The following is a 54,712-nucleotide window of genomic DNA, read 5'->3' as shown; positions in this document are numbered from 1 at the left end:
GTGGCCAGGGCCGCGCGATCACCGTACGAAAGATCCCTCTCGCGGAGGATGACCCACGCGGCGCCGCCGCGGACCGCCTGCCGCACCACCTCGATCAGCGGACCGGAAGCGGACCGCCGATCGGTGAGCACGACGAGCCCGCCCGGGGTCACCATTGCGCGATGCCGTCGTCGGCGGTGGACGCGACCGCATGGAACCGCCGTGGGATGCGTCCCGCTGCGCGGGCGAGCCGGCCGGCGGTGACCGCGTGCCGCATCGCCGTCGCCATCGCCACCGGGTCGTCGGCGCGGGTGATCGCGCTGGCGATGAGCACCGCGTCGCAGCCGAGTTCCATGGCGAGCGCCGCGTCCGACGCGGTGCCGATGCCGGCGTCGAGCACCACCGGCACGTCGACGTTCTGCACGATCAACTCGATGTGGTGCGGGTTGGAGATGCCCAGGCCGGAGCCGATCGGGGAGCCGGCCGGCATCACCGCGGCACAGCCGGCGTCGGCGAGGCGGCGGGCCAGGATCGGATCGTCACTGGTGTACGGCAGAACGGTGAACCCGTCCGCGACGAGGGTCTCGGCCGCTCGCAGGAGTTCGATCCCGTCCGGCAGCAGGGTCCGTTCATCGCCGATGACCTCGAGTTTGATCAGATCCGTCTCGAAGGCCTCCCGGGCCATCTGTGCGGTCTTCACCGCATCGCCGGCGGTGTAGCAGCCGGCCGTGTTCGGCAGCACCCGCACGCCCAGCCGGTCCAGCATCGGCAGCAGCCCGGGCCCGGCCGCGTCGACCCGGCGCAGCGCGACCGTGACCAGCGTCGACTCGGACGCGGCGATGGCCTCCTCCAGCGCGGTGAGACTGTTCGCCCCGCCGGTGCCGAGGATCAGCCCGTTGTCCGGAAGGAACGTCATGTCAGCCTCCCTGCGCAGCGGTGAGGACCTCGATCCGGTCGCCGTCGACCAGATCCACCGTCGACCAGCTGGACCGCGGCACCACGGTGCCGTTGACGGCGACCGCCACCCCACGCTGGGCGGCGATGATCTCGGCGACCAGGGTCGCGACCGAGCAGGTGCCCGGCCGGCTCTGGGCCTGGCCGTTGATCGTCAGCTTCATCGGAACCTCCCGGGGGCGAACGCGTCGATGATCGGGTCCGCCGAGCCGGTGAGTACCAGGTCGGCGATGAGTCGTGCGGTGATCGGGGCGAGCAGGATCCCGTTGCGGAAATGACCGGCGGCCACCACGACGCGGCGGTCGTCGTCGAGGAACCCGAGGATGGGCGCGTTGTCCGGGGTGCCCGGCCGGTGCCCGACGGTGACCTCGGTGAGTTCGTGGTCGGCGAGTCCGGGCACCAGGTCGAGGGCGGCGCGCAGCAGGTCGTGCACGCCGCCGGCGGTGGGCATCCGGTCGGCCCGTTCCTCCTGGGTGGCGCCCACGACGACCTCCCCGTCGGCGCGCGGGACCAGGTAGACGTGCCGCCCGTCGGCCGCGCCGTGGAGCACGTGGCGGAGCAGGCCGGGTTCCCCGCGCAGGCGGAGCACCTGACCTTTGACCGGCCGGATCGGCAGCCCGGTGAGCGCTCCGGTCCGGTGCCCGGCGGCGACGACGATCACGTCGGCGTCCAGCTCGGACAGGTCGGAGACGGTACGCGTGACCAGCCGGCCGGTGAGCGAGGCCCGCAACGCCGCCATCACCTTGCGCGGATCGACCTGATGCTCGGCTGAGGCGAAGGCCCCGGCCCGCACCCGGGGCGAGATGGCGGTTTCGAGATCACGCACCTGGGACCCGGTCAGCGGAGTCAGCTTCTGGTGCTTCCACTCCCGCGCCGCCTCGGCGACGTCATCCGCGGTGAGAGCCAGAGACAGCGTCCCGGCCCGGTCGTAACCGACATCACCGAGCCCGGCCACGAACGGGGGCCACAGCTGGTACCCCGCTTCCAGCAGCCGCGTGAGATGCGGATATTCGAAGGCCGACTCCCCACCGGGGGCGAGCATCCCGGCCGCGACGTGCCAGGCCCCGTCCGCCCCCTCGGGCGCCGGGTCGTAGACGGTGACGTCCGCCCCACGGTTCAGGAGTTCCGTGGCGATGGAGAGACCGATAATGCCGCCACCGACGACGGCGACCGGGCCGGGGGTCATGGCAGGACCGCCAGGAACTCCGCGACCGCTCCCTTCGGGTCCGCCGTGAAGGCGGAGACAGCCGCGATCCCGTGCACCGCGAGCTGCGGCACCCGTTCCGCGGTGATGCCGCCGATCGCCAGAACCGGGATACCCGGCACCGCGTCGGCGACGGCCGCGATCGCGGCCGGTCCGAGCGGTGGTGGCAGCCCGTCCTTGGTGGACGTGGGAAAGGCCGGCCCGACCCCGAGATAGGTGGCCCCGGCGCTGACGGCGGCCCGCGCGGCTTCCGGGTCGCGGCAGGTGGCGCCGATGATCAGCGCCGGCCCGAGCACCCGGCGGGCCGCGTCCACCGGCAGGTCGTCGGCGCCCAGGTGGACACCGTCGGCACCGGCCGCGAGAGCCACCCCGACGCGGTCGTTGACCAGCACCGGCGTTCCGGCCGGGCGACAGATCGCCACGGCGGCGACGGCCAGCGCGTACGCCTGCGCGTCGTTGCTCTTGACTCTGATCTGGACGGCCACGTCGTCCAGCCCGGCGACACCGCGGACAACGCCGATGTCGTCGGTTATGACGTGGATACGGGGAAACGATGTGCCCATGAAGCACTCCTCCCTGCGCCGGCATTACCCGGATCAGGTTCTACGGTCGGGGGCCGCATCAGCCCCCCTCTCAGCCCGGTGCCCGGACTCCCGTGGGTTGTTCGTAACCGGACCATAACCGGTCCGTGACGAGAAAACTAGCGGACGTCCCAGACCGGCTCCGGAACCTCCACCACCTCGCCGTCGCTCCTGAACAGCACGAACCGATCGAAAGACCTGGTGAACCAGCGGTCGTGCGTGACAGCGATCACCGTGCCCTCGAACGCCTTCAAACCCTCCTCCAGTGCTTCCGCGGAGGCCAGGTCCAGGTTGTCGGTCGGCTCGTCGAGCAGCAGCACGGTCGCCCCGGACAGTTCGAGCAGCAGCACCAGGAACCGTGCCTGCTGTCCACCGGAGAGGGTCCCGAACCGCTGGTCACCCTGGGCGGCGAGCTCGTACCGGTTCAGGTGTTTCATCGCACCCGCGCGGTCCAGACCGGACCGGTGCTCGTCACCACGCCACAGGATCTCGACGAGGGTCTTCTCCACCAGTTCGGGCCGGTCGTGGGTCTGCGAGAAGTGGCCGGGCCGGACCCGCGCCCCGAGACGGGCCTTGCCGTCGTGCGAGACCTTCGCCAGCGGCGCCCCGTCGACCGGTTTGTGCTCCAGGTCGGGGTCGGTGCCGCCGGCCGCGAGCAGGCGCAGGAAGTGCGACTTGCCGGTGCCGTTGGCGCCGAGGACGGCCACCCGGTCGCCATACCAGATCTCCAGGTCGAACGGGAACGTCAGGTTCTCCAGTTCGAGCTGTTCGCAGACGACCGCGCGCTTACCGGTACGGCCGCCGCGCAGGTTCATCTTCACGGCCTGGTCCTTCGGCGGCAGCGGCGGCGGGCCGGCCTCCTCGAACTTGCGGAGCCGGGTCTGCGCGGCCTGGTAGCGGGAGGCCAGACCGTCGTTGTAGGCGGCCTTGTTCTTGAGCATGAAGACCAGTTCCTTGATCTTCTCGTGTTCCTCGTCCCAGCGGCGGCGCAGCTCCTCCATCCGCTCGTGCCGGTTCGACCGGGCCTCGTGCCAGGAGGCGAACCCGCCCGGATGCGTCCACGCGCCGCCGCCCTCGACGGCGACGACCCGGCTCGCGGTCTCGGCCAGCAGTTCCCGGTCGTGCGAGACGTAGAGCACCGACTTGTTCGACTCGCGCAGCCGTTGCTCCAGCCAGCGTTTCGCGGGCACGTCGAGGAAGTTGTCCGGCTCGTCGAGCAGCAGCACCTCGTCGTTACCGCGCAGCAGCAGGTCGAGGGCGAACCGTTTCTGCTCGCCGCCGGAGAGGGTCCGCACGATCCGGCTCCTGGCCTCCTCCCACGGCTTGCCGAGGATGGACACCGTCACCGTGTCGAAGAGCACCTCGGCGTCGTACCCACCGGCCTCACCCCAGTGGGCGAGCGCGTTGGCGTACGCGATCTGGCTCTTCTCGGTCTCGCCGAGCGCCGCGGCGGCGGCCCGCAAGCGCTCACCGGCCTGCCGCAGCGGGGGTGAGACGAGCGACAACGCAAGATCCTCAAGGGTACGGTCGTCGCCGATCATGCCGATGAACTGGCGCATCACACCGAGCCCCCCGGACCGGGCGATGGTCCCGCTCTGGGTCGGTATGTCACCGGCCACCATGCGCATGAGCGTGGTCTTGCCCGCCCCGTTGGGACCGACGAGCGCGACCTTGGCCCCCTCGCCGACCCGGAACGACACGTCGGCGAACAGCTCGCGCCCATCCGGGAGCACGAAGGCTGCACCGGCGACATCCACGTAACCCATGGCCGCATCCTCCCCGTCGAACCTGGTTCAGTCAGCCGATTTTCCGGTGACCCGAAGCACCCGGAACCCCTTCTGGCTGGCTGTCCTCTCCACGGTCCAGCCGAGGCCGACCAGCCAGGTGTGCAGCGAGTCACCACCGAGGTGGCGGTTGATCACCAGCCACGCCGTACCGCCCGGTGCGAGCCGGGGCAGCCAGTGCTCCAGCAGGGCGTGCAGCCCGGCCTTGCCGATGTGGGTGGGCGGGTTGCTCCAGATCTCGGCGAACGTCACGTCGCCGGGCACCTCGTCGGGCGCCCGGACCAGCACCCGCTCCCCGAGGCCGAGCCGTTCGGCGTTCTCCACGGCCAGGTCACGGGCGCGCGAGTTGACGTCGACCGCGTAGACCGTGACCTGCGGCGCCTCGGTGGCCAGCACGCAGGTGATCGGCCCGTACCCACAGCCGAGGTCGAGCAGGGTGCCCTCGGTACGGGCGTCGGGCAGCCCGGCCTTGCGCAGCAGCACGGCGGTCCCGGGGTCCAGGCGGCCGGCCGAGAAGACCCCGGAGGCGACGGTCAGCCGGTAGTCACGGCCGGCAACGGTGAACTCGATCTCGCCCCGCCGCAGCGGCGCTTCGGGATCGGCGGTGAAGTAGTGGTCGGCGGTCACCCGCCAAGTCTCCCGCCGCCCGGTGACGAGCACCTCGCCGGGGTGGCGGACAGGGTGTGCGTTCATAGATCAGTGTGCGCGCCTAGCTTGAGCCAATGCGGTACGTCACCCCGACGCGCTCCGCCCACCGTGCCGCACCGGCGGGCGGTCTGCCCCTCCTCATCCGACTTCCCGCCCGGGGCCAGCATCGTCGCCGGACCCGGCGTCACCTGCGGCGTGAGCCGCTGACCGCCCACCTGTTCACCCGCGGCCTGGCCGGCCTGATCGTTCTCGGCATCGTGGTGATGCTGGGTGTCCTGATCGTCGCCGACGATCGCCGCCCACCGGCTCAGCTCGCCTCCACCGAGGTCGACCAGCGGATCGCCACGCGGGAGGTGGATCCGGTACCGCTCAGCGCGGACGAGGTCTTCCCCACCGGCGTCACCACCTTCGGTGTGACCCGGACCGACCTCACCGCCGACTGCTCCCTCGCAGCCGGCGGTGCCCTGCGCACCACCCTGCAACGGTACGGGTGCTCGCAGGCGGTCCGGGCCGCTCTCACCGTCCCGTACGCCGACTACCGGATCACCGCCGGCATCCTGAACCTGCCCGACACGACCAGCGCGATGGCCGTCGGTGACCAGGTGCGCTACCTGGTGGAGACGGGCGACGGCAGCTTCACCGAGATGTCCGGCGCGACGACCGGGCCGGGCACCCCGGTGCTGTGGCGCACCCGCGGCCACTACGTCATGTACTGCGTGATCACCGGCCCGTCCGGCGAACTGGTCGCACCGGACGCCCCGCAGATCGACCAGCTAACCCGCGACATCCTCGACACCCACCTGCACGACAGCGTCCTGATCCGCCGGGCGTCCTGAAACCCGGCTGGCTCCCACCGCTGTCTCAACCCGCGCGAGACAACGGTGACGCCCAGCCACAAAGATCCAGCTGGCTCCCACCGCTGTCTCAACGCCGTTGAGACAGCGGTGGCGCCCAGCCAGAGGTCTCAGGCGCGCAGGCGGCGGGTGGCCTCGGCGCGGGCCGCGTACTCGGTCTCCTCCGGGTAGCCGACCGCGACCAGCGTGAGACCGTGCGCCGCGGCGACCATCACCTCACTGGACCGTTCACGCATGGTCAGCAGCCGGGCCGGCCACTCCGGCGGCCGCCGCCCGTCGCCGACCGTCAGCATCGCCCCGACCAGGCTGCGCACCATGGCCTGGCAGAACGCGTCCGCCTGGACGGTCGCCACGCACACCCCGTCCGGGTCCCGCCGCCAGTCCAGCCGGTTGATCGCCCGGATCGTGGTCGCGTGCTCCTTGCGCTTGCAGAACGCCGCGAAGTCGTGCTCCCCCACCAGCCCGGCCGCCGCCGCGTTGAGCCGGTCCAGGTCGAGCGGCCGCATCCAGCCCAGGGTGTCGTGCCGGCGCAGCGGCTCCGGCCCCCACGGCGCGTCCGAGACCCGGTATTCGTAGCGGCGGAAGGTCGCCGAGAACCGCGCGTCGAACGTGTCCGGCACCGCCGCGATCGCCCGCACCCGGGCGTCCCCCGGCAGCACCGCCGCGAGCCGCCGCAGCAGCGAGCCCTCCAGTTCGGTCCAGCGTTCGGCCGGCAGGTCGACGTGACAGACCTGCCCGGTGGCATGCACCCCGGCGTCGGTGCGCCCGGCGACGGTCAGCCCGAGCGGCGTCTCCGCCCCGATCAGACGGGCGAAAGCCTCGACCAGGACCCCCGCGACGGTACGGCGACCCGGCTGCGCCGCCCAGCCGGAGAAGTCCGCGCCGTCGTACGACACGTCCAGTCGAAGCCGAATGGTGTCCGTCATCCGCATGCTCTCCCCAGAGATGGTCGAGGCCCGGCACCCCGAAGGATGCCGGGCCTCGCCCGATGTGGATCTGATCTGTTGAGGATCAGGCCTTGTCGGTGTCTTCGCCCTCGGCCTTGTCGCCGGGCTTGTCACCGGAGGCGCTCACCGGAGCCTCGGCGTCCTGGTCGTCCTGGACGTCGTCGGCCTTGGTGGCGGCGACCGGGGTCTCGTCCTCGGGGGCGAGAGCCTCGACCTTGGCCTGCTGCGCGGCGGCCTTGCGGGCCTCCTTGGACGGGCCGGTGGTGGCCGCGACCTGCAGCTCCTCGACCAGCTCGATGACGGCCATCGGAGCGGCGTCACCCTTGCGCGGGCCGATCTTGGTGATCCGGGTGTACCCACCGGGGCGGGTGGCGTACCGCGGAGCGATCTGCTCGAACAGGGCGTACACGACGTCCTTGTCCTTCACGGTGGCCAGAACCCGACGACGGGCGTGCAGGTCGCCGCGCTTGGCCTTCGTGACGAGCTGCTCGGCCAGCGGGCGCAGCCGCTTGGCCTTCGACTCGGTGGTCTTGATCTTCCCGTGCCGGAAGAGCTCGGTGGCCAGGTTGGCCAGGATGAGCTTCTCGTGGGCCGGGCTGCCGCCGAGGCGGGCACCCTTGGTGGGCGTGGGCATTTCAATTGCTCCTTGAAATGGGGCGCAGCCGAGCTCTTAGAGCTGCTCGGTCTCGCGGTAGTCGTCGGTGTCGTAGTCCACGTCGCCGAACGAGTCGACCACGTGCGCGGGGTCGAAGGACGGCGCGCTGTCCTTCAGGCCCAGGCCCATACCGGCGAGCTTCATCTTGACCTCGTCGATCGACTTCTGGCCGAAGTTCCGGATGTCCAGAAGGTCAGCCTCCGTACGCCCTATCAACTCGCCCACGCTGTTGATGCCCTCGCGCTTGAGGCAGTTGTACGACCGGACGGTGAGGTCCAGCTCCTCGATCGGCAGGGCCAGGTCGGCAGCGAGCTGCGCGTCCTGCGGCGACGGGCCGATGTCGATGCCCTCGGCGGTCTCGTCGAGCTCGCGGCAGAGGCCGAAGAGTTCCACGAGGGTCGAGCCGGCCGAGGCCAGCGCGGTCCGGGGGGAGATCGACGCCTTCGACTCGACGTCGATGATCAGGCGGTCGAAGTCGGTGCGCTGCTCGACACGGGTGGCCTCGACGCGGTAGGTGACCTTGAGCACCGGCGAGTAGATCGAGTCGACCGGGATACGGCCGATCTCGGCGCCGGCGTTCTTGTTCTGCGCCGCGGTGACGTAGCCACGACCGCGCTCGACGGTCAGCTCCATGTCCAGCCGGCCCTTGCTGTTCAGGGTCGCCAGCTTCAGATCGGGGTTGTGCACCGAGACACCGGCCGGGGGCTGGATGTCACCGGCGGTCACGTCGCCCGGGCCCTGCTTGCGCAGGTACATGCTGACCGGCTCGTCGTGCTCCGAGCTGACGGTCAGTTCCTTGACGTTCATGACCAGCTCGACCACGTCCTCCTTGACACCGGGGATCGTGGTGAACTCGTGCAGCACGCCGTCGATCTTGATGCTGGTGACCGCCGCGCCCGGGATGGACGACAGCAGGGTCCGCCGAAGAGAGTTACCGAGGGTGTAGCCGAAGCCCGGCTCCAGCGGTTCGATGGTGAACCGGGAACGGGTCTCGCTGAGCGACTCCTCCGAGAGGGTCGGCCGCTGGCTGATGAGCACGCTGTTCTTCTTTCTGTCGGGCCACCCGCTATTTGATGGCCGTCTCTGTTCTGCTTCGAGGTGCCGGCCCGAAGGCCGGCACCTCGAAAGAGCTGCTACTTGGAGTAGAGCTCGACGATCAGCTGCTCCTGGACCTGCGTGTCGATGACAGCGCGGGCCGGGAGCGAGTGGATCAGGATCTTCATCTCGCTGGGGATCGGCTCCAGCCACGCCGGGACCGGCTTGGAGCCGGCCTGCGCCTGGGCGACGACGAAGGGCGTGAGCTCCTTCGACTTCTCCCGGAGCGTGACGATGTCCTTGTCCCGGACGCGGTACGACGGGATGTCGACCTTGACGCCGTTCACCAGGAAGTGGCCGTGCTTGACCAGCTGGCGGGCGGCGTCACGGGACGCGGCGTAGCCGGCCCGGTAGACGACGTTGTCGAGACGCGACTCGAGGATCTGCAGCAGCACCTCACCGGTCTTGCCGGGCTTGGTGACAGCCTCCTCGTAGTAACCGCGGAACTGCTTCTCGAGCACGCCGTACACGCGGCGGGCCTTCTGCTTCTCGCGGTGCTGGAGCAGGTACTCGGTCTCCTTGGTCCGACCACGGCCGTGCTGGCCGGGCGGGAAGGGACGCGACTCGAACGGGCACTTCGGCCCGTCGCACTTGCTGCCCTTGAGGAACAGCTTCATCTTCTCGCGGCGGCAGCGCTTGCAGTCCGCACCTGTATAACGAGCCATCTCTGAATCCCCCTCAGACCCGGCGACGCTTCGGCGGGCGGCAGCCGTTGTGCGGCTGCGGCGTGACGTCGGAAATCTGCCCGACCTCGAGGCCGGCGGCCTGCAGTGAACGGATGGCGGTCTCCCGGCCGGAGCCCGGACCCTTCACGAACACGTCGACCTTGCGCATGCCGTGCTCCATGGCACGACGGGCGGCCGCCTCCGCAGCGAGCTGCGCGGCGAACGGGGTCGACTTGCGGGAGCCCTTGAAGCCCACCTGGCCGGACGAGGCCCAGGAGATCACAGCACCGGTCGGGTCGGTGATCGACACGATGGTGTTGTTGAAGGTGCTCTTGATGTGCGCCTGCCCGTGGGCGACGTTCTTGCGTTCCTTGCGCCGGACCTTCTTTACTGCGGCCCCAGCGCGTGCCTTCGGTGGCATAAGTCAGTGCGCTCCTATTACTTCCGACCGGGCTTCTTCTTACCGGCGACCGTCCGCTTCGGACCCTTACGGGTACGAGCGTTGGTCCGGGTCCGCTGTCCACGCACGGGCAGGCCCTTGCGGTGGCGGATGCCGGCGTAGCAGCCGATCTCAACCTTGCGGCGGATGTCCGCAGCGACCTCGCGGCGCAGGTCGCCTTCAACCTTGAAGTTGGCCTCGATGTAGTCGCGGAGCTGAACCAGCTCCTCTTCCGTGAGGTCCTTGGCGCGCTTGTTCAGGTCAATCGCGGTAGCAGTCAGTGTCTCCACGGAACGGGTACGCCCGATGCCGTAGATGTAGGTGAGCGCGATCTCCAACCGCTTCTCGCGGGGGAGATCGACGCCGACGAGACGAGCCATTACTGGCGGTACTCCTCGTTCGTGATCCCGGAGGTCTGTGCCCGTCCCATCCCGCCTCTACCGACGGGCCCCGGCCTCCGACCGGGGGTGCAGCCGTGGTCACCCACGGCCGGGACGAGCTTGTTCAGTGGTGCGGATCCTTGCGCTGGACTCAGCCCTGGCGCTGCTTGTGGCGCGGGTCGGTCGAGCAGATGACCATGACCCGGCCGTGCCGCCGGATGACCCGGCAGTTGTTGCAGATCCGCTTGACGCTCGGCTTGACCTTCACGGTTTGCCTTAACTCTCAGTCAGACGGGATGGGAAGATCCCCGCGACTCCGGCTTACTTGTAGCGGTAGACGATGCGCCCACGGGTCAGGTCGTACGGCGACAGCTCGACGACGACCCTGTCCTCGGGAAGGATGCGGATGTAGTGCTGGCGCATCTTCCCGGAGATGTGTGCCAGGACCCTGTGACCATTGGCGAGCTCAACGCGGAACATTGCGTTCGGCAGTGGCTCGATCACACGGCCTTCGATCTCGATGGCTCCGTCTTTCTTTGGCATGTCCTCCGCTACCTGACATCGGGTTCTTGGGGCAGGCTTTCGTAACGTCACATCCGGGTCGAAAAGACCCGAACCAGCCGCGGCTCCGACCCGTCCTCGAAGCGCTTGAGGACATGAAGGAGTGGACGCTACGCGCCAGCGAGCCAGTCTACGCGCCCGTAACAGCGACGCCAAACCGAGGGTTCCGTAACCCGCTGTCGGGCGTGTTCTGGACGGACATCTCGACCATATCCGTCTCAGTGGCCTCGTTTACCGCGGTCCCTGAAGTGTGCCTGAAGAGCGAGCACCGCCGGGATTCAACACCCAGCCCGGCCAGAAGTGATGCCACTCCCCCGACCCGGGACTGCCCATCGCCCACAGCACCGTGCAGACCACGAAAACCGCCAGAATGCCGGGGAACGCAGGACCCTGCCGCCGGTCCGTCCCGGCTGCGCCATGCGTGACAGCATGGCAGGGTCGTGCCATCGACGCCTATGGCTGACGCGCGGTCACCAGATCGCCCAGGCGGGCCCGGCCGCCGTCCGCCGCGGTGGTCACCCACACCCCGTCCTCCAGCAGCGCCATGGTGTGCTCGACGTGTGCCGCGAACGAGTTGTCCCGGGTCACCACGGTCCAGCCGTCCTCCAGCTCCACGGTGCGCGGAGAGCCCATCGTGATCATCGGCTCGATGGCCAGGGCGAGACCCGGCTGGAGCTTGATCCCGCGGCCCGGCTTGCCGTGGTTGAGGATGTGCGGGTCCTGGTGCATCTCGGTGCCGATGCCGTGGCCGCCGTAGCCGTCCACGATCCCGTACCGTCCGGCCTTACGGATCGACCGCTCGATGTTGAACGAGATGTCGGTCTGCTTGCCCCGCCCGTTGAGGATGCCCCGGGCCGCCGCCGCAATCCCGGCCCACATCGCCTCCTCGGCCACCTCGGCCATCCGCAGCAGCGCCGGATCGGTCTCGCCGACGCCGACGGTGATCGCCGAGTCGCCGTGCCAGCCGTTCAGGACGGCACCGCAGTCCAGGGAGATCAGGTCACCCTCCCGCAGCACCTGGTCGGTGCTCGGGATGCCGTGCACGACCTGCTCGTTCACCGAGGCGCAGATCGACGCCGGGAAGCCGTGATAGCCCTTGAACGACGGGACCGCGCCCGCGTCACGGATCACCTTCTCGGCGATCGCGTCCAGATCGCCGGTGGAGACGCCGGGGGCGACCGCCGCGCGCATCGCGTCCAGTGCCGCCAGGACGACCAGGCCGGCCGCCCGCATCAACTCGATCTGCTCGGGCGTCTTCAGCTGAATGTTCAGCTCTTGGCGGCGCATGGCGGTGAGCCTAACTCTCTGGTTCTGGACATGGAGCCGCCCCGGGGTGCACCCGGGGCGGCGTCGGTACGTCTCTGTGGTGCGGGTCAGCCGCCGTACGACCGCAGGGCGTCGATCGCGCGGACGGTGACGTCCTCGACCGGGCCGGTGGCGTCGATCCCCACCAGCTTGCCCTGAGCGCCGTAGAAGTCGACCAGGGGCGCGGTCTTGTCCGCGTACTCGACGAGGCGGTTGCCGATGGTCTCGGCCTTGTCGTCGTCGCGCTGGAACAGATCGCTGCCGCAGCGGTCGCAGATGTTCTCTTTGCTCGTCGGGTCGAACTCGACGTGCCAGATCTTTCCGCAACCACGGCAGGTGCGCCGGCCGGACAGCCGGCGGATGACCTCGTCGTCGTCGACCACGAGTTCCATCACCAGGTCCAGCGCGGTGCCCAGGTCGGCCAGGAGCTTGTCCAGGGCCGAAGCCTGCGGCACGGTACGCGGGAAGCCGTCCAGCAGGAAGCCGTCACCCGCGTCCGGCTCGGCGAGCCGGTCCCGGACCATGTTGATGGTGACCTCGTCCGGGACCAGCTGCCCGGCGTCCATGTAGCGCTTGGCCTCGACGCCCAGCGGCGTCCCCTGCGACACGTTCGCCCGGAAGATGTCCCCGGTCGAGATCTTCGGTACGGCGAGATGGGCGGCGATGAACTCAGCCTGGGTCCCCTTGCCGGCCCCCGGAGGGCCCACCAGTACCAGCCGCACCTACATCGCCTCGCTTCGGTCAGGAAGAACCACGCCCACCGTCGACGCCAGAGCCCCCCGGCCCTGCGTACCCACTACCGGAGGAACCCTTCGTAGTTCCGCTGCATGAGTTGGCTCTCGATCTGCTTCACCGTCTCCAGACCCACACCCACCATGATCAGCACCGCGACACCACCGAACGGGAAGTTCTGGTACTGCTGCTGATTCAGCCAGATGAAGAAGAAGTTCGGCATGACCGAGATCAGGCCAAGGTACAGGGCGCCCGGCAGGGTGATCCTGCTGAGGATGAAGTCCAGGTAGTCGGCGGTCGGCTTGCCCGGGCGGATACCCGGCACGAACCCACCGTACTTCTTCATGTTCTCCGCGACCTCGGTCGGGTTGAACGTGATCGACACGTAGAAGTACGTGAAGAAGATGATCAGCAGGAACATCACGCCGATGTACAGCGGGTTGACCGGGTCGGCCAGGTTGTTCTGAATCCAGACCTGGTACGGCTTGAGGGTGTTCTTGTCGAAGAACTGCAGGTACAGCTGCGGCAGGTAGAGCAGCGACGAGGCGAAGATGACCGGGACGACACCCGCCTGGTTCACCTTGAGCGGGATGTAGGTCGAGGTACCGCCGTACATCCGCCGGCCGATCATGCGCTTCGCGTACTGGACCGGAATCCGGCGCTGCGCCTGCTCGATGAAGACCACCAGCGCGATGATGACCAGGACCAGGGCGAGCACGAGCATGAACTTGCCGGTGCCGCTCGACTCCTTGATGCTCCAGCCCTCGCCGGGGAGGCGGGCCGCGATCGAGGTGAAGATCAGGACGGACATGCCGTTGCCGACACCCCGGTCGGTGATCAGCTCGCCGAGCCACATGACCACACCGGTGCCGGCGGTCATCGTCAGCACGAGCACGCTCAGCGTGAGCCACACCGGGATGCCGGTGCTCTCGGGGATGATCTGGTACGTCGGGTCGTTCTGGTCGCACAGGCCGTTGAACAGCTGACCGGTCCGCGCCAGCGCCACGAACGCCGAGGCCTGCAGAACCGCCAGGCCGAGCGTCAGGTACCGGGTGTACTGCGTGATCTTCGCCTGGCCGGACTGGCCCTCCTTGCGCAGCTGCTCGAGGCGCGGAATGACCACGGTGAGCAGCTGAAGGATGATCGACGCCGTGATGTACGGCATGATGCCCAGCGCGAAGACGGAGAGCTGGAGCAGCGCACCGCCGGAGAAGAGGTTCAGCAGGTTGAGCAGGTCGTTGTTAGCCGACTCGGTCAGCTTGAGGCAGGCCCGAACGTTGGCGTAAGACACGCCAGGGCTGGGCAATGTGGCACCGAGACGGTAGATCCCTACGATCGCTACCGTAAAGAGCAGCTTCTTCCGCAGGTCAGGCGTCCGAAGCGCACTCGTGAAGGCGGACAACAACTGATCCTCCTGCGTGGTCGCCACACTCTGGGTTGCGGTAATCCCGGAACTTCGGGCACACATCATTGGACAGCCATAGAGGCCGCCAGCGGAGCACTGTATCAGCAAGGCCGAGAGCGCAACCAGCGGCATCGCTTGGGCCGATGTCCCAGTACAACACAAGTGTCCGGCTTCGTGGCTGAACCGGTTGCTTGCGCGTCGATCGGAATGCCTGTCCCACCCTACGTCACGGGCCGGAACACAGCCCGCTTCCATCGAGGACAAGCACTGTCTTGCGTCGATTCGGGCGTACCGACGGCCCTGAAACGGTCGCCACGGCACTTTGAGGCCGCCCGTGCATCACGAAGCGTCCCGAGCGCAATCGTGGCCTCACGCGCCGCACAGGGCCGTTTACGCCACCGCCACAACGGAAGAGGCCGCGGTCCGGGGAAACCCGGACCGCGGCCTCTTACCGCATCACGCCCTACAGCTCGGTGACGGAGCCACCGGCAGCAGCGATCTTCTCTTTGGCCGACTCGCTGAACGCGTGCGCCGAGATGGTCAGCGCAACGCCGCCCAGCTCGCCCGAGCCCAGCACCTTGACCGGCTGTCCCTTGCGGACGGCGCCGGCCTGGACCAGCTCCGCCGGACCGACCGAGCCGCCGTTGGGGAACAGCTCGGCGAGCCGGTCCAGGTTCACGACCTGGAAGACGACCTTGTTACGGGGCCGGTTGCCCAGACCCTTGACCTTCGGCAGGCGCATGTGGATGGGCATCTGCCCACCCTCGAACGACGCCGGGGTGTTCTTACGGGCACCCGTGCCCTTGGTACCGCGACCGGCGGTCTTGCCCTTGGAGCCCTCACCACGACCCACGCGGGTCTTGGCGGTCTTCGCTCCGGGTGCCGGACGCAGGTGGTGAACCTTGATCGCCATTTACTCGACCTCCTCGACATTGACGAGGTGGTTCACCGCGAAGATCATGCCCCGAATCTCGGGGCGGTCCTCCTTGACCACCACATCGTTGATCCGCTTCAGCCCGAGCGACCGCAGGGAGTCCCGCTGGTTCTGCTTACGGCCGATTCCGGACCGGATCTGGGTGACCTTCAAGCGCGCCATCAGTGCACCGCCGCTTCCGCACGCGCCGCCAGCATGGCGGCCGGCGCCACATCCTCGACCGGCAGACCGCGACGCTTCGCGACCATCTCCGGGGACTCGAGGCCCTTCAGAGCGGCCACCGTCGCGTGCACGATGTTGATCGGGTTCGACGAGCCGAGGCTCTTCGAGAGGATGTCGTGGATGCCGGCGCACTCCAGGACGGCACGCACCGGGCCACCGGCGATGACGCCGGTACCAGCGGAAGCCGGCTTGAGCAGGACGACACCCGCGGCGGCCTCGCCGGTGATCGGGTGCGGAATGGTCGCACCGATCCGCGGGACCTTGAAGAAGTGCTTCTTGGCCTCCTCGACGCCCTTGGCGATCGCCGCGGGCACCTCCTTGGCCTTTCCGTAGCCGATACCGACGGTGCCGTCACCGTCGCCGACGATCACCAGGGCGGTGAAGCTGAAGCGACGACCACCCTTGACGACCTTCGCGACACGGTTGATAGCGACGACCCGCTCAAGATGCGGGGTCTTCTCGACGGGCGCGTTACCGCGGCCGCCCTCGCGACGGTTGTCCCGGCGGTTGCCACCCTCGGTGTTACCGCCGGACCCGCCGCCTCGGCGCTGCTGACCAGGCATTGGTCAATTCCTCCTAGAACTCGAGTCCGGCTTCGCGAGCGGCGTCCGCGAGCGCGGCGATCCGCCCCGCGTACTTGTTGCCACCCCGGTCGAAGACGACCTTGGAAATCCCCGCGGCCTTGGCACGCTCGGCGAGCAGAGCACCGACCTTGCCGGACAGCGCGGTCTTGTCGCCCTCGGCACCCCGGATCGAGGTGTCCAGCGTCGAGGCCGAAGCCAGCGTGTGGCCCTTGAGGTCGTCGATGATCTGCGCGCTGATGTGGCGCGCGGACCGGGTGACGACCAGGCGGGGACGCTCGGCCGTACCACTGACGTTCTTGCGGACCCGGAAGTGCCGACGCGCCTTGCCGACGGCACGCTTGGCGGCAACACCGCCGCCGTTGCGGCGCTTGAGCAGCGTGGCGGTCACTTCTTACCTGCCTTTCCAGCCTTGCGGCGGATGACCTCACCCTGGTACTTGACGCCCTTGCCCTTGTAGGGCTCCGGCGGACGGATCTTGCGAATGTTCGCGGAGACCTCGCCCACCAGCTGCTTGTCGATACCGGTGACAGTGAACTGGGTCGGCTTCTCGACCGAGAACGTGATGCCGGCCGGGGGAACCACGACCACCGGGTGCGAGAAGCCCAGAGCGAACTCCAGGTCCTTGCCCTTGGCGGTGACGCGGTAACCGGTGCCGTTGATCTCCAGCACCTTCTTGTAGCCCTCGGTGACGCCGACGATCATGTTGGCGACCAGGGTACGAGAGAGGCCGTGCAGTTCCTTGGCCTTGCGCTCGTCGTTGGGCCGGTTGACGACCAGCTCGCCGCCGTCCTGCGCGACCGTGATCGGCTCGGCGACGGTGTGCGAGAGCTCGCCCTTGGGGCCTTTGACCTTGACGGTCTGGCCCGTGATGTTGACGTCGACGCCGGCCGGGACCGGGATCGACTTACGTCCGATTCGCGACATGTCTAAGTCTCCAGTTACCAGACGAAGGCGAGGACTTCCCCGCCAACGCTCCGCTTGCGGGCCTGCTTGTCGGTCAGCAGTCCCTGGGACGTCGAAATGATCGCGACACCGAGACCACCGAGCACGCGCGGCAGCTCGTCGGACTTGGCGTAAACCCGCAGGCCCGGCTTCGAGACGCGCTTGATGCCGGCGAGGCTGCGCTCGCGGTTCTGGCCGTACTTGAGCTCAACGACCAGACGCTTGCCGACCGCGCCCTCCTCGGGCTCCTCAGACGTCCACGCGGCGATGTAACCCTCGGCCTTGAGGACCTCGGCGATGTTCGCCTTGATCTTCGAGTAGGGCATCGTCACCTTGTCGTGGTACGCCTGGTTGGCGTTACGCAGACGCGTGAGCATGTCTGCGATCGGGTCCGTCATCGTCATGGGTATTCGTCAACCTTTCTCGCCGGGGTTCCCGAGTGAACTCAGGCCTACGGCGAAGCGGCATTACATTCGGGTCCGCCTGATGGCCCGCCACGAGGGCGGGCCGGGGCGGAAAGTTACCAGGAGGCCTTGGACACGCCGGGGAGCTCACCACGGTGGGCCATATCCCGCACGCAAACGCGGCACAGGCCGAACTTGCGGTAGACCGAGTGCGGACGCCCGCACTTCTGGCAGCGGGTGTAGGCACGCACGGCGAACTTCGGCTTCGCGGCCGCCTTGATGATCAGCGCCTTCTTAGCCATGCTCAGTTCTCCTTGAACGGGAAGCCGAGGAGCTTGAGCAGCGCCCGGCCCTCGTCGTCGGTCGAGGCGGTGGTGACCACGGTGATGTCCATGCCCCGCGGCCGATCGATCTTGTCCTGATCGATCTCGTGGAACACCGACTGCTCGGTCAGACCGAAGGTGTAGTTACCGTGGCCGTCCAGCTTCCGACCGTCGAGGCCGCGGAAGTCACGGATACGCGGCAGCGAGATGGACAGCAGCCGGTCCAGGAACTCCCACATCCGGTCGCCCCGGAGGGTGACCTTCGCGCCGATCGGCATGCCCTCGCGCAGCTTGAACTGCGCGATGGACTTGGTCGCCCGGCGGACCAGCGGCTTCTGACCGGTGATGGTGGTCAGATCGCGGACCGCGCCGTCGATCAGCTTGGCGTCCCGGGCAGCCTCGCCGACACCCATGTTAACGACGATCTTGACAAGACCGGGCGTCTGCATCGGGTTGGCGTACTTGAACTGCTCCTGGATGGCCGGCACGACCTCAGAGCGGTACTTCTGCTTGAGACGCGGCAGCGTCTTCGCTTCGGTAGCGGCAGTCATCAGAGTTCCTTACCGGTCGTGCGCGCGATCCGGACCTTGTTGCCGTTCTCGTCAATCTTGTAACCGATGCGAGTCGGCTTGCCGTCGCCGTCCAGCACCTGCACGTTCGAGATGTGGATGGCGGCTTCCTGGGTGACGATGCCACCGGTCTTCGAACCGCGCTGGTTCGTACGGATGCGCTCGTGCTTCTTGATCCGGTTGACGCCCTCGACCAGGACCTTGTCTCGCGTCGGGTAGGCCGCGATGACCTTACCCTTGGCGCCCTTGTCCTTACCGGCGATGACGACGACCGTGTCGCCCTTCTTGATCTTCACGGTCAGAGCACCTCCGGCGCCAGGCTGATGATCTTCATGAACCGCTTGTCGCGCAGCTCGCGCCCGACCGGGCCGAAGATGCGGGTACCGCGGGGGTCCCCACCGTCCTTGATGATGACGGCGGCGTTCTCGTCGAAACGGATGTACGAGCCGTCCGGACGGCGCCGCTCCTTGGCGGTGCGAACGACGACCGCCTTGACGACGTCGCCCTTCTTCACACCGGCACCCGGAATGGCGTCCTTGACCGTGGCCACGATGACGTCGCCGATGCTCGCGTAACGGCGACCGGAGCCACCGAGCACCCGGATGCACAGGATCTCCCGGGCACCCGTGTTGTCGGCGACGCGCAGTCGCGACTCCTGCTGGATCACGTCTGTCTCCTATGTCTGCCAGTTCTCCGGGCCACAGGCCCGAAGCTTGGCGGAACGATGGTCCGCTGGGCCGGCCGGAGCCGGCCCAGCGCACTCACTTGGCCTTTTCGAGGATCTCCACGATGCGCCACCGCTTGGTGGCGGAGAGCGGACGGGTCTCCATGATCGAGACCCGGTCGCCGACCCCGGCAGCGTTCTGCTCGTCGTGCACCTTCAGCTTCCGCGTACGGCGGATGACCTTGCCGTACAGGGCGTGCTTGACACGGTCCTCGACCTCGACGACGACGGTCTTGTCCATCTTGTCGCTGACCACGAGACCGTCACGCACCTTGCGCTGAGCGCGCGGAGCGGTGCTGGTGTTCTCACTCATGCCGTCACCTCATCCGGCGCAACCGAGAGACCGAGCTCCCGCTCACGCATGATCGTGTAGATCTTCGCGATGTCCTTGCGGACGACCTGGAGCCGACGGTGATTGTCGAGCTGCCCGGTCGCGCGCTGCACACGAAGGTTGAACAGCTCCGCCTTGGCCTCCCGCAGCTTGCCGACGAGTTCCTCGTCAGGAAGCTCGCGGAGCTCGGCGGCCTTAACGCCCGCTGCCATCAGCTTTCACCCACTTCGCGCGTCACGATGCGGCACTTCATCGGGAGCTTGTGGATCGCGCGGCGCATCGCCTCACGCGCGACCGTCTCGTTCGGGAACGACATCTCGAAGAGAATGCGTCCCGGCTTGACGTTCGCCACCCACCACTCCGGAGAACCCTTACCGGAACCCATGCGGGTTTCGGCCGGCTTCTTGGTCAGAGCCTGGTCCGGGAAGATCGAGATCCAGACCTTACCGCCACGCTTGATGTGACGGGTCATGGCGATACGCGCCGACTCGATCTGACGGTTCGTCACGTACGCCGGCTCGAGAGCCTGGATACCGAACTCACCGAAGACGACCCGGTTGCCACCCTTGGACGCGCCACTGCGGTCCGGGTGATGCGGCTTACGGAAGCCCTTGGGGGGCTTACGCGGCATCAGCATGTGTCAGCCCTCCTGCTGCGTCTCGGCCGGAGCCGGAGCCGCGGCAACCGCGGCGTCGTTCACGTTGTCGCCGTCACCGGTGCTCCGCGACTGGGCCGCAGCCCGGCCGGCCTCGGTGCCGCCCGCGGTCGTGCCGGACGAACCGGAACGGCCACGACGCGGACGCTCGGGACGGTCCGCGCGGTCACGGCGCGGACGCGCGGGCGCCTCCGCGACGGCCTCACGGCCCGGAACGGCGTCGCCCTTGTAGATCCAGACCTTCACACCGATCCGGCCGAACGTGGTACGGGCCTCGAAGAAGCCGTACTCGATGTTGGCGCGGAGGGTGTGCAGCGGAACGCGACCCTCACGGTAGAACTCCGTGCGGCTCATCTCCGCGCCGCCGAGGCGGCCGGAGACCTGCACCCGGATGCCCTTGCAGATCGGGTTCTTCATGGCCGACTGCATGGCCTTGCGCATCGCGCGGCGGAAGCTGACCCGGGAGGACAGCTGCTCCGCAACACCCTGCGCCACCAGCTGAGCGTCCGACTCGGGGCTCTTCACCTCGAGGATGTTCAGCTGGACCTGCTTGCCGGTGAGCTTCTCGAGCTCGCCGCGGATCCGGTCGGCCTCCGCGCCCTTACGGCCGATGACGATGCCCGGCCGGGCGGTGTGGATGTCGACCCGGACCCGGTCACGGGTCCGCTCGATGTCCACCTTGGAGATGCCGGCGCGCTCGAGGCCCTTGGACATCATGCGGCGGATCTTGACGTCCTCGCCGATGTAGTCCTTGTAGAGCTTGTCAGCGAACCAGCGGCTCTTCCAGTCGGTGGAGATGCCGAGACGGAACCCGGTGGGGTGAACCTTCTGACCCATTACTCGGCACCCTCCGTGCTCTGGGACTCGGCGGCCTGCGGCTCAGCCGGCTTCGCAGCCTTCTTCGCCGCGGTCTTCTTCGCCGGGCGGGCCGTCTGGACCGCCTCGACCGCGATGGTGATGTGACTCGTGCGCTTGCGGATCCGGTACGCCCGGCCCTGCGCCCGCGGCCGGAACCGCTTGAGCGTGGGGCCCTCGTCGACGAACGCCTCGCTGACGAGGAGAGCGTCGGGGTCGAGCCGCTCGTTGTTCTCCGCGTTCGCGATGGCGCTGGCCAGCACCTTGTAGACCTGCTCGCTGGCGGCCTGCGGCGCGAACTGCAGGACGACCAGCGCCTCCTTCGCGGGCAGACCACGAACGAGGTTGATCACCCGGCGCGCCTTGTTCGGCGAGATGCGCACGTGCCGCGCAACCGCCCGCGCGCCCGGAAGCACCGGAGCGTCGCCCTTAACTGGCATCGCTGTAGCTCCTAATTCCTCTGATCGTGTATCTGCTTAGCGACGACGGCTCTTGCGGTCGTCCTTCTCGTGACCCTTGAACGTACGGGTCAGAGCGAACTCGCCGAGCTTGTGCCCGACCATCGCTTCAGTGACGAACACCGGGACGTGCTTGCGCCCGTCGTGCACGGCGATCGTGTGCCCCAGCATGTCGGGGATGATGGTCGAACGCCGCGACCAAGTCTTGATGACGTTCTTCGAGTTCTTCTCGTTCTGGACTTCCACCTTCTTGAGCAGGTGGTCGTCGACGAACGGGCCCTTCTTCAGGCTGCGAGGCATCTTTTAACTCCCGTTACCCGCGCTTGCGGGTGGCGTAGCGGCGGCGAACGATCAGCTTGTCGCTCTCCTGGCCCTTGCGGCGGGTACGGCCCTCCGGCTTTCCAGCCGGGTTGACCGGGTGGCGACCACCGGAGGTCTTACCCTCACCACCACCGTGCGGGTGGTCGACGGGGTTCATGGCGACACCACGGACGGTCGGGCGCTTGCCCTTCCAGCGCATGCGGCCGGCCTTACCCCAGTTGATGTTCGACTGCTCGGCGTTACCGATCTCGCCGACCGTCGCGCGGCAACGGATGTCGACGCGACGGATCTCACCGGAGGGCATACGCAGCGTGGCGTACGCGCCTTCACGGCCGAGCAGCTGGATGCCCACACCGGCCGAACGGGCCAGCTTGGCACCACCGCCGGGACGAAGCTCCACACCGTGGACCGTCGTGCCGACCGGGATGTTGCGCAGGGGAAGGTTGTTCCCCGGCTTGATGTCCGCGCCCACGCCCGACTCGACGCGGTCGCCCTGCTTCAGGTCCTTCGGCGCCAGGATGTAGCGCTTCTCACCATCGGCGTAGTGCAGCAGCGCGATGCGGGACGTGCGGTTGGGGTCGTACTCGATGTGAGCGACCTTGGCCGGCACGCCGTCCTTGTCGTTCCGCCTGAAGTCGATGAGCCGGTACTGCCGCTTGTGGCCACCGCCCTGGTGCCGGGTGGTGATCCGGCCGTGGACGTTGCGGCCACCCTTCTTGGGCAGCGGGACCAGCAGCGACTTCTCCGGCGTCGACCGAGTGATCTCGGCGAAGTCGGCGACGCTCGAGCCACGACGGCCCGGAGTGGTCGGCTTGTACTTACGGATTGCCATGATTCACAAACCCCTTAGCTGACCGGGCCGCCGAAGGCCTCGATACGGTCACCGTCAGCCAGCTTCACCATCGCGCGCTTGGTCGCCTTGCGCTGACCCCAACCGGTCTTGGTGCGCTTGCGCTTGCCCTCGCGGTTCGCCGTGTTCACGGTCAGCACGCGGACGTTGAAGATCTGCTGGATCGCGATCTTGATCTGAGTCTTGTTCGCGTCCGGGCTGACCTCGAACGTGTACCAGTTCTGGTCGAGAACGCTGTAGCTCTTCTCGGAGACCACCGGGGCGACGATGATGTCGCGCGGGTCGGCGATCGTGCTCACTTGTCGCCCTCCTCGGACTTCTCGGACCCGCCCAGGAACTCGTCGAGCGCGGCCTTCGTGAAGACCACCTCGTCGGCGACGAGCACGTCGTAGGTGTTGAGCTGGCCGGCCTCGATGAGGTGAACGGTCGGCTCGTTGCGCAGCGACACCCAGTTCAGCTCGTCCTGGCTGTCCAGGACGACCAGGACCTTGGTGGTCTGGGCGACCTTACGCAGCGTCGCGATAGCGGCCTTCGTCGACGGCTTCTCGCCAGTGAGGAAAGCCTCGACCACGAACACGCGGCCGTCACGAGCCCGGTCGGAGAGGGCGCCACGCAGAGCGGCGGCCTTCATCTTCTTGGGAGTCCGCTGGCTGTAGTCACGCGGCACAGGACCGTGCACGACGCCACCGCCGGTGAACTGCGGCGCCCGGATCGAGCCCTGACGGGCGCGGCCGGTGCCCTTCTGCTTGTACGGCTTCTTGCCGCCACCGGCGACCTCGCCGCGCGTCTTGGCCTTGTGCGTGCCCTGACGGGCCGCGGCCAGCTGCGCCACGACGACCTGGTGCATCAGCGGAATGTTCGCCTGGACGTCGAAGACGTTGGCGGGCAGGTCGACGGAGCCGGCCTTGGTGCCCTCCGCGTTGATCACGTCAACCGAGCTCACTTGGCACCACCCTTCGCGGTCTTCTTCGCGGCGGAGCGGACCAGGATCAGCGCACCCTTGGGACCGGGCACAGCGCCGCGGACCAGGATCAGGTTGCGCTCCGTGTCGACCGCCTGGATCACCAGGTTCTGCACGGTGAAGCGCTTGCCACCCATACGGCCGGCCATCTTCATACCCTTGAAGACGCGACCCGGGGTCGCGCAGGCACCGATGGAGCCGGGCGAGCGGTGCTTGCGCTCGACACCGTGGCTGGCGCGGAGGCCGTGGAAGCCGTGACGCTTCATGACGCCGGCGTAGCCCTTGCCCTTGGTCTTACCGGTGACGTCGATCGGCTGACCAGCCACGAACGCCTCGACGGTGACTTCCTGGCCGAGCTCGTACTCGCTCGCGTCGACGGTGCGCAGCTCGACGACGTGGCGGCGCGGCGAAACGCCGGCCTTGGTGAACTGGCCGCTCTCCGGCTTGTTCACCTTCCGCGGGTCGATGGCGCCGTACGCGAGCTGGACAGCTGCGTAGCCGTCCTTCTCATTGGTACGGACCTGGGTCACGACGCAAGGGCCGGCCTGCACCACGGTTACCGGGACGACCTTGTTGTTGTCCCAGACCTGGGTCATGCCGAGCTTGGCGCCCAGGATCCCCTTCACTTGCCTGTCCATTGTCCGGTCCCTACAGCTTGATCTCGATGTCGACGCCAGCCGGCAGGTCGAGGCGCATGAGCGAGTCGACCGTCTTCGGAGTCGGGTCGATGATGTCGATCAGACGCTTGTGCGTGCGCATCTCGAAGTGCTCGCGCGAGTCCTTGTACTTGTGCGGCGAACGGATCACGCAGAAACGGTTGATCTCCGTGGGCAGCGGCACCGGGCCCGCGACCTGCGCCCCGGTACGCGTCACCGTCTCGACGATCTTCCGCGCCGAGGAGTCGACGACCTCGTGGTCATAGGCCTTGAGCCGGATGCGGATCTTCTGTCCCGCCATGGTGGCTTCTGTTTCCTTCTCTCGATGCCGCTACGTGCGGAAGCGGTGCCTCCGCATGCCCGCAGGACCGTTGATCCTGCGTTGTCCGACCCCCGCGGTCGGGCGTGTCGCGCCCCTGGGCGTAAAAAGCCCGGGCAGAGTGCACCGCACTCCAGTCGATCACGGGGATCTATGGTGTCGGGCGGCAAACGAAAACACACCCGGACACCCGGCGAGGGTGGGCAACTGAACGAGCAGAGCTAACTGCCGAACCGTCACCCACCCCGCGCGGACGCAACCTGACTAGTATGCCGGAAGCATCCCGGCAATGCTAATCGGGGTCACCTCTGAGGGCATTTCACGACGTCCAGCGAGACGAAGCTCACCGGTTGCGGGAGCCCAGGGCCCCGCCGTCGTGATCAACTCTCAGATCAGACGTTGATCTTCGTGACCGTGCCGGCGCCGACGGTGCGGCCACCCTCACGGATCGCGAACTTCAGGCCCTGCTCCATGGCGATCGGCTGGATCAGCTTCACGGACATGGAGGTGGAGTCGCCCGGCATGACCATCTCGGTGCCCTCGGGCAGCGTGACGACGCCGGTGACGTCCGTGGTGCGGAAGTAGAACTGCGGGCGGTAGTTCTGGAAGAACGGGGTGTGCCGGCCGCCCTCTTCCTTCGAGAGGATGTAGACCTGGCCCTCGAACTCCGTGTGCGGAGTAGAGGTGCCCGGCTTCACGACGACCATGCCGCGCTCGACGTCCTCGCGCTTGATGCCGCGGAGCAGCAGGCCGACGTTCTCACCCGCGCGGGCCTCGTCGAGCAGCTTGCGGAACATCTCGATGCCGGTGCAGACGGTCTTGGTCGACTTCTCGCGGATACCGACGATCTCGACCTCCTCGTTCGGCTTGAGGATGCCACGCTCGGCGCGACCGGTCACCACGGTGCCACGGCCGGTGATCGTGAAGACGTCCTCGATCGGCATGAGGAACGGCTTCTCGGTCTCACGCTCGGGCTGCGGGATCGCGGTGTCGACCGCGTTCATCAGCTCCATGAGCTTGCCGGTCCACTCGGGGTCGCCCTCGAGCGCCTTGAGCGCCGACACGCGAACGACCGGCAGGTCGTCGCCCGGGAACTCGTAGGTGCTGAGCAGCTCGCGGACCTCGAGCTCGACGAGCTCCAGGAGCTCCTCGTCCTCGACCATGTCGCTCTTGTTCAGGGCGACGACGATGTACGGAACGCCGACCTGGCGGGCCAGGAGCACGTGCTCCTTGGTCTGCGGCATCGGGCCGTCGGTCGCGGCGACCACCAGGATGGCGCCGTCCATCTGCGCCGCACCGGTGATCATGTTCTTGATGTAGTCGGCGTGGCCGGGGCAGTCCACGTGCGCGTAGTGGCGCGCCGCGGTCTGGTACTCGACGTGCGCGATCGAGATCGTGATGCCGCGGGCCTTCTCCTCCGGCGCCTTGTCGATCTCGTCGAACGGGGTGTACGGGTTCAGGTCCGGGAACTCGTCGTGCAGGACCTTCGTGATGGCCGCAGTCAGCGTCGTCTTACCGTGGTCGATGTGACCAATGGTGCCGATGTTGACGTGCGGCTTAGTCCGCTCGAACTTCGCCTTCGCCACTGGTGTCCTCCTGTGGACTGTGTCATTACTTGTCGCCCGGCACGCCGATAAGGCGCTCAGGACTCTGTCGACTGCTAGTGCACGTGCGGCCCTCGACGGGCCGCACGTGCCTCAACGCATCAGGCGCCGGTGGCCTTAGCGATGATCTCCTTTGCCACGTTCGCGGGAACCTCGGCGTAGGAGTCGAACAGCATGCTGTAGCTAGCCCGGCCCGCAGTCTTCGACCGCAGGTCGCCGACGTAGCCGAACATCTCCGAGAGCGGCACCAGAGCCTTGACGACGCGGGCGCCGGAGCGCTCCTCCATCGACTGGATCAGGCCGCGGCGGGAGTTGAGGTCGCCGATGACGTCACCCATGTTGTCCTCAGGGGTGGTGACCTCAACGGCCATCATCGGCTCCAGGAGCGCGGGGTCGGCCTTGCGGGCCACTTCCTTCATCGCCATGGAGCCGGCGATCTTGAACGCCATCTCGGACGAGTCGACCTCGTGGTACTGACCGTCGACCAGCGTGAACTTCACACCGACGAGCGGGTAGCCGGCGAGGACGCCGTACTGGAGGGAGTCCTGCGCGCCCGCGTCCACCGAGGGGATGAACTCCTTGGGGATGCGACCACCGGAAACGGCGTTCACGAACTCGTAGGTCGGGCCGTCAGCCTCGAGCGACAGCGGCTCGACGTTGACGACGACCTTCGCGTACTGGCCGGAGCCACCGGTCTGCTTCTTGTGGACGTACGTGTGCTTCTCCACGGTGCCGCGGATCGTCTCGCGGTACGCCACCTGCGGCTTGCCGATGTTCGCCTCGACGTTGAACTCGCGCCGCATGCGGTCGACGAGGATGTCGAGGTGCAGCTCGCCCATGCCGGCGATGATGGTCTGCCCGGTCTCCTCGTCGTTGAAGACGCGGAAGGTCGGGTCCTCCTCGGCCAGACGCTGGATCGCGGTGCCCAGCTTCTCCTGGTCCGACTTGGTCTTCGGCTCGATGGCGACCTGGATGACCGGCTCCGGGAACGTCATCGACTCGAGGATGACCGGGTTCGCCGGGTCACTGAGCGTGTCACCGGTGGTGGTCTGCTTGAGGCCCTGGACGGCGATGATGTCGCCGGCCTGCGCACTGCTGCGCTCCTCACGCTTGTTCGCGTGCATCTGGTAGATCTTGCCGATCCGCTCCTTACGGTCCTTGGTGGAGTTGACCACCTGGGAACCGGAGTCGAGCGTGCCGGAGTAGACCCGGACGTACGTGAGCTTGCCGAGGTGCTTGTCGGTCTGGATCTTGAAGGCCAGGCCCGAGAACGGCTCGCTGTTGGACGGCTTGCGCAGCATCGGCGTCTCGCCGTCGGTGGCCGTGCCCTCGATCGCCGGAACGTCCAGCGGCGACGGCAGGTAGTCGACGACGGCGTCGAGCATGGGCTGAACGCCCTTGTTCTTGAACGCCGAGCCACACAGCACCGGGTTGGCCTTGCTGGCGATCGTGGAGCGCCGGATGGCGGCCCGGATCTCCTCGACCGACACCTCTTCGCCCTCGAGGTACTTCTCCATCACCGCGTCGTCGACGTCGGCGAGGGTCTCGATGAGCTTCTCGCGCCACTCGTTCGCGGAGTCGACCAGGTCGGCCGGGATCTCCTCGATCGCGTAGTCCTCACCCTTCTGGGTCTCCCCGCGCCAGGTGAGCGCCTTCATGTCGATCAGGTCGACGACACCGATGTGGTCGCCCTCGAGCCCGATCGGGATCTGCAGCACGAGCGGCGTGGCGTTCAGCCGGTCGATCATCATCTGCACACAGCGGAAGAAGTCCGCACCGGTCCGGTCGAGCTTGTTGACGAAGCACATCCGGGGAACGTGGTACTTGTCCGCCTGACGCCAGACGTTCTCGGTCTGCGGCTCCACGCCGGCAACGCCGTCGTAGACCGCAACCGCACCGTCGAGTACGCGCAGCGACCGCTCGACCTCGACCGTGAAGTCGACGTGGCCGGGCGTGTCGATGATCTGGATCGTGTAGCCCTTCCACTCGCACTTCGTGGCGGCGGAGGTGATGGTGATACCGCGTTCCTGCTCCTGCTCCATCCAGTCCATGACGGCGGCGCCCTCGTGGACCTCACCGATCTTGTACGTGATGCCGGTGTAGAACAGGATCCGCTCGGTCGTCGTGGTCTTACCAGCGTCGATGTGCGCCATGATGCCGATGTTGCGTACCTTGGCGAGCGCGTCTGCGGCGGCCACTTCCATCCCTACTTTTCTTCGTCGTCGTCTCGTGGACCGGTACGACTGCCGTGGCCCGGCGAATGCCGGGCCCGCAGCAGGGTCTTACCAGCGGTAGTGCGCGAAGGCCTTGTTGGACTCCGCCATCTTGTGAGTGTCCTCACGACGCTTGACCGCGGCACCGAGGCCGTTGCTGGCGTCGAGCAGCTCGTTCTGGAGACGCTCCACCATGGTCTTCTCGCGGCGGGCCTTGGAGTACTGGACCAGCCAGCGCAGACCGAGGGTGGTCTGACGCGGGGTGCGGACCTCGACCGGAACCTGGTAGGTCGCGCCACCGACGCGGCGGCTGCGGACCTCGAGGGTCGGCTTCACGTTGTCCATGGCGCGCTTGAGGATCACCACGGGGTCGGTGCCGCTCTTCTCGCGGGCGCCTTCCAGGGCTCCGTACACGATCCGCTCGGCGAGCTGACGCTTGCCGGCGACCAGGATCTTGTTGACCAGCTGAGTTACCAGCGGGGAGTTGTACACCGGGTCAGCGACCACAGGGTGGCGCGGAGCGGGTCCCTTACGCGGCATGTCAGCTCTTCTCCTTCTTCGCGCCGTAACGGCTGCGGGCCTGCTTGCGGTTCCGGACACCCTGGGTGTCCAGCGAACCACGAACGATCTTGTAGCGGACGCCCGGAAGGTCCTTCACACGACCGCCGCGCACGAGCACGATGGAGTGCTCCTGCAGGTTGTGGCCGACGCCCGGGATGTACGCCGTCACCTCGATCTGGCTGCTGAGCTTCACACGAGCGACCTTGCGCAGCGCAGAGTTCGGCTTCTTGGGGGTGGTGGTGTACACGCGCGTGCACACGCCGCGCCGCTGAGGACTTCCTTTCAGCGCCGGCGTCTTCGTCTTGCTCGTCTTCGCCTGGCGGCCCTTGCGGACCAGCTGCTGGATCGTGGGCACCGGGTTTCTCCGCTCCCTTCGGCCGCTTCCTGTAATACGGCCGCACCGTGTATTTCTGCCTCTGTGTGCCGAACCCTCCCCGGTGGGGAGTGTCCCGCACCCGCGGTCGGGCGTGTCGTCCGGCTCACGGTCCCATCGCGCGTGAATGGTTCACGCGCTCCGGCTTTGTCTGTGTCAGGGCTCGGTTCCATGCCTGTTCGCACTGGCCTGGAACCTTGCGCCCGTCGTGCCACTGTCCCGTCGCACATTCCGATACGGGCGCACGCACGAGTTGCCCGGGCGAGCCCGGGCACGAGGGGAAAGACTACCCACCCTGCGCACCCAGGTCAAAATGAGCCTAGGCCCCCACGATGGACATCTCCGTATACCAGTGTACCGGGTACTCCCGCGTGCCATCCCTGCGGTGCCGGATCTGCGCTCCGTGCCCTGCCAGAGGGGTGTTGAGCCCTCATGACAACTGCAACGCCAGACCCAGTCCGAGCGCCAGCAAGGACAGCGCCGCCCCGGTGATCCCGCACGCGATCCCGGCCGTGCTCAGCCCTCGTCCGGTGAACCTGACCCGGCCGGGCAGCGGCGACCTGGCGATCTGCCGGCGGGCGAACACCCCCAGCGTCACCGCACCCGCACACGCCATGAGGCTGAGAAGCGTGAACGCCCCACCCGTCCATCCGCCCCAGCCCTCCTCCGCACCGGTCAGCCCGAAGCAGAGGACCGCGAACGAGACCAGGATCGCACCGATACCGGCCACCAGGGACCCGATCGCCGCACCGGACGTGACGGGCGGCACCTGGAGATGCACCAGACCGAACCCCGTCCCGGTCACCTGATCCACCCGCTCCGGCTGCCAGGCCGCGGTGGGCGGCGGAGGCGGAGCCGGCTGCGCATAGCCGTAGGGCGACGCATACGGCGCGGGCGGCGCACTGTACTGCGCCGGCGGCGGACCGAACGACGGCTGGTACGGCGGGCCCGGGAGTTGCGTCATATCGAAAGCATGTCACCCGTACGCGGTGTCCGGCAGCCCACCCTGCGCGGGCCTGCCGGCCGGTCAGTCGGTACCGGGGGCGAAGTCCTGCCCGCCCGGTGCGGCGGCCAGATGCAGCAACCCGGCGATCAGCAGCACCACGAGTGCGGTGAGGGCCAGCACCAGGCCGCCCCAGGCCAGTCGCCGGCCCCGGCGGATCCAGGCCGAGCCGGTCAGATAACCACCCGCCGCATAGGCCTGACGGGCCGTCTGACGGGCCAGGAGCAGCGCCAGGGTGGCCGGGATCACCCCGCCGACGAGCGGGCCGGTGAGCAGCCCCACGAGGCCGAGCGCGAAGACAGCCCGGGCTTTCGTCGACGGCACCGGCTCCGGGTCCATCGGGTGGCGGGTGGGGACCACGGGAAGAGTCACCGGTCCATCTTAGGAACGCCCGAGGGGCGGCCGCGCCATGCGCGACCGCCCCACGGAGAGAACCTTTAGCGGTACGACCCGAAGTCGAAGTCGTCCAGCGGCACAGCCTGCCCGCTGGCCGGCCCGAAACCGTAGTCGGTCTCCGGGTACCCGGTCATCGAGTACACCTTGGCCTTGGCCTCCTCGGTCGGCTCGACCCGGATGTTGCGGTACTTGGAGATACCGGTACCGGCCGGGATGAGCTTACCGATGATGACGTTCTCCTTGAGGCCCACCAGCGAGTCGCTGCGCGAGTTGATCGCAGCGTCGGTGAGCACCCGGGTGGTCTCCTGGAAGGAGGCCGCCGAGAGCCAGGAGTCGGTCGCCAGCGAGGCCTTGGTGATACCCATCAGCACCGGACGACCGGCGGCGGGCTCGCCACCCTCGCCCACGAGCCGGCGGTTCTCCGACTCGAAGAGCGCCCGGTCGACCAGGATCCCCGGAAGGAACTCGGTCGCGCCGGAGTCGATGACCGTCACCCGCTTGAGCATCTGGCGGATGATGATCTCGATGTGCTTGTCGTGGATGAGCACACCCTGCGAGCGGTAGACCTCCTGGACCTCACTGGTCAGGTGGACCTGGACCGCGCGCGGGCCCATGATGCGCAGCAGCTCGTGCGGGTCGATGGTGCCCTCGGTGAGCTTCTCGCCGACGCCGACGTGGCCGCCGTCCGGGATGCGCAGCTTGACGCGCTTGGAGATCTTGTCGTACACGATCTCCTCGCTGCCGTCGTCCGGCACCACGATGATCTTCCGCGAGCGCTCGCCGTCCTCGATCCGCACACGTCCCGGGGTGTCGGCGATGGGCGCCTTACCCTTCGGCACGCGGGCCTCGAAGATCTCCTGCACACGCGGCAGACCCTGGGTGATGTCCTCACCCGCGACACCACCGGTGTGGAAGGTACGCATCGTCAGCTGCGTGCCGGGCTCACCGATCGACTGGGCCGCGATGATGCCGACGGCCTCGCCGATGTCGACCGCCTTGCCGGTCGGCAGCGACCGGCCGTAACAGGCGGCGCACACGCCCAGCTTCGACTCACAGGTGAGCACGCTACGGACCCGCACGTTCTCGACACCCGCGGCGACCAGCTTGTCGACGAGGATCGAGTTGAGGTCGTCACCGCGGGCCACCACCAGGTTGCCGTTGCTGTCGCTGATGTCGTCGGCCAGCGTCCGGGCGTGCACACCGGTCTCGGCGTGCACGTGCACGACCAGCTTGCCGTCCGCCTCGCGCTCGCCCACCTGCATCGGGATCGCGCGCTCGGTGCCGCAGTCCTCTTCGCGGATGATGACGTCCTGCGAGACGTCCACCAGACGCCGGGTCAGGTAACCCGAGTCGGCGGTACGCAGCGCGGTGTCGGCCAGACCCTTACGGGCACCGTGCGTGGAGATGAAGTACTCCAGAACGGTCAGGCCCTCACGGTACGACGAGGTGATCGGGCGCGGGATGATCTCGCCCTTGGGGTTGGCCACCAGACCACGGATCGCGGCGATCTGCCGGAGCTGGAGGAGGTTACCGCGGGCGCCGGAGTTGATCATGACCCAGAGCGGGTTCTCCTGCGGCAGCGCGGTCTCCATCTCCTTGGAGATCTCGTTGGTCGCCTTGGTCCAGATGTCGATGAGCTCGCTACGGCGCTCCTCGGAGGTGATCAGACCGCGCTGGTACTGCTTGTCGATCTGGTCGGCCTCGCCCTGGTAGCGGGCCAGGATCTCCGGCTTGCGCGGAGGGCCGATGACGTCGCCCATGCCGATCGTCACACCGGACCAGGTGGCCCAGTGGAAGCCGGCCTCCTTGAGCGCGTCCAGGGTCGCGGCCAGGGCGACCTTGGGGAAGCGCTCGGCGAGGTCGTTGACGATCGCCGACAGCTGACCCTTGCGGATCTCGTAGTTGACGTACCGGTACCCCGGCGGCAGCGTCTCGTTGAAGATGACGCGGCCCAGGGTGGTCTCGACCAGAACCTGGTCGCCCTCCACCCAGTCCTCGGGCGCGACCCAGGCCTCGCCCTTGGCACCGTTGTCGACGCCGATGATCTCGCGAAGGCGGACCTTGATGGACGCCTGGAGGTGCAGTTCGCCGTTGTCGAAGGCCATCCGGGCCTCGGCGTCCGAGCTGAACACCCGGCCCTCACCCTTGGCACCGGCGGTCTGGTGCGTCAGGTAGTACAGCCCGATGACCATGTCCTGGGTGGGCATGGTGACCGGCTTGCCGTCGGCCGGCTTGAGGATGTTGTTCGACGACAGCATCAGGATCCGGGCCTCGGCCTGCGCCTCGGCCGACAGCGGCACGTGCACCGCCATCTGGTCACCGTCGAAGTCCGCGTTGAACGCGGTACAGACGAGCGGGTGGATCTGGATGGCCTTGCCCTCGACCAGCTGCGGCTCGAAGGCCTGGATGCCGAGGCGGTGCAGGGTCGGAGCACGGTTCAGCAGAACCGGGTGCTCGGAGATGACCTCTTCGAGGACGTCCCACACGACCGGGCGCTGACGCTCGACCATCCGCTTGGCCGACTTGATGTTCTGCGCGTGGTTCAGGTCGACCAGGCGCTTCATCACGAACGGCTTGAACAGCTCCAGCGCCATCTGCTTCGGCAGGCCGCACTGGTGCAGCTTGAGCCGGGGGCCGACGACGATGACGGAACGACCGGAGTAGTCGACCCGCTTGCCGAGCAGGTTCTGACGGAACCGGCCCTGCTTGCCCTTGAGCATGTCGGAGAGCGACTTCAGCGGGCGGTTACCCGGGCCGGTGACCGGCCGGCCACGACGGCCGTTGTCGAACAGCGCGTCGACGGCCTCCTGGAGCATCCGCTTCTCGTTGTTCACGATGATCTCGGGAGCACCGAGGTCGATCAGACGCTTGAGGCGGTTGTTCCGGTTGATGACCCGGCGGTACAGGTCGTTCAGGTCGGAGGTCGCGAAACGGCCACCGTCGAGCTGCACCATCGGGCGCAGGTCCGGCGGGATGACCGGGACGCAGTCCAGGACCATGCCGAGCGGCGAGTTGCGGGTGTTCAGGAACGCCGCGACGACCTTGAGCCGCTTGAGCGCCCGGATCTTCCGCTGTCCCTTACCGGTACGGATGATCTCCCGGAGGTTCTCCGCCTCGGCGTCCAGGTCCATGTTCTGGAGCAGCGCCTTGATGGCCTCGGCACCCATGCCACCGGTGAAGTACTCACCGAAGCGGTCCCGCAGCTCGCGGTAGAGCAGCTCGTCGGTGACCAGCTGCTTGGAGTCGAGCTTGCGGAAGGTGTCGAGCACCTCGTCGAGGCGGTCGATCTCGCGCTGGGCCTTGTCCCGGATCTGGCGCATCTCGCGCTCGCCGGCTTCCTTGACCTTGCGGCGCACGTCGGCCTTGGCACCCTCGGCCTCGAGCTCGGCGAGGTCCTGCTCCAGCTTGCCGGCACGCTTCTCGATCTCCGAGTCGCGGCTGTTCTCCGACTGGCGCTTCTCGGCGAAGATCTCGTTCTCGATCGTGGACATGTCGCGGTGACGCGACTCGGCGTCCACGCTCGTGATCACGTACGAGGCGAAGTAGATGATCTTCTCGAGGTCCTTGGGGGCCAGGTCGAGAAGGTAACCGAGCCGGCTCGGCACACCCTTGAAGTACCAGATGTGGGTCACCGACGCGGCCAGCTCGATGTGACCCATGCGCTCACGGCGGACCTTGGACCGGGTCACCTCGACGCCGCAGCGCTCACAGATGATGCCCTTGAACCGGACCCGCTTGTACTTGCCGCAGTAGCACTCCCAGTCCCGCTGAGGACCGAAGATCTTCTCGCAGAAGAGTCCGTCCTTCTCGGGCTTGAGCGTGCGGTAGTTGATCGTCTCGGGCTTCTTGACCTCGCCGTGCGACCACTGCCGGATGTCGTCAGCGGTAGCAAGGCCGATGCGCAACTCGTCGAAGAAGTTGACGTCGAGCACTTGGACTATCCCTCGTGTTTCGTTGCTCGGGTGAATTCAAGGCCGGCGGGGGCGTCCCCGGTGCTCAGCTGAACACCGGGGACGCTCTCCGTCAGATCTCCTCGACGCTGCTGACGCCCTCGTTCGGGCGCCGGGACAGGTCGATACCGAGTTCCTCCGCGGCCCGGAAGACCTCGTCGTCGGTCTCACGCATCTCGAGCGCCACACCGTCGCTGGACAGCACCTCGACGTTCAGGCACAGCGACTGGAGCTCCTTGAGAAGCACCTTGAACGACTCCGGGATTCCCGGCTCCGGGATGTTCTCGCCCTTGACGATGGCCTCGTAGACCTTCACACGGCCGAGGACGTCGTCGGACTTGATGGTGAGCAGCTCCTGCAGCGCGTAAGCCGCACCGTAGGCCTGCATGGCCCAGCACTCCATCTCGCCGAACCGCTGGCCACCGAACTGCGCCTTACCACCCAGCGGCTGCTGCGTGATCATCGAGTACGGGCCGGTCGACCGAGCGTGGATCTTGTCGTCGACCAGGTGGTTCAGCTTCAGGATGTAGACGTAGCCGACCGAGATCGGGTCCGGCAGCGGCTCACCGGAACGACCGTCGAACAGCTGCGCCTTGCCGTCGCCGTTGACCAGCCGCTTACCGTCGCGGTTGACCAGCGTCGACTCGAGCAGACCCTTGATCTCCTCCTCCTGGGCACCGTCGAAGACCGGGGTCGCGACGTTGCTGTCGGCGGGGGACTCGTGCGCCTCGATCGACCGGAGCTGACGCTTCCAGTCCTCGTCCTCGCCGTCGACCTCCCAGCCGGTCTTGGCGATCCACCCGAGGTGGGTCTCCAGAACCTGGCCGATGTTCATACGCGAGGGGACACCGAGCGGGTTGAGCACGATGTCGACCGGGGTGCCGTCCTCGAGGAACGGCATGTCCTCGACGGGCAGGATCTTGGAGATGACGCCCTTGTTGCCGTGCCGGCCGGCGAGCTTGTCACCGTCCTGGATCTTCCGCTTCTGGGCGACGTAGACCCGGACCAGCTCGTTCACGCCGGGGGGCAGCTCGTCGCCGTCCTCGCGGGAGAACGTCCGGACACCGATGACGGTGCCGGTCTCGCCGTGCGGAACCTTCAGCGAGGTGTCCCGGACCTCCCGGGCCTTCTCACCGAAGATGGCGCGGAGCAGGCGCTCCTCCGGGGTCAGCTCGGTCTCGCCCTTGGGCGTGACCTTGCCGACCAGGATGTCGCCGGGGACGACCTCGGCACCGATCCGGATGATGCCGCGCTCGTCCAGGTCCGCCAGCATCTCTTCGCTGACGTTCGGGATGTCGCGGGTGATCTCTTCCGGGCCGAGCTTGGTGTCACGGGCGTCGACCTCGTGCTCCTCGATGTGGATCGAGGTGAGGACGTCCTGCTGCACGAGGCGCTGCGACAGGATGATCGCGTCCTCGTAGTTGTGGCCTTCCCAGCACATGAACGCGACGAGGAGGTTGCGGCCCAGGGCCATCTCGCCCTCGTCGGTGCACGGACCGTCGGCGATGACCTGACCGGCCTCGATCCGGTCACCCTCGAACACGATCGGCTTCTGGTTGACGCAGGAGCCGGCGTTCGAGCGACGGAACTTGTGCAGCAGGTAGGTACGCCGGTGGCCGTCGTCCTGGTGCACCGTCACGTAGTCGGCGCACAGGTCCTCGACCACGCCGCCGACCTCGGCGACGACCACGTCACCGGCGTCGACCGCGGCGCGGTACTCCATACCGGTACCGACGAGCGGCGACTCGGCCTTGACCAGCGGCACGGCCTGGCGCTGCATGTTCGCACCCATGAGGGCACGGTTGGCGTCGTCGTGCTCGAGGAAGGGGATCATCGCGGTCGCGACGGAGGTCATCTGCCGCGGCGAGACGTCCATGTAGTCGACCTCGGTGCCGGGCACGTAGTCGACCTCACCGCCCTTACGGCGGACCAGGACGCGGTCCTCGGCGAAGGTGTTGTCGCTCGACAGCACCGCGTTCGCCTGGGCCTTGATGAACCGGTCCTCCTCGTCGGCGGTGAGGTAGTGCACCTCGTCGCTGACGACACCGTTGTTGACCTTGCGGTACGGCGTCTCGATGAAGCCGAACGGGTTGACCCGCGCGAACGTCGAGAGCGCACCGATCAGACCGATGTTCGGGCCCTCAGGCGTCTCGATCGGGCACATCCGGCCGTAGTGGGACGGGTGCACGTCGCGAACCTCGAAGCCGGCCCGCTCACGGCTCAGACCACCCGGGCCGAGCGCCGACAGACGGCGACGGTGGGTGAGACCCGCGAGCGGGTTGGTCTGGTCCATGAACTGCGACAGCTGCGAGGTGCCGAAGAACTCCTTGATCGCGGCCACGACGGGCCGGATGTTGATCAGGGTCTGCGGGGTGATCGCCTCGACGTCCTGGGTGGTCATCCGCTCACGGACGACGCGCTCCATCCGGGACAGGCCCACGCGGACCTGGTTCTGGATGAGCTCGCCGACCGTACGCAGACGCCGGTTGCCGAAGTGGTCGATGTCGTCCGCTTCGTAACCGTCCTCACCGGCGTGCAGCCGGCACAGGTAGTCGACGGTCTTGACGATGTCTTCCTCGGAGAGCGTGCCCCGGACGATCGGGACGTCGATCTCGAGCTTCTTGTTGAACTTGTACCGACCGACCTTGGCGACGTCGTACCTCTTCGGGTTGAAGAAGAGGTTGTCGAGCAGGGTCTGGGCGTTCTCGCGCGTCGGCGGCTCGCCAGGGCGGAGCTTCCGGTAGATGTCTAGCAGGGCCTCGTCCTGCCCCGCGATGTGGTCCTTCTCCAGCGTCGTCATGAGCAGCTCGGACCAGCCGAACCGCTCACGGATCTGGTCGGCGGACCAGCCGATCGCCTTCAGCAGGACGGTGACGGCCTGCCGGCGCTTACGGTCGATGCGGACGCCGACCGTGTCGCGCTTGTCGATGTCGAACTCCAGCCAGGCACCCCGGCTCGGGATGACCTTGACGCTGGTGAGGTCGCGGTCGGAGGTCTTGTCCGGCTCCTTGGTGAAATACACGCCCGGCGAACGGACGAGCTGACTCACCACGACCCGCTCGGTGCCGTTGATGACGAACGTCCCCTTGGGGGTCATCATCGGGAAGTCACCCATGAACACGGTCTGGCTCTTGATCTCGCCAGTGGTGTTGTTGGTGAACTCCGCGGTCACGAACAGCGGGGCACAGTAGGTCAGGTCCTTCTCCTTGCACTCCTCGATAGAGGCCTTGACCTCGTCGAAGCGCGGAGCTGAGAAGGACAGCGACATGGTGCCGGAGAAGTCCTCAATGGGACTGATCTCTTCGAGGATCTCTGCGAGGCCCGAGTGGGCATGCGGGTCGTCCGTCGTCCGGGCCTGCCAAGCCTCGTTGCCGACCAGCCAGTCGAACGACTCCGTCTGGAGGGCGAGGAGGTTGGGGACCTCTAGCTGCTCGGTGATCCGGCCGAAAGAGACCCGGCGGGGTGCGTAAGCGCTCGACGTACGGCTGGTCTTCGCAGGGCGGGAAGCTGCCAAGATGCGTCCTTCCGAGGACCGGTGCTGCTATGCGGCTGAGTTGCTGATGCAACTGGTCTGCGTGCACTCCAATGAGCCCCCAAGAGAGTTATCCACATGGATATCTCAGTCGAAGGCAAGGCAGAAGGCAGCGCAAACTAGCAGTGTAGCCGCTCGGCTAACCGCTGTCCAGCCCCACACCCGAGGTTGCCTGCGGAACGTGTCCCCATCTCCTCTGACCTGCGCATCCGCGGTCAGTGCCGTGACGGGGCCGCTCAGAAACGCGGCGATCTCCTCTGGTGCCGGTCCGACGGGTATCGGTGGTAAACCCCCGTTACCCGTAGGGCGGCTGTCGCAAGCGCGGAAACTTGCTGATGTCAGCGTGCCTGCCCGCCGACACACAGTCAAGGGTTGTGCCGCGGGTCGGACTGCTCCGGTCATCCACCCGGCACACCAAACGGACCTTAACGCATGATTAGCGAGCTTTGGCAGTCTTTGCCGTGTGGGTTGACCGGCCTCACCGCGAGACTGCCTGAGCTGCCCGAATAATAATGCGAACGACGATGGCGGGGATCCGTAACGGACCCCCGCCATCGAAGCAGAACGCTGTGAAGCGTTAGATCACTTGAGGGTGACCTTCGCGCCTTCGCCCTCGAGCTTGGCCTTGGCGGCCTCGGCCTTCTCCTTGTTGACACCCTCGAGGATCGCCTTCGGGGCGGACTCGACGGCGTCCTTGGCCTCCTTGAGGCCCAGGCCGGTCAGCTCACGCACGACCTTGATGACCTGGATCTTCTTGCCACCGTCGCCCTCGAGCACGACGTCGAAGGAGTCCTTCTCGACAACCTCTTCGGTGGCGGCCGGGCCGGCCGGGCCCGCCACGGCGACCGGGGCGGCAGCCTTGACGTCGAAGACGTCCTCGAACTGCTTCACGAACTCGGAGAGCTCGATGAGGGTCATCTCCTTGAAGGCCTCGAGCAGGTCTTCAGTGCTGATCTTCGCCATGTAAGGCAACCTTTCCTAAGAACTTTGACTTTTAACGGTTCGCGCGAGGCCTCAGGCCTCGGCAGAACCGGCCTGCTCGCGCTGCGCCCGCAGAGCCTCGACCGTGCGCACCGTCTTGGTGAGGGGCGCCTGGAACGTGGCTGCGGCCTTGCTGAGGTTCGCCTTCATGGCGCCGGCCAGCTTGGCCAGCAGCACCTCACGAGACTCGAGGTCAGCAAGCTTGTTGACCTCGTCCGCCGTGAGGGCCTTGCCCTCGAAGACACCGCCCTTGATGACCAGAACGGGGTGGGCCTTGGCGAAGGCACGAAGGCCCTTGGCCGCCTCGACCACATCGCCCCTGACGAAGGCGAGCGCGGTAGGACCGGTGAACAGAGCGTCGTCGAGGCCCTCGATGCCCGCGTCAGCCGCCGCACGCTTCGCGAGCGTGTTCTTCGCGACCGCGTACTTGGCTTCGCTGCCCAGCGAGCGACGGAGCTCGGTGAGCTCCTTCACGGTGAGGCCGCGGTATTCGGTCAACACGGTGGCCGCCGAAGCACGGAAGTGATCCGTGAGCTCCGCAACGGCCGACGCCTTGTCGGCCCGGACCGGCTTGTCCGCCATGTCCCTCCTCTCTCAGTGCTTCAGCCACTGGTCGAGAGGGTCCGCAAGAAAAGCAAAACGCCCCGGTGCAGGGCACGGGGCGGACTCGAACACGCGCGCACGGGCGCGGCCGACGATCACGAACCGTTCTCCCTACACGGGTCGCCCGCTCTGAGCGGGACCTTCGGCCGCGACCTCCGTCATGACGACGGTTGTTGCGGCGACCAGCGGTCTATGGGTGGAACTTCAAGTCGCAAGGGTACGCGGACCCGCCGCCGAAAACCAAATCGCCCCCGTCACACCTGGTCCGCCCGGTCAGAACCGCTGCTCCCGGGCGGGCGAGCCGGCCGCATCGGGCGGGACGGCAGCGCAGTGCGAAGCGGTGCGGGTCAGGAGCGGTCGCGGCGCAGACGGGCGTAGAGGGCCAGGACGACGGTGCACCACAGAGCCGTCCATGCCACCAGCACTGCCAGGTCGACGGCGGCCGGGGCGGTGCGGCCGCTCAGGGCACGGGCCGTGGCCATCATCGGCGGCACCAGCCAGGGTGCGATCGAGTCGCTCAGGCCGAGCACGACGGCCAGGATCGACCCGGTCGCCAGGACCGCCACGCCCGGGAGCACCCGCCGGGTGACGGCCCGGCCGGCCAGTGCCCCCAGTGCCACCCCGGCCGCCGCGGCGAGGAGGTGGGCGAGGATGCCCAGGAGTACGCCTTGCGGCAGGCTGGGAGCCGGCGAACCCGGTTCGGGGCCGGTGATGGCCTGGAACGGCAACGGCGCCAGCATCGCCAGCACGCAGACCCCGATCGCGAGGACCGTGGCGGCGAGCAGGCCGGCGGTGGCCTCCCGGACCGGGCCGACGGCCAGGCGGGCCAGTCGGCGCTGGGCGTCCGGCTCGGTGTCCAGCACGAGCTTGGTGAGCCACGCCAGGATCGGGAAGAGCCAGACCGCGGAGTAGCCGTAGGCCGCCGCGGCCGGTGCGGGCCCGCCGCCGTGCAGGATGGACAGAACCGCCAGCACGGTGATCAGGGGAGCCGTGGCCCGGCCGCCGCGCAGGAAACCGGCCAGGCGCATCCGGGTGAGCGCGATCATCGCCCCTCCCCCGTCTTCTCCGACACGACCGCGGGATGCTGCGGCGCGGGGGGCTCCCGGCGTACAGCTGAGGTGTCTCGGATTCTGAGGACACGGTGACCGGCGGCGCGGAGCCGGTCCACCGCGGCGGCCGCCTCCTGGCGCGGCACCGCGATCTCGACCACCACCTCGTCGGCGTCCGTTGCGATGTCCGGCGGGGGCGCGACGTGAAGGGTGCCGTCGGCGACCGTCCAGTGGTGCGCGCCGGGCAGATTGGCGATCTCGCCGCGGTGATCGCTGACCAGGACCGTCCCGCCGCCGTCGGTGACCTCGGCGACGATCCGCGGGATCAGTTCGCGGGAGGGTGCGTCCAGGCCCTCCCAGGGCTCGTCCAGGACCAGCAGGCCCGGCGGGGCCAGCAGCGCCTGGGCGAGGCCGACCTTCTGGGCGGTGCCCTTGGACAGGTCCGCAAGCGGGGTGCCGGCGTGCGGGGTCAGGCCGAGACGGTCGATCCAGGGGTCGGCGGCGGTCGGCGGCAGCCCGCGGACCTCGGCCATCGCCCTGAGGTAGCCGACCGTGGTGAACGGTTGCGAGGCGGGAAACCGCTCGGGGACCCACCCGACGACGGCCGGACGGTCACGGACCGCGCCGCGGGCCGGGCGGAGCACACCGGCGGCCAGCTGGAGCAGCGTGGACTTGCCGGCGCCGTTACGGCCCAGCACCACGATCGTCTGCCCCGGTTCGAGCGTGGCGCCGACCTGGTGCAGTGTCCACGGGGCGCGGCGGGCGTACCGGAACCAGACGTCGTCGAAGCGCACGGCCGACAGCCTGCCACAGACCGCACCCGGCACACAGGCCCGGAAAAGCGTCGAGCCCCCGGGGAAGTCCCCGGGGGCTCGACGTGAAGCGGTATGTCAGGAGTTGGTCTCGCCGCCGTGCAGGTTCTTGTGCACGTTCGGGTCGACCGGGACGCCCGGGCCCATCGTGGTGGCGACGGTGACCTTGCGCAGGTACTTGCCCTTGGCCGCGGACGGCTTCGAGCGCAGGACCTCGTCGAGGACCGCGGCGTAGTTGTCGATCAGCTGCTCCGCCGAGAAGGACGCCTTGCCGATGATCATGTGCAGGTTGGAGTGCTTGTCCACCCGGAAGGTGATCTTGCCACCCTTGATCTCGTTGATGGCCTTGGTCACGTCCATGGTGACGGTGCCGGTCTTCGGGTTCGGCATGAGGCCACGCGGGCCGAGGATCCGGGCGATCCGGCCGATCTTGGCCATCTGGTCCGGCGTCGCGATCGCGGCGTCGAAGTCCAGCCAGCCACCCTGGATCCGGGCGACGAGCTCGTCGGTGCCGACCTCGTCGGCGCCGGCCGCGACGGCCTCCTCGGCCTTCGCACCCTGGGCGAACACGATGACACGGGCGGTCTTACCGGTGCCGTGCGGCAGGTTGACGGTGCCGCGGACCATCTGGTCGGCCTTACGCGGGTCGACACCGAGGCGCATCGCGACCTCGACGGTGGCGTCGAACTTGACCGGGTTGGTCTCCTTGGCGAGCGTGATCGCGTCCTTCGGCTCGTAGAGCTTGTTGGCGTCGATCTTCTCCGCGGCGGCCCGGTAGGCCTTGCTGCGCTGTGCCATTTCTACTTACTCCTGTGGTTGTTGGCGGGGCCGCACGCGGCGGCCCCTCCCACTGACATCGCCGGGGATCCGACGATCAGATCTTGGTGACCTGGTTGAAGTTCAGCTCGACCGGGGTCTCCCGGCCGAAGATCGACACCAGGACCTTCAGCTTCTGCTGGTCGGCGTTGATCTCGCTGATCGACGCCGGCAGCGACGCGAACGCGCCGTCGGTGACGGTGACCGAGTCGCCCACCTCGAAGTCGAGCACCTTGATCTCGGGCTTCGACTTCTTCTCCTCGGCCTGGACGGCCGGGGCCAGCCACTTCAGCACCTCGTCGAGGGAGAGCGGCGCCGGCCGGTCGACCCGGTCGGTGGCGCCCACGAAGCCGGTCACGCCCGGGGTGTTGCGCACGCAGGAGTAGGACTCCGGCGTCAGGTCCATCCGGACCAGGATGTAGCCGGGGAAGACCTTGGCCTGCACCTGGTTGCGCTTGCCGTTCTTGACCTCGACCTCTTCGCGGGTCGGGACCTCGACCTGGAAGATGAAGTCCTCCATGTCGAGGCTCGTGATCCGGGTCTCGAGGTTGGTCTTGACCTTGTTCTCGTAACCGGCGTAGGAGTGCACCACGTACCAGTCGCCGGGCGCATACCGCAGCTTCTGCCGCAGCTCCTTGACGGGGTCGTAGTCCTCGTCGACCTCGGGCGCCTGGGCCACGGCCGACTCGTCGGCCGTCTCTACCGACTCGTCGATGTCCAGCGACGACTGCTCGTCGGTGGTCTCGTCGTCGTACTCAGGCACGCTCGCTCACTTCCAAATAAGTCTCTGCGGTGCGGGGCCGGGCTCCGGTCTCGCGGATCAGCCCAGCGCCCAGAGGATCGCCTTGCCGAACCCGTAGTCCAGACCGGCAACCAGAGACGTCATGATCACCACGAAGACGATCACCACGCCGGTGTAGGTCAGAAGCTCCTTGCGAGTCGGCCAGATGACCTTGCGGAGCTCACTCGTGACCTCACGGAAGAAACCACCGATCCGGCCGAGCGGGCCGCGGCCGGACTTCCCGGCCTTGGGGCTCTCATCCTTCGAACGCTCGGCGACAGCGGTGCCACCAGCGCCACTGGTCACCAGGGCGTCGTCGTCATCCGGCACGTCACCGGCGGCGGCGTCGGCGAAAACCTCGTCGTCGCCGGGGACGTCGTCACGGGGGCGGTCCTTCTCGGCCACTTCGCCCTACTTCCGTCGTCGGTGGTTCTGGATGGTCCTGTCAGAACCCGACCGGACGCGGAAGCAGTGCGGACCGCGCACCGGGCGGGCACGTCAGGAGGATTGCGCAGGGGTGACAGGACTTGAACCTGCAGCCTGCGGTTTTGGAGACCGCTGCTCTGCCAATTGAGCTACACCCCTTTGCGGGACCTGTCGCCTCACGACTTCAGAGCCCCACGGCGCACCAGTGTACGGGTACGCCCGGCTTTATCGAAACCCGGGCTACCGCTTCCTGATGAGCGCCTGTGCCATGGACAGTACCTTGTCTCCATTGCACGTCGCAGTCAGGCTCAGCCGAGTGTGTCCCTCGTCGGTGACCTCCTTCACCGACGCGGACACGACGACGTCGGTCCCCTCGTCGGTGTCCGGCACCGGCACGGGACGGCTGAAACGCACGCTGAACTCGACGACCGCGTCCGCGGCGCCGGCCCACGTGGTCACCGCACGACCCACCAGGGCCATCGTGAACATGCCGTGCGCGATGACGCCGGGCAGTCCCACTCCGGTGGCGATCCGGTCACTCCAGTGGATGGGGTTGAAGTCACCCGAGGCGCCCGCGTAGCGGACCAGATCGGCCCGGGTCACCCGGAAGGTCTGCGGCTCCAGCTCTACGGTCATCAGCTGTCTCCCCGCACCACGAGTTTCGACCAGACGGTCACGACCGGCTCGCCGGCCTCGGTTGTCACGTCGGTGCGGGTGGTGAGGAACTCGTGCCCACCCCGGCTGAGGATCTCCTCGACCGTGTTGACACAGACCAGAGCGTCACCGGCGACCACCGGACGGGTGTACGCGAAGCGCTGGTCGCCGTGGACGACCCGGCTGTAGTCGACGCCGAGCGCGGGGTCGGCGACGACCTCACGGCTCGCCGGCATCGTGATCGCGACCGGGAAGGTGGGTGGGGCCACCACATCGGCGTAGCCGAGCGCCCGGGCCGCCTCGGGATCGTGATACTCCGCGTCGGTGGCGCCGATCGCCCGCGCGAACTCCCGGATCTTCTCGCGGCCGACCAGGTAGGGCTCGGTGGGCGGCCAGCTGCGGCCCACGAAGGATTGGTCCAGAGGCATGTCCACAAACTACCCGGCAGGGGCCGTGCAGATATAGCACTACGAGTGCAAAAATATCTCACAAGCTGCACAAACAAAACTGCGCCGCCCGGACGGATCCGGGCGGCGCAGTTTCAGAGATCTTGGCGCGGACGCTCAGCGCGTCTCGCGGTGCAGGGTGTGCTTCCCGTCACGCGGGCAGAACTTCTTCAGCTCGACGCGGTCGGGGTCGTTACGCCGGTTCTTCTTGGTGATGTAGTTCCGGTCCTTGCACTCCGTGCACGCCAGGGTGATCTTCGGACGGACGTCGGTCGCCTTGGCCACGGCGGGGTGCCTTCCTGCTAACGGTTTACTTACTGACGACGAACCAGCGTAGACGCTAAGTCCGCCGCTTCGCAAAGTGGTGCCCCGGGTGGGGTCCACAGGAAAGTAGCGGTGGCCGGACTTGAACCGGCGACACAGCGATTATGAGCCGCTTGCTCTGCCATCTGAGCTACACCGCCGCGCCCAGGCTCACATGTCCAGCGCCAGGCAAGGCGGAACGAACCCGGTAGAGCCCCCTTACGGAATCGAACCGTAGACCTTCTCCTTACCATGGAGACGCTCTGCCGACTGAGCTAAGGGGGCTTGCTGCTTACGATGGACCGCGTTAGCCGCGATCTCTCGCTTGCTGCATGAGTAGACTACACGGCCCCGGAGCAGGGGTGAAATCAGTACCCCCCTTCCCTGGAAATACCTGGTCAGATCACGGCTCGAAGCCGCCTGACCTCCCCGGTCGGAGTGGATTCCGGCTCGGTCTGGGCGTTCAGCCAGGCCTCCAGCCGCTCGAACGGCAGCGGCCGGCTGAACAGGTAACCCTGGCCGATCTCGCAGCCCATCTCCTCGAGCAGCTCCAGGGTCAGCTCACTCTCCACACCCTCGGCCACCACGGTGAGACCGAACTCGCGGGAGAGCCCGATCACTGCCCGGACGATCGCGAGATCACCCGAGTCGGTCGCCATCCCCTGCACGAAGCTGTCGTCGATCTTGACCTCGTGCACCGGCCACTGCCGCAGATAGGCGAGCGAGGAGGCGCCCGTGCCGAAATCGTCGACGCTCAGGCGTACGCCCAGATCGCGCAACCGGTAGAGGGACGGCAGAACCCGCTCGATGTCGCTGAGCATGCCCGGCTCGGAGATCTCGAAGGTGACCAGCCCGGGATCCACCCCGTGCTCCTCCAGCAGCTCCCGGACCAGCTCGGGGAAGCGGGAGTCCAGCAGGATCCGGGCCGACAGGTTGACCGCGATCGCGAACGGGCGCTCCGCGTCGGCCCACGCCCGGCACCGGCGCAAGCCGGCCACCAGCACCGACTCGGTCAGCCGGGCCAGCTGGCCGGTGTGCTCGGCGACCGCCACGAAGTCCTCCGGGGCGACCTCGCCGTGCGCCGGGTGCACCCAGCGGGCCAGACACTCGACGCCGACCACGTGCCGGTCGGCGAGCGTCACCTTGGGCTGGAAGTAGACCTCCAGCTGGTCGTTGTCCAGAGCCCGGCGCAGGTCGGCGGCGATGCCCAGCCGGCGGACCGCCCGCGACTCCAGGGCGGGGTGGAAGGGCTGCACACCATACGGCAGGACCTTGGCGGCGTTGGCGGCCAGCTCGGCGCGCTGCAGCAGGGTCTCCGGATCACTGCCGTGGTCGGGGTAGACCGAGACGCCGACCGCGGTGTTCACGTCCAGGGTCAGCGAGCCGACCGCCATCGGGCCGCGCAGCCGCTCCCGCATCCGGGTGGCGATCTCGATCGTCGCGTCGATGCTCGGCGCCCGCAGCGTGACCACGAACTCGTCCCCGCCGATCCGGCCGACCAGCGCGCCCGGCTCGGCGATGCCGCGGATCCGGTCGGCGGTCTCGACCAGCAGCTTGTCGCCGGCCGCGTGCCCCATCGACTCGTTCACGTTGCGCTGGCCGTCGACGTCGAACAGCATGATCGCGACGACCTCGTCCTCGGCCCGGACGGTCACCGCCTCGGTCAGCGCGTCGATCATCCGGCGGCGGTTCGGCAGGCCGGTCAGCCGATCGTGGTACGCGTCGTAGCGCAGCCGGTCGACCAGGCGTGAATTCTCCACCGCGACGGCGGCGTGCGCGGCGATCGTCTCCAGCACCTGCACGTCGGCCTCGCGGAAGGTGCGGTTGTCGCCGAGGCGGTTCGCCACCTCGAGAGTGCCGATCGTCGCCTGACCCGAGCGCAGCGGGATGACGATGATGTCCTTGACCTTCTCCGCCCGCAGTGCCGGACGGAGGCTTTCGGTGCCGGCGAACCGGTTGCCGACCGCGGTGGCCGACCGGGTGCTGATCGCGTGCTCGCGCACCGCCTCCGGGGTGGGCGAGATGTCCAGCAGACCCCGGTGCTCGACCCGGGCGGTGAGCAGCACCTCCGGATGCCGGCCTTGCGGGGCGAGCCAGAGCGTCGCGTACTCCGACTGCATGAGCGAGCGCACCCGGCCGAGCAGCACGTCCGGCAGGCCGCTGCGGCCGCTCTCGTCGCGGACCGCCTGGGTGAGCTCGTAGACCTCGGCGAGGGTCCGGTGCCGGCGGAAGAACTCGGCGTACGACCGGAGCACGAGCGCCAGCGCCGCGACCAGGATGACCAGCAGGAGCGCCGACCAGCGGTTGGCCTGGAGCGCGACCAGGAAGATCAGGCCGATGACGATGTTGATGCCGGTGACCGGGAGGGTGGAGAGCCCGGCCCGGAGCGCGTCACGGCCGGTGCGAAGACCCTGGACCAGGCTGAGCACGGCGGCGAGGCTGAGCAGGTCGGCGATGAAGGCCACCACGGTCGCCGCGGCGAGGATGGCCCACGCCCGGGGATCGGCGTTCTTCGGGTCCAGCGGGAAGGCCAGGATCAGGAGCAGTGCCGCGGAGTTGCCGGCCGCCGCCTTGGTGACGTTGAACCACAGCTTGACGGGGGAAACCCGCGACCGGCTCTGGTGCGCCAGGATCGCACTGCTCACCACCAGGATCACCAGCACCGGCGGGAGATAGAAGAACGCGAGCACCAAGGGGATGTCGGACACCGTGACGGCGAACGTGGTGCGCCAGATGACGATGTTGAAGACGTCCCGATGGACGATCAGATAGGCGGCGAGGAAGGGGAGAGCGAGTAACCAGTCCCCGCGTCCGGGGGGTTCCGCTATCCAGAAACCCACGGCGCTGATCATCGCCAGCAGACCGAGGGGGTAGGTGATCAACCACGCCCGTTGGGCGCCGCCGGATCGGGGCGGAGGGCGCTTGACCATCCAGGACCCTCCCCGGCCAGCACGTTTACGCCTGACAGTGCAACGTGTACGGGAACCCTAGAGCCACTCGAGATTCGTCGTGTTCATAACGGCGGCGCTGGTGTCCTGGGCGACGGCAGCTCCGAGACCCACCCCACCGAACACCACTGCGAGCGCGAGAACCACGCCGGCGAATCGACTCAACTTCCTTGCAGACATAGCGCTCGCTCCTCATATCACGGATGCAGCAGGCGGGGTCCACATGATGGTGCCACACCAGTTGTGCGACAGGGAGCGTTCATCGGCGGGTCGTGCCGACGCTCGGGCAAATCCTGGCCGAACGGTTGAGCGGGCGCTCCGGTCTACTGCTGAAGAATTGGCGGCTTTGCGAGTGATTTAGGCGGCAAAGCGAGACAAAATGACCCGTCGCCGTCAAGGACCGTTGACGTCAAGCTGCCATGACGGAAAGGTGCCTGGCATGACCATTCCGGACGAGTTGGAGCAGCGGCACACCCTCACCACGGCGACGACCAGATTCGACGCGCTGCGGATGCGCGACGCCCTCGCCGCCATGGACCCCGAGGAGGAGCCGGCCCTCTCCGCCGACGAGATCCTGGAGATGCTGGCGCTCAGTGAGGTGATCATCCGGAAGGCCGGGTACGGACGGCAGGTGATGATCCGGTCCGCCCGCGCGGCCGGGGCGTCCTGGACCCGGATCGGCGCCGCGCTCGGCACCACCAAGCAGGCCGCCTGGGAATCCCACCAGCGCTGGGCGGCCGACACCGGTGGGCGGGCCGCCGACTGAATCGGTCGGCGGAGGCCGAGCCGGTCGGCGGAAGTCGAGCCGGTCGGCGGAGGTCGAGTCAGGCGCCGGTGGCGGCGGGACGGTCGGTGTGGCTGTACTGCGACCAGGAACCCGGGAACAGGCGGCCGGCACCCAGACCGGCGTGCTCCAGGGCGATCAGGTTGTGGCAGGCGGTCACACCCGAGCCGCAGTACGAGATCACGGCGGCGGCGTCGGTCACCCCGGCCGCGGCGAACCGCTCCCGCAACTCGGCCACCGGCAGGAACCTGGCATCGGCGCCCACGTTCTCCCGGCACGGCACGTTCCGTGCGCCGGGGATGTGGCCGGGGCGCGGATCGACCGGCTCGATGTCGCCGCGGAACCGGGGCGCGTCCCGGGCGTCCAGCACCGGGCCGGCGGCGTCCACCGTCTCCTCCAGCGAGGCCAGCCGGTCGGCGGGCCACGGGCGGGCGGTGAACCCGGACACCGGACGGACCGGGATCTCCGTGGTCAGCTCACCCGGCCAGGCAGTCAGGCCACCGTCCAACAGTGCTGCGTCATGCCCCGTCGCCCGGAGCAACCAGACCAGCCTCGCGGCCACCACTCCGCCCGCGTCGTCGTACGCGATGATCTGATCTTGATCTTGAATGCCGGCCGCCGCCATCGCCGCCGCGAAGACCTCCGGATCCGGCAGCGGATGCCGGCCCTCGGCCGGCGACGCCGGGCCCGCCAGCGCCGTATCCATATCGATGAAGACCGCGCCCGGCAGATGCCCGCGCTCGTAGGCCTCCCGGCCGGACCGGCCGTCCAGATACCACCGGACGTCGGCGAGCACCACCGGACGATCCGCGATCCACGAAGCGTCCACCACCGGGTCGATCACCACAGCCCCCTAACGGCCGGACAGCCCCAGCCGCACGCCGAAACCGAGCAGGACCATTCCGGTCCCGGCGTCGACGGTACGCCGAACCGCCCGCCGGGCCAGAAGACCCCGCGCCGCCTGCGCCCCAAGAATGATCATCGTGAACCAGATCAGGCCCTCGACGTCGTGCACCAGAGCCAGCAGCAGGCCGGTCGTCAGCGGATCCGCGTGCGCCGGCACGAACTGCGGCAGCACCGCCAGGTAGAAGGCGCCCACCTTCGGATTCAGCAGATTCGTCAGCAGGCCCCGGCCGAACGTGCTCCAGAACGTCGCGGTCACCGCCGTGGCCCCGGACTCCGCCGTCCCGTCACCTCTTCCACGGAACGCCTCCCGGATCATCCGCACGCCCAGGTAGATCATGTAGGCCGCGCCCACCACCCGGAGCACCGTGTAACCCACCGTCGACGCCGCCAGCAGGGTCGACGCGCCCACCGCGGCCGCCGCGCCCCAGGCCAGTGCGCCCACGTTGATGCCGAGCGCCGTCGCGAACGCCGGGCCCCGTCCCATCGTGATCGCGGCCCGGAGCACCAGGGCGGTGTCCAGGCCCGGCGTGATCGTCAGCAATGCCCCGAGCACGGCGAACGAGAGAACGGCATCCATCAGGTCCATGACCCGTTCCTAGACGCCGCCGGCAGGCCTGTCTGTGGCTGGAGTCACTCGGTGTGGTGGCGACTGCGGCTGCCCGGCCGGAAGTAGACCACCGCCACCGCCACCAGGGCGACCGCCAGCAGGGTCGCGATCATCGCGGCCAACTCGGTCAACAGCGTCGCCCCCAGGACGAACATCAGCACGGCCAGCCCGAACAACAGGTGGTAGCCGCCCGCCTGCCGAGGCGAGCGGAACGATCGGGCGATCACGCCGGGAGCGTTACCGGTCACCAGCATCCGGGCCCCGAAGACCGCCAGCACCAGCCCGATCAGGGCCGCCGCCGTGCTCATCACCCCAGTCTGCGCGTACACGGCCGCCGGTGGGTGCCAATCGGTACGGCCGGGCCCCGGAAGAGCCGGCCGATCTCGTCTGGAGAGCCTTCGCAGTCAGGGGGCCGTGCCCTGGTGCACGAGCCGTGTGGCGTCGCGGTCTCCGAACGGCTCCGCACGAGCCTGAGTTCCCGCGAGTCGGCATCGCCGCCGGCTTTGTCTTCGCATGGCTGGGTCTGTCATCACCTGGCTGGCTTTGTCTTCGCATGGCTGGTTTTGTCTTCGTATGACTGCCGCGCACGCCGGCGACGTCAGGTCGATGGCTGGTGTCCGCCGGTTCGCAGCGCCCGCCGGCCTGGCGTGGCCGCCATGTTCGCCGTTTCCGGCCGGGATGATCGACGCACCAGCAGGCGCCGATGGCAGCGCCGGCGACGTCGATCAGCGCACACCATCGCTCAACGTGGGCTCTCGCCTCGTCCATGGCACGTATAGGCGCACACGATCCGTCGATCGTGTGCGCTCATCCAGGTCATGGCGATGACAGGAACCCACATAGGCGTTAGGTGCGCCCCCATCGTCGCTCGCAGAGCACCCGGTCCCGGCCGACCACTGCACCGGGCAGCACCAGTGACGTCGCTGGGCCTCTCTGCGAGCGATAACCGCCACATATGTGCAGCTCACCACCGCTCGCGTCCCGACTCCACACGCAGAAACGAGACCCGGACGGCGAAAACCCTCTAGCGGTAGTTGTTGAACTGGAGGGCGACGCCGAAGTCCTCCTGCTTGAGGAGAGCGATCACGGCCTGGAGGTCGTCACGCTTCTTACCCGTGACCCGGAGCTGGTCGCCCTGGATCTGGGCCTGCACACCCTTCGGCCCCTCGTCACGGATCTTCTTGCTGATCGCCTTGGCCTTGTCGGTCTCGATGCCCTCGACCACCTTCAGGTCGATCTTCCACGTCTTGCCGGACTGCCGAGGCTCCCCCGCGTCCAGCGACTTCAGGGAGATGTTGCGCTTCACCAGCTTCTCCTTGAAGACGTCGAGCGCGGCGATCGCCCGCTCCTCCGTCTCCGAGGTGATCGTGAACGCCTCCCCCGACTTGGCGAGCGACGTGCCCGTACCCCGGAAGTCGAACCGGGTGCCGAGCTCCTTCTCCGCCTGGTTGAAAGCGTTGTCGACCTCCTGCCGGTCGACCTTGCTCACGATGTCGAACGACGGGTTGGCTGCCATGATCAGACTCCTGCGGCTGGATGCTTGTCGATGCTCTACAGCGGGCGCCTTGAAGCCCGCGACATGCCGACCGTACCCGGTTGTTGAAGGGGTTCGCGCTACGGCTATTCTTATGTCCGCCGCCGCGGGAGACCGCGGTGGTTGCCCAGGCGGGTTGCCCGAGCGGCCAATGGGAGCGGACTGTAAATCCGTCGCGAAAGCTACAGAGGTTCGAATCCTCTACCCGCCACAGGCTAAGGAAACGGCCCCGGAAGCTGCGGAAACGCGCTCCGGGGCCGTTCTCGTTGTGTGCTCGCGAGCCCGGCAGGATCCGGCCGTCTACGGGACACTTCTCCTCCGCTATTCGCCCGACCGGGTCAGGCTCATACCGTCCTCATCCAGCCCCCGAAGGCTCGTGAGGCGACAGTCGACCTCAACGGACGCGACGCGTCTGAGGAAGTCAGTAGGTAGGTAGAGGGGGCGGGTATGCCGTCGGCTTCCGCCTGCGCCTTGCGACATCGGGGCGGCATGGTCATCGCCTCGACCAGCAGACGGTGCTCGGTCTCCTCACACCGGCGTGCCGCTTTCCACGGACGCCGTGCCGCCGGAGGTGCCGTACCGTGGGCGGGAAGCATCTTCTTGTGAGCCGCTGCTGGGGGTGACGTCGTCGATGAGCGTGGGAGTGGTTGACCACGTCGGTCCATGGACTGAGGACGAGTATTTTGCACTCGGCGAGACGACGGACCGGATCGAGCTCATCGACGGGAGCCTGGTCGTGAGCCCCGCGCCGAGCATGAGCCACCAGCGGCTCTCCCGCCGTCTGGCGAACGCACTGGAGGAAGGCGCCGAGCCCGCCGGGCTCTTTGTGTACGAGGCGATCAACGTCCGGCTGCACACCGGCCGCATCGTGATTCCGGACCTGGTCGTCGTGGACGTGGACGAGGAGGCCGTCACGGCGGACGCTTCCCGGGTGCTTCTGATCAGTGAGATCGTCTCGCCGAGCAACGCCGCCATGGACCGGGTGCTCAAGATGCAGCTCTACGCTGCTGCCGGCATCGGGTGGTACCTCCTGGTCGAGCACGAGGCGCCGGATTCGCTGACACTGCGACTCAACCGCCTCGATGACCAGCACTACGTCGAGGAGACCGTCGTAAAGACCGGCGCGAGCCTGACCTCCGAGTACCCGTTCCGGTTCGAGCTCGACACCCGGGCTCTCGCCCGTCGCTGACAGAGGTACGTCCGCCGGGAACGCCAATCATCCCGCCGGCACCATCGCGCAGATCGGCCGGCCGGAACGGGCCTTGACGACGGGGCGGCGGGACGGGCGGCGGTATTTTACGATCTTGCCACCGTGCGGCATCTGGGTCGCCGGGCCCTCAGGAAAAAGGTCGGCAATGGCCCGCTCGATATGGCTGCCCCGCATCGTTCTTCCACTCTTCGCCACCGTCTCCGCCACCGCGCTGGCCGCACCCGCGCAGGCGGCAACGGTCGGCGTGGCCTCGGTCGTGAACACGACGATCGTGCAGTTCAAGGCAGCTTCCAAGATGCAGAACCGGGTCGTGATCACCCGCTCCGGGAACACCGTCACCGTTGACGACCGGGTCGCGATCAAGGCCGGTCCCGGTTGTAAGGCGGTCAGGAAGGACAAGACCAAGGTCACCTGCCGCGTCGTGAAGGCGCCGACTCAGCTGCGGGTCTACACCTACGATGCGGCCGACTCGATCACCAACCGGACGAACCTGTCACTCAGCGCCAGCGGTGGCACCGGCAACGACACTATCGTCGGCGGTCCGGCCGGCGATTGGCTCTACGGCGGCGCCGGTCACGACTCGCTCTCCGGCAACGGAGGTAGGGACGGCATCTGGGGCGACGTCGGCGACGACCGGATCTCCGGGGGCGACGGCGACGACCGGCTGTACGGCTGGACCGGCGCCAACCAGGTCTGGGGTGGCAACGGCGACGACCACATCGAGCTCTGGACCGGCACCAACCGGGTCTGGGCCGGCGCGGGCACGGACACCGTCCACGGCAGTCCCGGTGTCGACCGCATCTGGGGTGGCGACGGCCGGGACGATCTGTTCGGCCAGAACGGCAACGACGTCATCGACGGCGGGCCGGGGCCGGACCTCGTCTCCGGCGGGGACGGTGACGATGACGTCTACGGCGGCGCCGGTGACGATGACGTGCGCGGTGACTACGGCAACGACGACCTTTCCGGTGGCGACGGCGACGACGAGCTGCGTGGGTACAACGGCGATGACCGGGTCTACGGCGGTGCGGGCTCCGACAAGATCTGGGCCGACGCGATCCAGAACGACGGCGACAAGGACGGCCAGGGCGCGGACTACTATTCCGGCGGCACCGGCGGCGACTTGGTCATGTACAACAACTACCGGACATCCTCCGTCGTCGCGGATCCGGACGGGGTCAGGGGCGACGACGGCGCGGACGGCGAGCGTGACACGATCGCCACCGACGTCGAGGAGCTCTGGGGCGGGCACGGCGATGACACGCTCACCGGGGGTCCCGGCTCGAACTCGCTGTCCGGTCTGGGCGGTGACGACACGCTGCGGGGTCTCGGCGGTGAGGACCGCCTCTTCGGCGACGACGGCGACGACATCGTGGACGGTGGGGACGACGGCGTCCGGGACTGGGTCGACGGTGCGGGCAACACCACCTCGGCGTCCGGCGACACCTGCTACCAGTGGGAGTTCGACGACCTCAACGACTGCGAGCTGATCGTCGCTCCGTAACGGGCGGGCGCGGCGTATACGTGTCGGCGAGCCTCAGTCACCGACGCAGACTACGCATCTACGCCGTCGCCGGCGAGACGACTGTCTGCGTGGTGGCTTCGGCGATCCTGAGGACGGGATCACCCGCGGGTGGACAGGCCGCGGTGTACGCCGCGGATCATCCTCCGGGAGGCGTTACGGCGGGTCGTCAGCGACAGGATCTCGGGAATCGTCAGCTCGGGGCGGGAGGCCAGGGCCAGGGCGGCGGCGTACGGGCGCTCGCCCGGCCGGTCCAGCAGGGCCGCGGTCCGGTGCAGAGTCTGGAGCAGGGTGGGACGGTCGGCGTTCGGGTGGCGGGCGGTGGCGGCCAGGATGTGGTTGCGGGTCCAGCTGGTCAGGTCGTCCAGCGGGATGGCGGCCAGGGTGCGCGCGTCGGCTCGG

At 67.9% G+C, this 54,712-nt stretch carries 65 protein-coding genes, 4 tRNA genes, 1 pseudogene and 1 riboswitch (1 of these 71 cut by a window edge); of the genes and pseudogenes, 5 read left to right on the top strand and 65 right to left on the bottom strand.

What is annotated here, in order from left to right:
• The 7 genes and pseudogenes from BC793_RS30185 to BC793_RS30155 form a co-directional block, all read right to left on the bottom strand.
• Positions 1–155 (bottom strand): annotated as a pseudogene (locus tag BC793_RS30185) (thiamine phosphate synthase); its annotated part reaches 400 nt to the left of the window's first position; the annotation flags it as partial.
• A complete protein-coding gene (locus tag BC793_RS30180) occupies positions 149–895 on the bottom strand; it encodes a thiazole synthase (protein ID WP_109598634.1) in 747 nt (248 codons plus the stop codon). The gene BC793_RS30180 and the pseudogene BC793_RS30185, both read right to left, overlap by 7 nt.
• 1 nt (position 896) lies before the next feature.
• Positions 897–1,097: a sulfur carrier protein ThiS gene (gene thiS / locus BC793_RS30175; RefSeq protein ID WP_109598632.1), complete on the bottom strand. Its 201-nt coding sequence runs from the start codon at positions 1,095–1,097 to the stop codon at positions 897–899.
• A complete protein-coding gene (thiO, locus tag BC793_RS30170; RefSeq protein ID WP_109598630.1) occupies positions 1,094–2,119 on the bottom strand; it encodes a glycine oxidase ThiO in 1,026 nt (341 codons plus the stop codon). The genes thiS and thiO overlap by 4 nt, the downstream gene beginning before the upstream one ends.
• Positions 2,116–2,700: a thiamine phosphate synthase gene (locus BC793_RS30165; RefSeq protein WP_109598628.1), complete on the bottom strand. Its 585-nt coding sequence runs from the start codon at positions 2,698–2,700 to the stop codon at positions 2,116–2,118. The genes thiO and BC793_RS30165 overlap by 4 nt, the downstream gene beginning before the upstream one ends.
• A riboswitch (TPP riboswitch) is annotated at positions 2,694–2,804 on the bottom strand. (Overlaps the previous gene by 7 nt.)
• Before the next feature lie 33 nt (positions 2,805–2,837).
• On the bottom strand, positions 2,838–4,484 hold the full coding sequence (locus tag BC793_RS30160) for an ABC-F family ATP-binding cassette domain-containing protein (RefSeq protein ID WP_109598626.1): 1,647 nt from the start codon (positions 4,482–4,484) through the stop codon (positions 2,838–2,840).
• Positions 4,485–4,511: 27 nt separating this feature from the next.
• Positions 4,512–5,129 (bottom strand): class I SAM-dependent methyltransferase, encoded by a 618-nt coding sequence (locus BC793_RS30155; RefSeq protein ID WP_109598818.1) that lies wholly within the window; start codon positions 5,127–5,129, stop codon positions 4,512–4,514.
• Between the two features lie 95 nt (positions 5,130–5,224).
• Here BC793_RS30155 and BC793_RS30150 point away from each other — a divergent pair, with 95 nt between their 5' ends.
• Positions 5,225–5,986, top strand: coding sequence for a hypothetical protein (locus BC793_RS30150; RefSeq protein ID WP_109598624.1), 762 nt, complete (start codon positions 5,225–5,227; stop codon positions 5,984–5,986).
• Positions 5,987–6,114: 128 nt separating this feature from the next.
• Here BC793_RS30150 and truA read toward each other — a convergent pair whose 3' ends face one another.
• The 54 genes from truA to BC793_RS29880 form a co-directional block, all read right to left on the bottom strand.
• Positions 6,115–6,930, bottom strand: coding sequence for a tRNA pseudouridine(38-40) synthase TruA (truA, locus tag BC793_RS30145; protein WP_109598622.1), 816 nt, complete (start codon positions 6,928–6,930; stop codon positions 6,115–6,117).
• Positions 6,931–7,015: 85 nt separating this feature from the next.
• Complete coding sequence (gene rplQ, locus BC793_RS30140; protein ID WP_109598620.1) at positions 7,016–7,585, bottom strand: 50S ribosomal protein L17; 570 nt, start codon at positions 7,583–7,585, stop codon at positions 7,016–7,018.
• A gap of 36 nt (positions 7,586–7,621) precedes the next feature.
• Complete coding sequence (locus BC793_RS30135) at positions 7,622–8,644, bottom strand: DNA-directed RNA polymerase subunit alpha (RefSeq protein WP_093618743.1); 1,023 nt, start codon at positions 8,642–8,644, stop codon at positions 7,622–7,624.
• 95 nt (positions 8,645–8,739) lie between these two features.
• Positions 8,740–9,366 carry a 30S ribosomal protein S4 gene (gene rpsD / locus BC793_RS30130; protein ID WP_093618744.1) on the bottom strand — a complete coding sequence of 209 codons (627 nt, stop codon included), beginning with the start codon at positions 9,364–9,366 and terminating at the stop codon, positions 8,740–8,742.
• 13 nt (positions 9,367–9,379) lie between these two features.
• Positions 9,380–9,787, bottom strand: a complete 408-nt coding sequence (rpsK, locus tag BC793_RS30125) for a 30S ribosomal protein S11 (RefSeq protein ID WP_014440747.1) — start codon at positions 9,785–9,787, stop codon at positions 9,380–9,382.
• A 17-nt stretch (positions 9,788–9,804) separates the two neighbouring features.
• Positions 9,805–10,185: a 30S ribosomal protein S13 gene (gene rpsM / locus BC793_RS30120; RefSeq protein WP_109598618.1), complete on the bottom strand. Its 381-nt coding sequence runs from the start codon at positions 10,183–10,185 to the stop codon at positions 9,805–9,807.
• A 151-nt stretch (positions 10,186–10,336) separates the two neighbouring features.
• A complete protein-coding gene (gene rpmJ / locus BC793_RS30115) occupies positions 10,337–10,453 on the bottom strand; it encodes a 50S ribosomal protein L36 (protein ID WP_014440745.1) in 117 nt (38 codons plus the stop codon).
• Positions 10,454–10,506: 53 nt separating this feature from the next.
• Positions 10,507–10,728: a translation initiation factor IF-1 gene (gene infA, locus BC793_RS30110; RefSeq protein ID WP_018347787.1), complete on the bottom strand. Its 222-nt coding sequence runs from the start codon at positions 10,726–10,728 to the stop codon at positions 10,507–10,509.
• Between the two features lie 471 nt (positions 10,729–11,199).
• On the bottom strand, positions 11,200–12,033 hold the full coding sequence (map, locus tag BC793_RS30105) for a type I methionyl aminopeptidase (protein WP_109598616.1): 834 nt from the start codon (positions 12,031–12,033) through the stop codon (positions 11,200–11,202).
• Between the two features lie 86 nt (positions 12,034–12,119).
• The gene (locus tag BC793_RS30100; RefSeq protein WP_109598615.1) at positions 12,120–12,773 is read right to left on the bottom strand and encodes an adenylate kinase; all 654 of its coding nucleotides are present in this window, start codon (positions 12,771–12,773) and stop codon (positions 12,120–12,122) included.
• 74 nt (positions 12,774–12,847) lie between these two features.
• Positions 12,848–14,188, bottom strand: coding sequence for a preprotein translocase subunit SecY (secY, locus tag BC793_RS30095; protein WP_109598816.1), 1,341 nt, complete (start codon positions 14,186–14,188; stop codon positions 12,848–12,850).
• 463 nt (positions 14,189–14,651) lie between these two features.
• Positions 14,652–15,101, bottom strand: coding sequence for a 50S ribosomal protein L15 (gene rplO, locus BC793_RS30090; RefSeq protein ID WP_109598613.1), 450 nt, complete (start codon positions 15,099–15,101; stop codon positions 14,652–14,654).
• The gene (gene rpmD / locus BC793_RS30085) at positions 15,102–15,284 is read right to left on the bottom strand and encodes a 50S ribosomal protein L30 (RefSeq protein WP_109598611.1); all 183 of its coding nucleotides are present in this window, start codon (positions 15,282–15,284) and stop codon (positions 15,102–15,104) included.
• Entirely contained in the window at positions 15,284–15,907 is a 624-nt protein-coding gene (gene rpsE / locus BC793_RS30080; protein ID WP_106315548.1) for a 30S ribosomal protein S5, read from the bottom strand. The genes rpmD and rpsE overlap by 1 nt, the downstream gene beginning before the upstream one ends.
• Positions 15,908–15,920: 13 nt before the next feature.
• Complete coding sequence (rplR, locus tag BC793_RS30075) at positions 15,921–16,316, bottom strand: 50S ribosomal protein L18 (protein ID WP_109598609.1); 396 nt, start codon at positions 16,314–16,316, stop codon at positions 15,921–15,923.
• Positions 16,313–16,852 carry a 50S ribosomal protein L6 gene (gene rplF / locus BC793_RS30070; RefSeq protein ID WP_109598608.1) on the bottom strand — a complete coding sequence of 180 codons (540 nt, stop codon included), beginning with the start codon at positions 16,850–16,852 and terminating at the stop codon, positions 16,313–16,315. Before rplF ends, rplR begins: the two co-directional genes overlap by 4 nt.
• Before the next feature lie 14 nt (positions 16,853–16,866).
• Positions 16,867–17,274: a 30S ribosomal protein S8 gene (rpsH, locus tag BC793_RS30065; protein ID WP_093618752.1), complete on the bottom strand. Its 408-nt coding sequence runs from the start codon at positions 17,272–17,274 to the stop codon at positions 16,867–16,869.
• A gap of 116 nt (positions 17,275–17,390) precedes the next feature.
• Positions 17,391–17,576, bottom strand: coding sequence for a type Z 30S ribosomal protein S14 (locus tag BC793_RS30060; RefSeq protein ID WP_014440734.1), 186 nt, complete (start codon positions 17,574–17,576; stop codon positions 17,391–17,393).
• 2 nt (positions 17,577–17,578) lie between these two features.
• Complete coding sequence (gene rplE, locus BC793_RS30055) at positions 17,579–18,148, bottom strand: 50S ribosomal protein L5 (protein WP_109598606.1); 570 nt, start codon at positions 18,146–18,148, stop codon at positions 17,579–17,581.
• A complete protein-coding gene (gene rplX, locus BC793_RS30050) occupies positions 18,148–18,468 on the bottom strand; it encodes a 50S ribosomal protein L24 (RefSeq protein WP_109598814.1) in 321 nt (106 codons plus the stop codon). Before rplX ends, rplE begins: the two co-directional genes overlap by 1 nt.
• On the bottom strand, positions 18,465–18,833 hold the full coding sequence (rplN, locus tag BC793_RS30045) for a 50S ribosomal protein L14 (protein WP_007465279.1): 369 nt from the start codon (positions 18,831–18,833) through the stop codon (positions 18,465–18,467). The genes rplX and rplN overlap by 4 nt, the downstream gene beginning before the upstream one ends.
• A 94-nt stretch (positions 18,834–18,927) precedes the next feature.
• Positions 18,928–19,203 carry a 30S ribosomal protein S17 gene (gene rpsQ, locus BC793_RS30040; protein WP_109598604.1) on the bottom strand — a complete coding sequence of 92 codons (276 nt, stop codon included), beginning with the start codon at positions 19,201–19,203 and terminating at the stop codon, positions 18,928–18,930.
• Positions 19,200–19,433 (bottom strand): 50S ribosomal protein L29, encoded by a 234-nt coding sequence (gene rpmC / locus BC793_RS30035; RefSeq protein WP_109598602.1) that lies wholly within the window; start codon positions 19,431–19,433, stop codon positions 19,200–19,202. The genes rpsQ and rpmC overlap by 4 nt, the downstream gene beginning before the upstream one ends.
• A complete protein-coding gene (gene rplP / locus BC793_RS30030) occupies positions 19,433–19,858 on the bottom strand; it encodes a 50S ribosomal protein L16 (protein WP_014440729.1) in 426 nt (141 codons plus the stop codon). Before rplP ends, rpmC begins: the two co-directional genes overlap by 1 nt.
• Before the next feature lie 3 nt (positions 19,859–19,861).
• A complete protein-coding gene (gene rpsC, locus BC793_RS30025) occupies positions 19,862–20,713 on the bottom strand; it encodes a 30S ribosomal protein S3 (RefSeq protein WP_109598600.1) in 852 nt (283 codons plus the stop codon).
• Complete coding sequence (gene rplV / locus BC793_RS30020) at positions 20,713–21,171, bottom strand: 50S ribosomal protein L22 (protein ID WP_109598598.1); 459 nt, start codon at positions 21,169–21,171, stop codon at positions 20,713–20,715. Before rplV ends, rpsC begins: the two co-directional genes overlap by 1 nt.
• Before the next feature lie 36 nt (positions 21,172–21,207).
• The gene (rpsS, locus tag BC793_RS30015) at positions 21,208–21,489 is read right to left on the bottom strand and encodes a 30S ribosomal protein S19 (protein ID WP_014687760.1); all 282 of its coding nucleotides are present in this window, start codon (positions 21,487–21,489) and stop codon (positions 21,208–21,210) included.
• Between the two features lie 13 nt (positions 21,490–21,502).
• Positions 21,503–22,342, bottom strand: coding sequence for a 50S ribosomal protein L2 (gene rplB, locus BC793_RS30010; RefSeq protein WP_109598596.1), 840 nt, complete (start codon positions 22,340–22,342; stop codon positions 21,503–21,505).
• A gap of 14 nt (positions 22,343–22,356) precedes the next feature.
• Positions 22,357–22,659, bottom strand: coding sequence for a 50S ribosomal protein L23 (gene rplW, locus BC793_RS30005; RefSeq protein WP_109598594.1), 303 nt, complete (start codon positions 22,657–22,659; stop codon positions 22,357–22,359).
• Positions 22,656–23,303 (bottom strand): 50S ribosomal protein L4, encoded by a 648-nt coding sequence (rplD, locus tag BC793_RS30000; RefSeq protein WP_109598593.1) that lies wholly within the window; start codon positions 23,301–23,303, stop codon positions 22,656–22,658. The genes rplW and rplD overlap by 4 nt, the downstream gene beginning before the upstream one ends.
• Positions 23,300–23,959, bottom strand: coding sequence for a 50S ribosomal protein L3 (gene rplC / locus BC793_RS29995; protein ID WP_109598591.1), 660 nt, complete (start codon positions 23,957–23,959; stop codon positions 23,300–23,302). Before rplC ends, rplD begins: the two co-directional genes overlap by 4 nt.
• A 10-nt stretch (positions 23,960–23,969) precedes the next feature.
• Positions 23,970–24,278 (bottom strand): 30S ribosomal protein S10, encoded by a 309-nt coding sequence (gene rpsJ / locus BC793_RS29990; protein WP_007073037.1) that lies wholly within the window; start codon positions 24,276–24,278, stop codon positions 23,970–23,972.
• A gap of 410 nt (positions 24,279–24,688) precedes the next feature.
• Entirely contained in the window at positions 24,689–25,882 is a 1,194-nt protein-coding gene (tuf, locus tag BC793_RS29985; protein ID WP_109598589.1) for an elongation factor Tu, read from the bottom strand.
• A gap of 119 nt (positions 25,883–26,001) precedes the next feature.
• The gene (gene fusA / locus BC793_RS29980) at positions 26,002–28,098 is read right to left on the bottom strand and encodes an elongation factor G (protein ID WP_109598812.1); all 2,097 of its coding nucleotides are present in this window, start codon (positions 28,096–28,098) and stop codon (positions 26,002–26,004) included.
• Positions 28,099–28,182: 84 nt separating this feature from the next.
• On the bottom strand, positions 28,183–28,653 hold the full coding sequence (gene rpsG, locus BC793_RS29975; protein WP_109598587.1) for a 30S ribosomal protein S7: 471 nt from the start codon (positions 28,651–28,653) through the stop codon (positions 28,183–28,185).
• A gap of 1 nt (position 28,654) precedes the next feature.
• Positions 28,655–29,029 (bottom strand): 30S ribosomal protein S12, encoded by a 375-nt coding sequence (rpsL, locus tag BC793_RS29970; RefSeq protein WP_014440718.1) that lies wholly within the window; start codon positions 29,027–29,029, stop codon positions 28,655–28,657.
• Positions 29,030–29,477: 448 nt separating this feature from the next.
• Positions 29,478–30,011, bottom strand: coding sequence for a hypothetical protein (locus tag BC793_RS29965; RefSeq protein WP_239170301.1), 534 nt, complete (start codon positions 30,009–30,011; stop codon positions 29,478–29,480).
• Positions 30,012–30,074: 63 nt separating this feature from the next.
• Positions 30,075–30,389, bottom strand: a complete 315-nt coding sequence (locus tag BC793_RS29960) for a hypothetical protein (RefSeq protein WP_109598585.1) — start codon at positions 30,387–30,389, stop codon at positions 30,075–30,077.
• 98 nt (positions 30,390–30,487) lie between these two features.
• Positions 30,488–34,378: a DNA-directed RNA polymerase subunit beta' gene (locus BC793_RS29955; RefSeq protein WP_109598583.1), complete on the bottom strand. Its 3,891-nt coding sequence runs from the start codon at positions 34,376–34,378 to the stop codon at positions 30,488–30,490.
• Positions 34,379–34,469: 91 nt separating this feature from the next.
• Positions 34,470–37,910, bottom strand: a complete 3,441-nt coding sequence (gene rpoB, locus BC793_RS29950) for a DNA-directed RNA polymerase subunit beta (RefSeq protein ID WP_109598581.1) — start codon at positions 37,908–37,910, stop codon at positions 34,470–34,472.
• 600 nt (positions 37,911–38,510) lie between these two features.
• Positions 38,511–38,891: a 50S ribosomal protein L7/L12 gene (gene rplL / locus BC793_RS29945; RefSeq protein ID WP_109598579.1), complete on the bottom strand. Its 381-nt coding sequence runs from the start codon at positions 38,889–38,891 to the stop codon at positions 38,511–38,513.
• A gap of 51 nt (positions 38,892–38,942) precedes the next feature.
• The gene (gene rplJ / locus BC793_RS29940) at positions 38,943–39,491 is read right to left on the bottom strand and encodes a 50S ribosomal protein L10 (protein WP_109598577.1); all 549 of its coding nucleotides are present in this window, start codon (positions 39,489–39,491) and stop codon (positions 38,943–38,945) included.
• Between the two features lie 368 nt (positions 39,492–39,859).
• Positions 39,860–40,558, bottom strand: coding sequence for a hypothetical protein (locus BC793_RS29935; protein WP_109598575.1), 699 nt, complete (start codon positions 40,556–40,558; stop codon positions 39,860–39,862).
• Positions 40,555–41,355, bottom strand: coding sequence for an ATP-binding cassette domain-containing protein (locus BC793_RS29930; RefSeq protein WP_109598808.1), 801 nt, complete (start codon positions 41,353–41,355; stop codon positions 40,555–40,557). The genes BC793_RS29935 and BC793_RS29930 overlap by 4 nt, the downstream gene beginning before the upstream one ends.
• A 96-nt stretch (positions 41,356–41,451) precedes the next feature.
• Positions 41,452–42,171 (bottom strand): 50S ribosomal protein L1, encoded by a 720-nt coding sequence (gene rplA / locus BC793_RS29925; protein ID WP_109598573.1) that lies wholly within the window; start codon positions 42,169–42,171, stop codon positions 41,452–41,454.
• Between the two features lie 76 nt (positions 42,172–42,247).
• Complete coding sequence (gene nusG, locus BC793_RS29920; RefSeq protein WP_109598571.1) at positions 42,248–42,952, bottom strand: transcription termination/antitermination protein NusG; 705 nt, start codon at positions 42,950–42,952, stop codon at positions 42,248–42,250.
• A gap of 57 nt (positions 42,953–43,009) precedes the next feature.
• Positions 43,010–43,375, bottom strand: a complete 366-nt coding sequence (secE, locus tag BC793_RS29915) for a preprotein translocase subunit SecE (RefSeq protein WP_109598569.1) — start codon at positions 43,373–43,375, stop codon at positions 43,010–43,012.
• Positions 43,376–43,482: 107 nt separating this feature from the next.
• Positions 43,483–43,555, bottom strand: a tRNA-Trp gene (locus BC793_RS29910).
• Between the two features lie 81 nt (positions 43,556–43,636).
• A complete protein-coding gene (locus tag BC793_RS29905) occupies positions 43,637–44,032 on the bottom strand; it encodes a MaoC family dehydratase (RefSeq protein ID WP_109598567.1) in 396 nt (131 codons plus the stop codon).
• A complete protein-coding gene (locus BC793_RS29900; RefSeq protein WP_109598806.1) occupies positions 44,032–44,478 on the bottom strand; it encodes a MaoC family dehydratase N-terminal domain-containing protein in 447 nt (148 codons plus the stop codon). The genes BC793_RS29905 and BC793_RS29900 overlap by 1 nt, the downstream gene beginning before the upstream one ends.
• Before the next feature lie 135 nt (positions 44,479–44,613).
• Positions 44,614–44,781 (bottom strand): 50S ribosomal protein L33, encoded by a 168-nt coding sequence (gene rpmG / locus BC793_RS29895; RefSeq protein WP_014687739.1) that lies wholly within the window; start codon positions 44,779–44,781, stop codon positions 44,614–44,616.
• Between the two features lie 106 nt (positions 44,782–44,887).
• Positions 44,888–44,960, bottom strand: a tRNA-Met gene (locus BC793_RS29890).
• Between the two features lie 51 nt (positions 44,961–45,011).
• Positions 45,012–45,084 (bottom strand) — tRNA-Thr (locus tag BC793_RS29885).
• Between the two features lie 113 nt (positions 45,085–45,197).
• Positions 45,198–47,729: a putative bifunctional diguanylate cyclase/phosphodiesterase gene (locus BC793_RS29880; RefSeq protein WP_109598565.1), complete on the bottom strand. Its 2,532-nt coding sequence runs from the start codon at positions 47,727–47,729 to the stop codon at positions 45,198–45,200.
• Positions 47,730–48,186: 457 nt separating this feature from the next.
• Between BC793_RS29880 and BC793_RS29875 the strand changes: the two genes are divergently transcribed.
• Entirely contained in the window at positions 48,187–48,513 is a 327-nt protein-coding gene (locus BC793_RS29875) for a hypothetical protein (protein WP_109598563.1), read from the top strand.
• A 58-nt stretch (positions 48,514–48,571) separates the two neighbouring features.
• Here the strand turns inward: BC793_RS29875 and BC793_RS29870 are convergent, their stop codons facing one another.
• From BC793_RS29870 to BC793_RS29855, 4 genes are all read right to left on the bottom strand, one after another.
• Entirely contained in the window at positions 48,572–49,375 is an 804-nt protein-coding gene (locus BC793_RS29870; RefSeq protein WP_109598802.1) for a sulfurtransferase, read from the bottom strand.
• Positions 49,376–49,384: 9 nt separating this feature from the next.
• Positions 49,385–50,023 carry a LysE family translocator gene (locus BC793_RS29865; protein WP_170167295.1) on the bottom strand — a complete coding sequence of 213 codons (639 nt, stop codon included), beginning with the start codon at positions 50,021–50,023 and terminating at the stop codon, positions 49,385–49,387.
• Positions 50,024–50,067: 44 nt separating this feature from the next.
• A complete protein-coding gene (locus BC793_RS29860) occupies positions 50,068–50,352 on the bottom strand; it encodes a hypothetical protein (RefSeq protein WP_109598800.1) in 285 nt (94 codons plus the stop codon).
• A 716-nt stretch (positions 50,353–51,068) separates the two neighbouring features.
• Complete coding sequence (locus BC793_RS29855) at positions 51,069–51,560, bottom strand: YajQ family cyclic di-GMP-binding protein (protein ID WP_109598561.1); 492 nt, start codon at positions 51,558–51,560, stop codon at positions 51,069–51,071.
• A gap of 148 nt (positions 51,561–51,708) precedes the next feature.
• On the opposite strand from BC793_RS29855, the gene BC793_RS29850 reads away from it, so the two are divergent.
• From BC793_RS29850 to BC793_RS29840, 3 genes are all read left to right on the top strand, one after another.
• Positions 51,709–51,789, top strand: a tRNA-Tyr gene (locus tag BC793_RS29850).
• A gap of 420 nt (positions 51,790–52,209) precedes the next feature.
• Positions 52,210–52,767, top strand: a complete 558-nt coding sequence (locus tag BC793_RS29845; protein ID WP_109598560.1) for a Uma2 family endonuclease — start codon at positions 52,210–52,212, stop codon at positions 52,765–52,767.
• A 166-nt stretch (positions 52,768–52,933) separates the two neighbouring features.
• On the top strand, positions 52,934–54,292 hold the full coding sequence (locus tag BC793_RS29840; RefSeq protein ID WP_109598558.1) for a calcium-binding protein: 1,359 nt from the start codon (positions 52,934–52,936) through the stop codon (positions 54,290–54,292).
• The last annotated feature ends 420 nt before the right edge of the window (positions 54,293–54,712 follow it).

It is taken from the genome of Actinoplanes xinjiangensis, assembly GCF_003148685.1.
In the GTDB taxonomy this organism is placed as follows: domain Bacteria; phylum Actinomycetota; class Actinomycetes; order Mycobacteriales; family Micromonosporaceae; genus Actinoplanes; species Actinoplanes xinjiangensis.
The sequence above is the reverse complement of the archived record's forward strand: the minus strand, read 5'-3'. Positions and strand labels throughout refer to the sequence as shown.

What these genes read in the sequence shown, in the direction of transcription:
- BC793_RS30180 (WP_109598634.1), bottom strand. Translation starts at nt 895, where the DNA reads ATGACGTTCCTTCCGGACAACGGGCTGATCCTCGGCACCGGCGGGGCG.
- thiS (WP_109598632.1), bottom strand. Translation starts at nt 1,097, where the DNA reads ATGAAGCTGACGATCAACGGCCAGGCCCAGAGCCGGCCGGGCACCTGC.
- thiO (WP_109598630.1), bottom strand. Translation starts at nt 2,119, where the DNA reads ATGACCCCCGGCCCGGTCGCCGTCGTCGGTGGCGGCATTATCGGTCTC.
- BC793_RS30165 (WP_109598628.1), bottom strand. Translation starts at nt 2,700, where the DNA reads ATGGGCACATCGTTTCCCCGTATCCACGTCATAACCGACGACATCGGC.
- BC793_RS30160 (WP_109598626.1), bottom strand. Translation starts at nt 4,484, where the DNA reads ATGGGTTACGTGGATGTCGCCGGTGCAGCCTTCGTGCTCCCGGATGGG.
- BC793_RS30150 (WP_109598624.1), top strand. Translation starts at nt 5,225, where the DNA reads ATGCGGTACGTCACCCCGACGCGCTCCGCCCACCGTGCCGCACCGGCG.
- truA (WP_109598622.1), bottom strand. Translation starts at nt 6,930, where the DNA reads ATGACGGACACCATTCGGCTTCGACTGGACGTGTCGTACGACGGCGCG.
- rplQ (WP_109598620.1), bottom strand. Translation starts at nt 7,585, where the DNA reads ATGCCCACGCCCACCAAGGGTGCCCGCCTCGGCGGCAGCCCGGCCCAC.
- rpsD (WP_093618744.1), bottom strand. Translation starts at nt 9,366, where the DNA reads ATGGCTCGTTATACAGGTGCGGACTGCAAGCGCTGCCGCCGCGAGAAG.
- rpsK (WP_014440747.1), bottom strand. Translation starts at nt 9,787, where the DNA reads ATGCCACCGAAGGCACGCGCTGGGGCCGCAGTAAAGAAGGTCCGGCGC.
- rpsM (WP_109598618.1), bottom strand. Translation starts at nt 10,185, where the DNA reads ATGGCTCGTCTCGTCGGCGTCGATCTCCCCCGCGAGAAGCGGTTGGAG.
- infA (WP_018347787.1), bottom strand. Translation starts at nt 10,728, where the DNA reads ATGCCAAAGAAAGACGGAGCCATCGAGATCGAAGGCCGTGTGATCGAG.
- map (WP_109598616.1), bottom strand. Translation starts at nt 12,033, where the DNA reads ATGCGCCGCCAAGAGCTGAACATTCAGCTGAAGACGCCCGAGCAGATC.
- rplO (WP_109598613.1), bottom strand. Translation starts at nt 15,101, where the DNA reads ATGGCGATCAAGGTTCACCACCTGCGTCCGGCACCCGGAGCGAAGACC.
- rpmD (WP_109598611.1), bottom strand. Translation starts at nt 15,284, where the DNA reads ATGGCGCGCTTGAAGGTCACCCAGATCCGGTCCGGAATCGGCCGTAAG.
- rpsE (WP_106315548.1), bottom strand. Translation starts at nt 15,907, where the DNA reads ATGCCTGGTCAGCAGCGCCGAGGCGGCGGGTCCGGCGGTAACACCGAG.
- rplF (WP_109598608.1), bottom strand. Translation starts at nt 16,852, where the DNA reads ATGTCGCGAATCGGACGTAAGTCGATCCCGGTCCCGGCCGGCGTCGAC.
- rpsH (WP_093618752.1), bottom strand. Translation starts at nt 17,274, where the DNA reads ATGACGATGACGGACCCGATCGCAGACATGCTCACGCGTCTGCGTAAC.
- BC793_RS30060 (WP_014440734.1), bottom strand. Translation starts at nt 17,576, where the DNA reads ATGGCTAAGAAGGCGCTGATCATCAAGGCGGCCGCGAAGCCGAAGTTC.
- rplE (WP_109598606.1), bottom strand. Translation starts at nt 18,148, where the DNA reads ATGACTGCCGCTACCGAAGCGAAGACGCTGCCGCGTCTCAAGCAGAAG.
- rpsQ (WP_109598604.1), bottom strand. Translation starts at nt 19,203, where the DNA reads ATGAGTGAGAACACCAGCACCGCTCCGCGCGCTCAGCGCAAGGTGCGT.
- rpmC (WP_109598602.1), bottom strand. Translation starts at nt 19,433, where the DNA reads ATGGCAGCGGGCGTTAAGGCCGCCGAGCTCCGCGAGCTTCCTGACGAG.
- rplP (WP_014440729.1), bottom strand. Translation starts at nt 19,858, where the DNA reads ATGCTGATGCCGCGTAAGCCCCCCAAGGGCTTCCGTAAGCCGCATCAC.
- rpsC (WP_109598600.1), bottom strand. Translation starts at nt 20,713, where the DNA reads ATGGGTCAGAAGGTTCACCCCACCGGGTTCCGTCTCGGCATCTCCACC.
- rplV (WP_109598598.1), bottom strand. Translation starts at nt 21,171, where the DNA reads ATGCCAGTTAAGGGCGACGCTCCGGTGCTTCCGGGCGCGCGGGCGGTT.
- rpsS (WP_014687760.1), bottom strand. Translation starts at nt 21,489, where the DNA reads ATGCCTCGCAGCCTGAAGAAGGGCCCGTTCGTCGACGACCACCTGCTC.
- rplB (WP_109598596.1), bottom strand. Translation starts at nt 22,342, where the DNA reads ATGGCAATCCGTAAGTACAAGCCGACCACTCCGGGCCGTCGTGGCTCG.
- rplC (WP_109598591.1), bottom strand. Translation starts at nt 23,959, where the DNA reads ATGGACAGGCAAGTGAAGGGGATCCTGGGCGCCAAGCTCGGCATGACC.
- rpsJ (WP_007073037.1), bottom strand. Translation starts at nt 24,278, where the DNA reads ATGGCGGGACAGAAGATCCGCATCCGGCTCAAGGCCTATGACCACGAG.
- rpsG (WP_109598587.1), bottom strand. Translation starts at nt 28,653, where the DNA reads ATGCCGCGTAAGGGACCCGCTCCGCGCCACCCTGTGGTCGCTGACCCG.
- BC793_RS29965 (WP_239170301.1), bottom strand. Translation starts at nt 30,011, where the DNA reads ATGACGCAACTCCCGGGCCCGCCGTACCAGCCGTCGTTCGGTCCGCCG.
- BC793_RS29960 (WP_109598585.1), bottom strand. Translation starts at nt 30,389, where the DNA reads ATGGACCCGGAGCCGGTGCCGTCGACGAAAGCCCGGGCTGTCTTCGCG.
- rplL (WP_109598579.1), bottom strand. Translation starts at nt 38,891, where the DNA reads ATGGCGAAGATCAGCACTGAAGACCTGCTCGAGGCCTTCAAGGAGATG.
- rplJ (WP_109598577.1), bottom strand. Translation starts at nt 39,491, where the DNA reads ATGGCGGACAAGCCGGTCCGGGCCGACAAGGCGTCGGCCGTTGCGGAG.
- BC793_RS29935 (WP_109598575.1), bottom strand. Translation starts at nt 40,558, where the DNA reads ATGATCGCGCTCACCCGGATGCGCCTGGCCGGTTTCCTGCGCGGCGGC.
- rplA (WP_109598573.1), bottom strand. Translation starts at nt 42,171, where the DNA reads ATGGCACAGCGCAGCAAGGCCTACCGGGCCGCCGCGGAGAAGATCGAC.
- BC793_RS29905 (WP_109598567.1), bottom strand. Translation starts at nt 44,032, where the DNA reads ATGACCGTAGAGCTGGAGCCGCAGACCTTCCGGGTGACCCGGGCCGAT.
- BC793_RS29900 (WP_109598806.1), bottom strand. Translation starts at nt 44,478, where the DNA reads ATGCCTCTGGACCAATCCTTCGTGGGCCGCAGCTGGCCGCCCACCGAG.
- BC793_RS29880 (WP_109598565.1), bottom strand. Translation starts at nt 47,729, where the DNA reads ATGGTCAAGCGCCCTCCGCCCCGATCCGGCGGCGCCCAACGGGCGTGG.
- BC793_RS29875 (WP_109598563.1), top strand. Translation starts at nt 48,187, where the DNA reads ATGACCATTCCGGACGAGTTGGAGCAGCGGCACACCCTCACCACGGCG.
- BC793_RS29865 (WP_170167295.1), bottom strand. Translation starts at nt 50,023, where the DNA reads ATGGACCTGATGGATGCCGTTCTCTCGTTCGCCGTGCTCGGGGCATTG.
- BC793_RS29860 (WP_109598800.1), bottom strand. Translation starts at nt 50,352, where the DNA reads ATGAGCACGGCGGCGGCCCTGATCGGGCTGGTGCTGGCGGTCTTCGGG.
- BC793_RS29855 (WP_109598561.1), bottom strand. Translation starts at nt 51,560, where the DNA reads ATGGCAGCCAACCCGTCGTTCGACATCGTGAGCAAGGTCGACCGGCAG.
- BC793_RS29845 (WP_109598560.1), top strand. Translation starts at nt 52,210, where the DNA reads ATGAGCGTGGGAGTGGTTGACCACGTCGGTCCATGGACTGAGGACGAG.
- BC793_RS29840 (WP_109598558.1), top strand. Translation starts at nt 52,934, where the DNA reads ATGGCCCGCTCGATATGGCTGCCCCGCATCGTTCTTCCACTCTTCGCC.